Origin of the sequence: Streptomyces tyrfis (assembly GCF_037034285.1) — a bacterium.
Lineage (GTDB): Bacteria > Actinomycetota > Actinomycetes > Streptomycetales > Streptomycetaceae > Streptomyces.
This window is the reverse complement of record NZ_JBAGJZ010000002.1, coordinates 1-55845: the sequence shown is the minus strand read 5'-3', so window position 1 is coordinate 55845 and position 55845 is coordinate 1. Positions and strand designations below refer to the sequence as shown.

Sequence of the window (55845 nt, the reverse complement as noted above, 5' to 3'; positions counted from 1 at the left end):
AACCCGGAGAACAGGGTGGCGTACCACTCGGGGAACGCGGCGAAGGTCGCGCCGCCCGCGGTGAGCAGCCACACCTCGTTGCCGTCCCAGACCGGCCCGATGGTGTTGATCAGGACCCGCCGCTCCTTGCGGTCGCGGGCCAGCAGCTTGGTGAGGACACCGATCCCGAAGTCGAACCCCTCCAGGAAGAAGTAGCCGGTCCAGAGGACGGCGATGAGTACGAACCAGACGTCGTGGAGTTCCATCTCTCAGCTCCTCTGCCCTCAGTAGGAGAAGGCCATCGGCCGGTCGGCGTCGTCGTGCTCGTCGCCGCCGATCTTGGTGGGCGGGTTGAGGTCGGCCTCGGTGAGCTCCGGCGGTCCGGCCTTGATGTACTTCACGAGCAGCTTGACCTCGATCACCGCGAGCGCGGCGTAGAGCAGGGTGAAGCCGATCATCGAGGTGAGCACCTCGGCCTGCGAGACTCCCGGGGAGACCGCGTGCCGGGTCTCCAGCACTCCGTAGACGACCCAGGGCTGGCGGCCCATCTCGGTGAAGATCCAGCCCCACGAGTTGGCGATCAGCGGGAAGGCCAGGGTCCAGAGCGCCAGGATCCAGTAGAACTTGGCGAACTTGGGGCTGAGCGCCTTGTTCTTGAAGAGGACCAGATTCGGGACTTCGTCCTCGCCGGTCCGCAGCGCCGACGGCAGCATGAACTTCCGTCGCGTCAGCCACAGTCCGAGGAGGCCGAGGCCGAAGGACGCCATGCCGAACCCGATCATCCAGCGGAAGCTCCAGAAGGTGACCGGGATGTTGGGCCGGTAGTCGCCGGGGCCGAACTTCTCCTGCTCGGCCTTGTTGACGTCGTTGATGCCGGGGACGTACGAGCTGAAGCTGTTGTCCGCGAGGAAGGACAGCAGCCCGGGGACGGAGATCTCCACGGTGTTGTGGCCCTTGGCCACGTCACCGACCGCGAAGACCGAGAAGGGCGCCCCGTCCTCGCCCTCCCAGAGGGCCTCGGCGGCGGCCATCTTCATCGGCTGCTGCTTGAACATGACCTTGCCGAGCTGGTCGCCGCTGACGGCGGTGAGGAGTCCGGCGATCACGACCGTGACCAGTCCCAGCCGCAGCGAAGTCCGCATCACCGGGATGTGCTTCTTGCGCGCCAGATGGAACGCGGCGATGCCGACCATGAACGCGCCTCCGACCAGGAAGGCGGCGGTGATGGTGTGGAAGAACTGGGCGAGCGCGGTGTTCTGGGTGAGCACGTGCCAGAAGTCGGTCAGCTCGGCGCGGCCGCGTTCCTTGTTGATCCGGTAGCCCACCGGGTGCTGCATCCAGGAGTTGGCCGCCAGGATGAAGTAGGCGGAGAGGATGGTCCCGATGGAGACCATCCAGATGCAGGCGAGGTGGATCTTCTTGGGGAGCTTGTCCCAGCCGAAGATCCACAGCCCGATGAAGGTGGACTCGAAGAAGAACGCGATCAGCGCCTCGAACGCGAGCGGGGCTCCGAAGATGTCACCGACGAACCGCGAGTAGTCGGACCAGTTCATGCCGAACTGGAACTCCTGGACGATGCCGGTGACCACGCCCATGGCGATGTTGATCAGAAAAAGCTTGCCCCAGAACTTCGTCGCCCTGAGGTACTTCTCCTTGTTCGTCCGCACCCAGGCGGTCTGCAGACCCGCGGTGAGCGCCGCGAGAGAGATCGTCATCGGAACGAACAGGAAGTGGTAGACGGTGGTGATCCCGAACTGCCAACGCGCCAGTGTCTCTGGCGCCAGCGCTAGCTCCACGTCGTCTTCTCCTTACATCGCCGCGATCGCACGGGAAGTTTGCCCTGTTAAATCCGATTAATCACGGGAAGAACAACACGCTTGTGAACGCGTTCACATTCACAAGCAATTATGACGCACGGGCTTTCGGGATGTTCGGGCGGGGTACCCCCTCTCGGGATGTTCCGATCAATCCGCCCGAAGGCAGACACATGACGCCGCCAAGGGCGCCGAGGACCTCCGCGCCTGCCTGCCGGGCTCCTGCCGCGCGGAGGACAGGCGGAGGACAGGCGGAGGACAGGCGGAAGACAGGCGGAAGACCGGCAGAAGCACGGCCGGCGGTTTCGACGGCAGCCTCGGACAGGCCCACCCGTGGCGGAAAATCACCATGACCAAAGTCACATGGCGAAACTCGTATCGTGGACACCCACGGCTCGGACCGCGGACACCACGACCGACCACACCACGACCGAGGGCCCCGCACCTCTCACCGATCGAGGTACGGGCCCCTGGGCTCCCGGCGACGCCGCGGCTCCGCGACGCCATGACTCCACGCTGCCGCGACTCCACGGCCCTGCGACCCTACGGCCCTGCGGCTCCGTGACGCCGCGACACCGTGACGCCGCGCATCCGCGGTCCTACATCTCCCTGCGGTACGACTCCGCCACCTTCAGGAACAGGTCGTTCGCCTCGTCCTCGCCGATCGTGACCCGCACGCCCTCACCCACGAACGGCCTGACCACCACGCCGGCCCGCTCGCACGCCGCGGCGAAGTCGGCCGTGCGCTCCCCCAGCCGCAGCCACACGAAGTTCGCCTGGGACTCCGGCACCGTCCAGCCCTGCTCCGTCAGCGTCCGCAGCACCCGGTCGCGCTCGACCACCAGGGAGCCCACGCGCCCCAGGAGTTCGTCCTCCGCGCGCAGCGAGGCGACCGCCGCGTCCTGCGCGAGCTGGCTGACGCCGAAGGGCACCGCCGTCTTGCGCAGCGCGGCCGCCACCGGCTCGTGGGCCACCGCGAAACCGACCCGCAGCCCCGCCAGGCCGTACGCCTTGGAGAAGGTGCGCAGCACCGCCACATTGGGCCGGTCCCGGTAGATCTCGATGCCGTCCGGCACCTCGGGGTCACGGATGAACTCCCGGTACGCCTCGTCGAGCACCACCAGGACGTCGTCCGGCACCCGGTCCAGGAAACGTTCCAGCTCGGCCCGGCGCACCACGGTGCCGGTCGGGTTGTTCGGGTTGCAGACGAAGATCAGCCGGGTGCGGTCGGTGACCGCGTCCGCCATCGCGTCCAGGTCGTGCGCCTCGCCGTCGGTCAGCGGCACCTTCACCGAGGTCGCGCCGCTGACCTGGGTGATGATCGGGTACGCCTCGAAGGAACGCCAGGCGTAGATCACCTCGTCGCCCGGCCCCGAGGTCGCCTGGAGCAGCTGCTGCGCCACCCCCACCGATCCGGTCCCGGTGGCCAGGTGCGAGACGGGCACGGCGAAACGTTCGGCCAGCTCGTTCATCAGGCCGGTGCAGGCCATGTCCGGGTATCGGTTGAAGTTCGCGGCCGCGGCCAGGGCGGTCTCCATCACCCCCGGCAGCGGGGGGTACGGGTTCTCGTTGGAGGACAGCTTGAAGGCGACCGGTCCACCGGCCGCCGCGGGCTTGCCCGGCACATAGGCGGGGACACCGTCCAGCTCGGCGCGCAGCTTGGGGCTCGTCTCGCTCACCGCAGATCCTCCTCGACCGTCTGTACACATCAATACTGCTCACCTTATGAGGATTGGACGCCGCTGCGAATGGCCCGTGACCCCAATCGTCCGGTGCGACCGGGAATGGGGGGAGCGCATTCCGCCTTGACGCGCGCCGGTGGCTCACGCCGTGGCGCGCGTCCCTCGAAGAGGTGAGATGAGGCCTCTTCGAAACATCAGCCATTTAGTAGGCCCATCGGGTCCGGCACCTCACACACCGCGCCTCATCCGGCCAACCACCTGGCCTTATAAGGAATTTAACGTCCTGTGATCATGCAGAAACGTGCCTGTCAACGCGCGAATATGCGGCCGGGCCGACCTCCCGCGCGGCCCCTACTATCGGCACGCCATGACAGCAGCAGGGAAGCACCAGGTGAGCCGGGCGGAGACGCCCCGGCGCGGCGGCCGGCAGGGACGAGCGGGTATCCGGGACGTGGCCGCCGCCGCCGGGGTCTCCATCACGACCGTCTCCGACGCGCTCAACGGCAAGGGCAGGCTCCCGGACGCCACCCGCCGCCATGTCCGCGAGGTCGCAGAGCGCCTGGGCTACCGCCCGTCCGCCGCGGCCCGAACCCTCCGTACCGGCAAGTCCGGCCTCATCGGCCTGACCGTGACGACGTACGGGGACGAGCCCTTCACCTTCACCGAGTTCGCGTACTTCGCCGAGATGGCCAGAGCCGCCACCTCGGCCGCGCTCGCCCGCGGCTACGCCCTGGTCATCCTGCCCGCCACCTCGCGCCACGACGTCTGGTCGAACGTCGCCCTCGACGGCACCGTCGTGATCGACCCCTCCGACCAGGACCCGGTCGTCACGGAGCTGGTACGGCAGGGGCTGCCGGTCGTGTCGGACGGACGGCCGGCCGGGAGCCTGCCGGTCACCGCCTGGGTCGACAACGACCACGGGGCCGCCGTGCTCGACCTCCTCGACCATCTGGCCGCCGCCGGGGCCCGCCGCATCGGCCTGCTCACCGGCACCACGACCGACACGTACACCCGCCTCTCCACCTCCGCGTACCTGCGCTGGTGCGAGCGCGTGGGCCAGGACCCGGTGTACGAGTCCTACCCCGCCCACGACCCGTGCGCGGGCGCGGTCGCCGCGGACCGGCTGCTGGCCCGCCCGGACCGCCCCGACGCCGTCTACGGGCTCTTCGACCCCAACGGCACCGACCTCCTGGCGGCCGCCCGCCGGTACGGGCTGCGCGTCCCGGAGGACCTGCTGCTGGTCTGCTGCAGCGAGTCCACCGTCTACGCGACGACCGAGCCGCCCATCACCACCCTCTCGCTCAAGCCGCGCAGAATCGGCACGGCGGTCGTCCAGCTGCTGATCGACGCGATCGAGGGCGTCGACCACGACGGCCCGGTGGAGCAGGTCATACCGACGGAACTCATCGTCCGGACGTCCTCGCAACGCCGTCCGCCCCGCACCACGGTCAGCGCGCCACGCTCCCCTTCCAGGGATTGAACAGGCAATTTCGGACCAAACGGCCGGTGAACCTGACATGCGCCGGGATTCACCGCCCCTGGTGCGTCACACAGCACGATTCGCATTCCTATGATGGGCGCACGACACCGCGGACCGCCCCGACCAGCAGGCCCGTCAGGTGTACGGCGGCGCGACGGTGGTGGAGGGGTCGATGACACAGGGGGCCGGTCAGGAACCCGTGGTGCGGACTGCGACGTTGCGCGACTTCCGCGTGCCGCCCTATGCGCAGACCCCGGTGCCGCCCGCCTCGCCGCACCCGGGCAACGCCCTGCCCGAGGGCGTGATGCCGGAGGGGTACACCCCCACGGAGCGCGATCTCCCGGTGATCAACCGGGGCGACACCGTCCAGGTCCGGGCCATGCCCGACCCCCGCCCGAACCGGGATCCGGAGCTCGGGCCGCTGTACGTCGTGGGCGACGTCCACGGCTATCTGGACGAGTTGCTGGCCGCCCTCGCCGAGCAGCGCCTCATCGACGCCGACGGCAGGTGGGCCGCGGGCAACACCCGGCTCTGGTTCCTCGGCGACTTCACCGACCGCGGCCCGGACGGCATCGGCGTCATCGACCTGGTGATGCGCCTCTCCGCCGAGGCGGCGGCCGCGGGCGGGTACTGCAAGGCGCTGATGGGCAACCACGAACTGCTGCTCATCGGGGCCAAGCGGTTCGGCGACACCCCGGTCAACTCCGGCGCGGGCACCGCCACCTTCCAGGCCGCCTGGCTGCTCAACGGCGGCCAGAAGAACGACATGGAGCGGCTCCAGGACGTCCACCTCCAGTGGATGTCCCGGCTGGACGCGATCGTCGAGGAGGACGGGCATCTGCTGATGCACTCCGACACGACGGCGTACCTCGAATACGGCGCCACCATCGAGGACGTCAACGACACGGTGCACGCCATTCTCACGCGCAACGACGCCGACGAGTGCTGGGACCTGTTCCGGAAGTTCACCAAGCGGTTCGCCTTCCGCGACGAGGCCGGCCCGCAGGCCGTCCGGGAGCTGATGGCCACCTACGGCGGACAGCGCGTCGTCCATGGTCACAGCCCCATTCCGTACCTCCTCGGAGAGGTCGGCTCGGAGGACGGGGAGGACGGTTCCGGTCCGGTGGTCGAGGGCCCGCACGTCTACGCCGACGGGCTCGCCATCGCCATGGACGGCGGAGTGACCATGGCCGGAAAGCTGCTGGTCGTCCAGCTCCCCCTGCATGACTGACGGTTTTCCGGGAAAACGCATCCACGACCTGACCACGCCGGGCCCCGGGTCTGTTTCCGGAAACACCCTGTCACCCCGCGCGGTGGGCGCTCTACCATCGGCCCGTCCGTAGCAGGCTCTCCTCCGTTTCCGCCCGACTGCCCGGCACGAACGGGCGATCGGGCCCGACGGAGCATCGGGGGATGCACATGAGAAGCGCTCCGCACCTGCTGGCCGAGGACCGCCCGGAGTACGAGCGGATCCTCGACGACGCACTGCGCCACGCCCATCGACGGCCGGATCTGGCCGCGGTCGGGGAACGGCTCAACCCCGTGCAGCTGCGCACCATGGCCCTGAACGCCACGGAGGCGATCACCGCGACCGCCGCCACCGAGTACGACCACTACGTGCGGGCCCGCGAGGAGCTGCGCGGCGCGGCCGACGGGGAGGACCCGGCCCCCGGAGCGGACGCGGACCGTCCGGGCCGGTCGGGCGCCGGCGCGGGAGCGGTCGTCACGGTCCTCGCGCCCGTGCTCGCCGGCACCGCCGCGTTCATATTCCTGCTGGTCGGCTATCTGCTGAAGCTGCTCAGCCCGCCGCCGGCCTTCGCCTCGACCATGGTGACCGCGGGCTGGTTCTTCGCCGTGGTCATGGCCGCGGCGATCCTGGTGGCCGCGGTCGGACTGCTCATCACCGCGCTGCGCAACGGCTCGACGGCGGAGGACGCCGGGCCCGACGAGGCGGAGCTGCCGGAGGAGGTGGCGCGGGCCCGGGAGGCATGGCGGCACGCCCTGCTGGAACGGGGCATCCTGCCGTTCCTGCGCGACGCCCTCGACGACCCCGGGGCCGCGTCCGCCTCGCGCCCCCCGCAGCCCTCGCCGAACCGCATCCCGAGGGTCGGCTACAACCGCCCCGGCTTCTCCGGCCCCGACGACGGCCCGGCGGCGGGCCCCCGTCCGACCTTCACCAGCCCGGACTTCACCAGCCCCGAATTCGGCGGCCCGGAGCACCGGCCGGAATGACCGCGCCGGGACGTCGCCGGGCTCGCAGGGATGCGAGACCCGCGCCGGGCGTCGCCGGGCGCTGCCGGGGCCGTACGGACGCGAAGGGCCCAGCGGGGCGGGACGCGGCGGGGGCTGGGGCGGCCGGGGCCGTGCGGACGCGAAAGGGCCCCCGCCGGATCACAGCCACGGCTCCCTGCCGGGTCACAGCTCCCAGGCCCTGGGCCGCTCCAGCCGCTCCCACTCGGGACGGAGCAACGAGCACACCGCGACGTCCCTCCGCCGCCCCCGGTGCAGGCAAGCCGAGCGACGCACACCTTCCCGTACAAACCCCGACCGGGCGAGCACGGCGAGCGCGGCCGTGTTGTCCGTGTGGGTGAAGGCCTCCAGGCGGTACAGGGGCAGCTCCCCGAACGCCAGGTCCGCCAACGCGTCCAGGACGGCCGTGCCGTATCCGCGCCGGCGATGCCGTGCGGACAGCACCACCTCCGCTTCCGCGGTGCCGTCGGCGAGATCCTGTTCGGTCAGGGCCGCGTGGCCGATGGGAGTGCCGTCCGCGAGCACGACGAGGAAGTCGTCCCGGTCCTGATCCTCGTGCCGGCGCTCGATGCGCTCGCGCAGCGAGGCGAGCGATCGCGGCCAGGCCCCCGTCGCCTCGAAGGCCTCGGGATCGCTCCGCCACTCCTGCCACAGCTCGGCGTCGTCGGTCTCGACGGGGACGAAGCCGACTTCCCGCCCGCGCCAGCACACCTGCCGCCCCGCCCCGGTCATCCATGTCGTCGTGTAGGCCATGCGCGGATGCTACGGAGACACGGTCGTGGTGATCATCCGGTTTTGTCCCCGGCGCCGTCCCGCGCCCGCCCTCGCACCGCCCCCGCGCCCGCATCGCCGGTCCCCCACCGAGCCGGTGCGGGCCGTCAGGGCACGGCGTCCGCCGAGCCGGTGAGGAGGCCGGCCAACCGCTGTGCGGTCTCGGTCGGATGGACGGTGTGGACGAGTTCCGTACGGTGCACCAGGCGCGGTTCCTCCACCGGGACGGCGGCGAGGCCGGGAAGTGTCGCGGCCAGGGGCAGGGGCAGGGCCGTGAGTCCGTGACCGGCGGCGCCGAGCGCGGCGAGCCCGTGCAGGTCGGTCCCCCGGTGACGGATCCGGGACCGGAATCCGTCGGTCCGGCAGACCGCGCGCAGCCGGTCCAGGGGGACGGCGGTGTCGGGGGCGTCGATCCACTGGGCCTGCGTCAGGTCGGTCAGCCGGACCGACCGGCGCCGTGCCAGGGGGTGATCGTCGGGGAAGAGCACGGCCAGGGGGTGCTGGGCCGCCGCGAGGGTGGTCGTCGGGCCCAGGTCCGGGAGCGGAAGCGGGTCGCTGGGCGCGGCGACGCCGTCGACGAGCCCGAGGTCGGCCCGGTCGGTGAGGGTCTCCTCGATCACCGCTGCCCTGCCCATGATCCGCACGTCGAGGTCCAGCAGGCGGACGGCGGCGCGCAGCCGGGCGAGGGCCCGCGCGACGGCCGGGGTGAGGGCGGCGGGCGAACAGGCGAGGGTCAGCCGGGCGGGCCGGGCGTGGTGCAGGCGGGCGACGTCGGCGCGGGCGGCGTCCAGGCGCAGCAGCAGGGCCGGGGCGTGCTCCATGAGCCGGGCCCCGGCCGGCGTAGCGGCGACGGGCCGGCGGTCGACGAGCCGGGAGCCCAGGTCGGCTTCGAGCGCGGCGATGTGCTGGGAGACCGCGGACTGGGTGTAGCCCAGGGCGGCCGCCGCACGGGAGAAGGAGTGGTGTTCGAGAACCGCGACGAAGGTGCGGAGCAGATGCGTGTCCACCCGCGGCAGTATCGCTCATGCATCAGCAGTGCTTATGCCGAGTGCAGGAATCATCGTTGGACGCGATGCGGAGGCCGTCGGCAGGATGACGGCATGAAACCCATGGCGCGCATCGCTCTGGTCGGGGACCGCTCCGACGCCATCCGCTCCCACACCCGTGTCCCCGGCCTGCTGGAGGCCCTGCACGCGCGGGAAGGGCTGGATCTGGACGCGTACTGGGTCTCCACGCAGGACGCCGTCCACGGCCTGGCGGGCTTCGACGCGGTCTGGGTGCTGCCGGGCAGCCCCTACCGCAGCGAGGCCGGCGCCCTGGCCGCGATCCGCTCGGCCCGCGAGAACGGCGTCCCCTTTCTGGGCACCTGCGGCGGCTTCCAGCACGCCCTGCTGGAGTTCGCCCGCCATGTGTGCGGCCTGGACCGCGCCGCCCACGCCGAGAACAGCCCGGAGGCGGCCGCCGAGGACACCGTGATCGTCCCGCTGGCCTGCTCGCTCGTCGGCCACGAGGGCGTCGTCCGGATCACCCCGGGCTCCCGGGCCGCCGCCCTGATCGGGGCCGACCGGACCCGGGCGCGCTACCACTGCGACTACGCCCCCGACCCCGGCCACCTGGACGTCCTGCGCGCGCACGGCCTGGCGTTCACCGGCGCCGACGAGTCCGGGCAGGTGCGGATCGCCGAGCTGCCCGGTCACCCGTATTTCGTGGCCACCCTCTTCCAGCCCGAGCTGGACGGCGACGGCACCCGGGCCCACCCGCTGATCGCCGGCCTGGCCGAGGCCGCCGTCGCCCGCGCCCGGATCCGATGAGCGGGCCCGCCATGCGCTCCTGGCTCCGCCGGCTGTTCCGCTCCTACGTGCGCGTCTGCACCGTGCCCGACGCCCATGCGTCGAGCCCGCTCGCTCCCCTCGCCGACGCCGCGCTCGCCGCCGCACGCGTCGACCGCCGTCCGCGCCCGGGGGACGCCGAGGCGCCCGGCCGCCCGGACGGCGGCCGGGGCCCGTCCCCGCCGGAGGATCAGTCGGCGAGGGGCAGGTAGACGCGGTTGCCGGCCGCCGCGAACTCCCTGGCCTTCTCCGCCATGCCCTCCTCGACCTCCTCCCGCGTGCCGCCGTGCTCGCGCCGGATGTCCTGGGAGATCTTCATCGAACAGAGCATTAGCAGAGTATCCATATGCTCTAGGGTCGTGGACAGACAGCCACATGAGACCCGAGGGGGCCCCGAGGGGGCCGCCCATGGAGAAGCGCGAAGAGCTCGTCAGCAGGTTGCGCGGGGTCCCAGAAGGCACGCCGTCCGTGGACGAAGTTCGAGCGATGCTCGCTGCGGACCCGACGCTCAAATGCGTTGTCTGCTACGCGCGCATCTCGTTCGACGGGCGCGTCAAGGACGCCCACGGCATTGAGGACCAGCACCGCGAGATGGGCGAGCATGCCCGCGCGTTCAAGTGGTTGGTGGTCTACCGGTACACCGACAACGACAAGAGCGCGAGCAAGGAGAGCGTCGTCCGCGACGACTTCGAGCAGCTCATAAGCGATCTGAAGGCCGGCCACACACCCGAGGGCTACCCCATCCATGGCGTGATGGCCGTGAACGATGACCGCCTCTACCGTCGACCGAGCGACTGGGAGCGGTACCTGAAGGCGTTCACGGCACACGAAGGCCGCGTCTACCACGACTCGAACGGCATGCAGGACCTCTACGCCAAGGGGTTCGAGATCAAGGGCCTCGTCGGCGTGGCCATGTCGCTCAGCGAGACGAGGAAGAAGCAGCGCCGCTCACGCAACAGTCACCGCAACCGCGCGATTCGCGGTCTGGCCGTCTCCGCGTGGCGACCGTTCGGCTGGGAGGACGACAAGATCACCCTTCGCCCGCAGGAGGCGGACGCCGTCCGCCAGGCCGTCAAGGACGTGATCGCGGGGGCGTCCATCTCCGAGATCACCCAGCAGTGGAAGGCTGCCGACTTCATCACGAGCCGGGGCAACCCCTTCCAGTACCAGACCGTCAAGCAGGTACTGATGAACCCGCGACTCTGCGGCTAGCGGGAAATCGAGGGTGAGCTTGTCCGCGACGGGGAGGACAAGCCGGTGGTCGGCACGTGGGAGGCGATCGTCACTCCCAAGGACTGGTACGCCGTGACCACGGTCATCCGCGAGCGGGGACGAGGGGCCGGCGTACCGACGGGCGGTCTGGTCCACAAGTACCTGCTGACCGGCATCCTCCGGTGCGGCAACGTGTCGGAGGACGGGACCGTCTGCAACAACAAGATGATCGGCATCAAGGCGAACGACTGGTTGAAGTACAAGCACGCCTACATGTGCAAGAAGACCGTCGACGGAGGCTGCAACAAGACGTACAAGCGAGGCGACGAGACCGACCGTTTCGTGGTGGACGTGGTCATCGCCAAGCTGGAGAAGGACGCGGCCAGCAGGTCACGCGACGTACCCGACTGGGACAAGGCCGAAGCTCTGGAACGTGCCCTGCGCAGCCGCAAGGAGCTGGAGCGGCGGTGGCACGACGACGAGGACACCGACATCGACGACGAGGCGTTCTTCCAGAACCTTCCGGTGATCGAGCGCCGCATCAAGGAGTTGCGGACCGACCAGGCAAAGCACGAGGCGTTGAAGGCGGAGGCCGAGGCGGCAGAGGGCGACATCGCCGCGTCGTTCCAGGGCAAGACGCTGACGCAGAAGCGCAAGGCCATAAAGGATGCGCTCGTAGCCGTTGTGGCCGTCCCCGGCGGCAAGGGGAACAAGGCGTTCGACTACGAGCTGCTCAAGCCTGTGTGGCGTACTTCCGAGTGAGGCGGATGCCCAGCACAGCATTTGAACCGGGCCGTGCTTTGAAGGTGCCCAGGCCGCCGGCGCGGTTCCGTTCCGCGGCCCGGCCCCAGATGCGAGGTGCCTGTGACGCGCGCGTCACCACCACTGGGTGTCATCGCGCCCGGCCGCGGCGTGGGCCAGCGATCCCGGCAGAAAAGCAGTCGTCCTGCACTTGGTCCCTCTGATTACGATCAGGATGTGACCACGTTGTTCCTTACAATCGGCCTGCCCGGGGCCGGTAAGACCACAAGGGCTCGGCAACTCGCCGAGGAGCACAGGGCCCTGCGGCTGACGCCCGATGAGTGGATGATTCCGCTGTTCGGCGAGCCGGAGGCGGATGGGAAGCGCGACGTGCTGGAAGGGCGGCTGCTCTGGCTCGGTCTTGAGGCGCTGAGACTTGGAACCAACGTGGTCCTGGATTTCGGATGCTGGTCCCGTGACGAGAGGTCCGCGATCCGCTGGTTGGTGGAGTCTGTAGGGGCAGTCTGCCAGCTTGTATACGTGCCGGTGGACCATGAGACCCAACGTGCTCGAATCACCCATCGCCAGTCGGCCACCCCGGATCAGACCTTCCCGATGAGCGAAGCGGACCTCGTGCACTGGAGGACGCTCTTCGAGGAGCCCGACGCCGCCGAACTCGGTGGGCACGAGATCGGAGGTCCGCCTCCTGGATGGTCGGGATGGCTGGAGTGGGCTGCCGATCGGTGGCCGTCGCTCGCCTGAACCCAACCTTGGCGCGGCCCAACGCCGGGAGCGCCAGCCTTGGGCGCACTCGGGGATTCGGCCACGAAGTCGTGCCAGGCGTGCCGAGCCGAAGGATCCGCCGGACAGGCCCTAATGAGCTCGTACGCGGTAGGCGCCAACGAAACGGTCTTTAGCCGGTTCCTCACGCCTTCGCGTAAGTCGGATGCCCAGCACCGTGCCGATGCTCTTGAGCTGGGCGTCACTCAGCGGCGGGGCCTCGTCCACGCACTTCCGGATCCAACGTTCCCTGGCCTCGTCCGCCCGGGAACGAACCGGCTTCTCGACGACCGTGATCACTGCCAGGGGTTCCCTTCTGTCTTGAGGCGTTCGGCATGGGCGAGGTCGTGGCGGACCTGGTTGGCGAGGAGTTCCTCGCCTGGGCGGTAGCCGGAGGCGAGGTAGGCCCAGGAGGACTCGGTGACGAGGGTGGTGTTCTCGTCGGGGGCGGGGTGGCTGGCGCGGGAACGGGCCGCATCGGCATGGGCGGTACGCCAGGCGCGGCGTACGTCGCGGAGAGCGCCGAGGGTGGTGGAGTAAGCGCGGGACTTGGTGGAGAAGTGGCCACGGAAGCCGAGCATGTGGGCCCACTTCCAGAGCTTGAGGTCTGCGAATTCCGACAGGTGGCCGAGGGCCCAGGCGGTGCGGATCATCTGCCTGACGTGCTGCTGCACGGGGAGGTCGCGCAGGGGTTCGGCCTGTCCGGTGCCGTCGCAGTCTGCGCACAGGTCGCGGAAGCCGTCCGGTCCGTTGGTGTATCCGCGTCCGGAGCAGGGGCGGCAGACAAGGGTGCGGTCAACCGTGCCGGAGCCCTCGGCGCTCTTGGTGGCGTACTTGGCGACGTAGGCCGCAACCTTCTGGTCAGTGAGCTCGCCGTCTCCCAGGGCTTTGATCTCACGGACGTCGATGCGGTCGCCCCAGGCGATCACCCGTTCTCCCACGGCGTCCGACTCGATGGTGAGCTGAGCGCGTCGGGCAGCGGCGCTTACGGCGTGGTCCAGGGCGTCAAGGGTGGCCCAGGAAGGGGGCGCGGTGGTGTGCCCCTCGGGGCCGTCGAGGCGGATCACAGCGTGGAAGTGAACCAGGCCGCGCTTCTGGTACTCGGCGACCTTGGCGAAGGAAACACGCAGAGCTGCTTTCAACGCCTTCTGTGTGACGCAGAGTTGGGCGGCAAGTTCGCGGCGGAGGTAGATGGTGAAGCGTGCCCAGAGGGCCCCGGCGTGGGCGTTCCAGAGCACGGCGCCGGTGTAGTCGTACGAGGCTGGGGCGAGCGGCGTGCCCAGGGCGGGGTCATCCTCGGCGTGACGTCGGCCGCACCGGCAGTCCACGGGCTTGCCCGCGTTGGTGGTGGGGCGGTTGTGGACCGGGCCGAAGGAGGGAGCGGTGAGCGTGACGAAGACGCGGGGATGGGTGCGGACGTCTTCCGCGACGGTCTTGCCGCCGGAGAGTCCCGCCTTGATCAGGTGGTACGTGTCTGCGGCATAGACGCGGGAGCAGGCCGGGCAGCGGGAGGCACGACGGTTGCCGCAGGTGGTGAGGAGACGTCCGGTGGGTTCGTCGGCGGTGGAGTAGGCACGGACCACGGTGCGGGTGGCGGCGTCAAGGGTGGCGGTGTGGCCGACGAGGTTGACCGGGCGGGTGCAGCTGCGGACGTTGCGGACCTGCTCCGTCACGCGGTCGAAGTCGTCGAGGTGGGCCAGCTCGATCAGGTCCCGCAGGGCGGGGCTGACGACGTGGCGCAGGTCCAGGGGGCGCTTCATGGGGCGGGTTCTCCCTTCGTGCTGGGCTGGGGCCCCGAGCAGGCCGACGGATGCGCGGGCTGCTCGGGGCATGGCGGACCGAGCCCCTTGGGGGCCGGGTGCGGGAGGGGAGCCGGAAGGCCGGCGGGAAGGTCAGGCCGTCAAGGCCGAGTGCAGGGCGGTGGCCATGGGCAGGCCGACGCCGAGCCGCGCCTTGAGCTGAGCGGTGGTGATGGGCTCGCCGTGCTGGACGCGGTGGGCGTCCGCGATCGAGCGCGCTTCGTTCAGCAGCGGCTCGGGCACCTTGACCGCAGGCACCAGGGCCGGGGCGGGCACGGGCGGGGCCGTCACGGGTGCGGGCTCGGGCACGGGGGCCGGATCGGCAGGGGCCGGGATGGCGGCAGGCTCGTCTTCCTCAGCTGGGACGACCGGCGCGGGAACGGGCCGGGGTTCCGGTCTCGGCTCCGTGACGACGGGGACGGGCGCGGGGGTGCCGATGGCGTGGAAGGCCCGAAGGAGCTGGGGGCCGACGGCTCCCCAGCCGAGGAGGAGCAGTGGGGCCACGGCGTCCACGGCAGCGCGGCCGTAGTGGCCGGCGGCCAGGGGCTCGGCAATATTGAGGGCCAGGGTCAGCAGACCGGAGAAGTGCATCAGCCGGGTAGCGGCCTTCATCTGCTCTGGCGGGACACCGCGCAGCGAGAGGTAGCGCAGGGCCACCAGGAGTCCGACCACGGACAGGTCCACCATCGGAGCGATCAGCGGCGCGATGGGCTCCGGGATGCCGAGCCGCAGGGCGAGGGCCCAAACGTTACCGAAGGAGAAGACGCAGGCCAGAACAGCAATTACGCCCATGACCACGGTCACGGTGCGCGGGGTGATCCGGTCCTCAGACATAGGGGGTTCACCTCCCTAACGATGCGTCGTTGGCGAGCGAGCGCGGGGTCAGGCAGCGAGCGGCACGCCGTCGCCGTCGTCCGTGTCGTCGTCCTTGGTCAGGTCGATTCCGGCCAGGAGCTGCGCAGTGAGCAGGTCTGCGGGGTCGGCCGTGAGGTGGGCGGTCTCGGCCGCAATGCGGGACGCGTCCTCCTCGTCGACGTACGGGGTACGCAGGCGGGTGAAGCCCGCCTTGCCAGGGCTGTTCATGACCACGACGCCGACATAGGCGGGGTCCTGCAACGTCGTCGGATTGGCGTCGGGCCAATCGCGGATGTCGTCCCCGAGGGCGACCACAGCCGCGTCAGCGGTCTTCTGCGCGAAGGACATGCCGACCGGGCACACGTCCCGGATGGACGTGGGGATGGCATCGCCCGTGGGCTTCTGCGTGATGAGGATGATAAGGATGCCGACGCTGCACCCCTTCCTGACCAGCTCTTCCACGAGCCGGGTGTTCTCGGCCGCAGGGCAGCGAGGCGCTTGGACTCCTTATCGGATCCCTTGTGGTCGCGGAAGTAGGTGTGCAGGGGCAAAGCCTGCCCGAGTTGCCGGGCCAGCGTACGGCCCCCTGAACATGCCCGACCCCAGACCGGGCAGGCCACCGGCCAAAGCCGCTCCAGCCGGACGCGATGTCACGTGCACCACCCATCACCTCACCAGGACAACCAGGCTGGCCGAACCGCACGGCCCGCATCCCTCTCCAACTCGACAGTTCAAGAGCGGGGGTTGGAATCGGCCCCTCTCAGGGCACGACGACCACCCCGGTACCATCCGCACCGGGGTCCTGATCAGGGATTCCGCGACCGGACCACCCCGGATGCTGTCCAGGCGAGGGGTGGTCCGGTCTTTCGTTGTTGTGCTCTCCCAGCCCCGAGCGGAACGGCCAGCGCAGAGCTCAGGGCAATCAGCTCAGGGCTTTGCCCACCTCGTAGATGGTCGGCCGGTCCTCCGGCGCCGGGCTGAGCATGGCTTCGACCAGGCCGCCGAGCTCGCCGGGTACCCGCGCGGCCTGGCGCTTTCCATCGACGATGGCTTGTCGCTGCACGGGGCGCGGCGCGTCGTCCGGGTATTCGACCACCCGCCAGCCCGTGGCCGAGATCAGCAACGAGGCTCCCAGGGCGTAGATGTCAGCAGGCTGTGTCGCTTCGGCCACGCCGGTGGCGAGGACACTGCGCGCGATCTCCGGCGCCTCGTAGTGGACGAGGCACCCCCGGAACGGGAAGTCATACCCGGCGGGCACGTGGCCACCACGGGCCAAGGCGAGGTCGATGAGGTGCGTCTGCTCTGGCCCTACGATGAAGTGGGCTGGCTGTACGTCTCCGTGCGCCCAGCCCTTGGCGTGCAGCTCCGCCAGGGCTTCCACGCATCCGAGGGCGACGCTCGCGCGTGGTTCGAGCGACGCGCCTTGCTCGCGGCACGGCTCCCACACCCGGTACAGGTCGGCCCCCTCGCGCCACGGCTGGATGTTCCACGTCCCGTGCTCCCACTCGCCGTAGGCGATCTCTGCGGAGCCCAGGCGGTAAAGAACAGCGCCTTCGCGTGCGGGGGCGAGCGCCGTCCAGGGCTGGGCCGGCCATTCGGACGTCGCCTCGATCGGGTACCCGAGTTTCACCGCGTACCGCCCCCGGTGACTCTCCACGTCCCAGACCATCGAGCCGCGACGGTTGAGGACGAGACGCTGAGCGGTGGGCATGAGCGCGTCGAGCACGACGACCGGCAGTTCAGGGGGTGGGCCGGACAAGACTCTCTCCTTCGTTCCAGACGGGTGCGGCCGACCCCGCGCAGAGGCCGGCCGCGTCCTTGACGCCGAGGGCTACGCCTGACCGTAGGGCCGGCCGCAGTCGGAGTCGCACTGCGCCAGGTTCTCCCCGTCCACGGTCCACAGGTCGTCGAAGACCATGAACCCGCTGGCCTTCATGGCCTGGGCCGACGCGGCAACCATCTTCGGGTCACGCGGTCCCCCGCCGGGCCTCGGGTTGTGGTGGAGGAAGCGGCCCGCGTGCTTCTCGCAGAGCTCGGCGTACTCCTTGGTGTGCAGGATCAGAGCGTGCAGGCCAAGGTCCACGTCATCGGACGGGACCATCGGAACGGCCGCCGTCGCCACGGTGACCAGGAAGGCCACGGCCTGGTCGGCGATCCGCTCGGCACGCTCGGGCGTCTGCCCGTTGTGAACGGCCACGAAGTGGGCGAGGCTCTCGAACAGCTCCTCACCGACCACCCCACGGCCGGTCCTCTGGTCATTCACCGTTGCCGTCATGCGTACGTCCTCCTTGGATTGAAGAAGTGCGTGGGCAGTGCCTCCATCCCGGCCGCCGATCTCAGCTCGAAGAACGCCGGGGGAGTTTGGTGGCCCGCCCTGAACGGGGACGAGGGAGCCGCGGATTCGGCCAACCCGCCCAAGACGGACCGGTCTAGGTGCCGGTCCCGATCGCGGCCCCGATCACCAATCCGCACGAAGCGCTGATGCTGATGATGAAGAGGACACCGGCGTACCGGCCGATGACGCGCATCACAGGCCGACCCGGCTGTTGTTGTTCTTCACGGCCAGGCGCGCGCTCAGTTCCTCCCGCGCCTTGGGTGCCACCACGTCACCGGGCATGGCGTCCCACTCGGTGCCACCGCTCACCGGTCGTATCTGAACGCGGCCACCGATCTCGGCCATGACGAGGCCGATGCATCCGGTCTTCTGGTCCTTGGCCAGTTCGCCGATTCCGGGTCTGGTCTGCTGATTGCTCGCCATGGACACGAGCATGCTGCCGTTCATGAGGACGTCGGAACCTCCGCCAAACACCACTTCGGGACGTCCCGCGTCGGGTAAAACGTCCCTAGTGCCGTCCCCGAATGATGGGAGAGATTGGGATGCCGAACGAGAGGCTACGTGCTGCCATGGCGGCCGGCGGCTGGACGTACACCGCCCTCGCGGACAAGGTCGAAGTCGACCCCAAGTCCGTCGAACGATGGGTCAATTTGGGGCGTACGCCGCGCCGTGCTACGGCCATGTTGGTAGCGGAAACGCTAGGAGAAGACGTGCACGCTCTATGGCCAGCGCTCCGGCAGGCACGCCCTGCCCGCGCCGTCAGTCCGGAACTTGTGGCTCTCTACGACCAGCGGGCGGACGTCCCCGTGTCCACCTTCGTCGACATGCTGACGCAGGCCCGCGAGCACATCGACGTGTTGGTGTATGCGGCCGTCTTCCTGCACGAGGCGTACCCGCGGCTCAATGACGTGCTGCGAGAGCGAGCGGCCGAGGGGTGCGCGGTCCGCATCGCGGTCGGCGACCCGGAGAGCACGAATGTCCAAGAGCGCGGCAGGGAAGAGAGGTTCGGCCACGGAATCGAGTCCCGTTGCCGTCTCGCCCTCATGCACTATCGCCCCCTTGCCGGAGTACCCGGCATCGAGGTGCGCACCCATGCCACCACGCTCTACAACTCGATCTATCGTGCGGATGACCAGGCGATGGTCAATGCCCATGTCTGGGGCGTGAACGCCTACGCTGCGCCTGTGTGGCACCTTCGGCGCAGCGGAGAGGGCGGCATGTTCGACACATACGCTGGCAGCTTCGACGCGGTGTGGGAGACCGCGACGCCGGTAAGGGAAGAGTGATCATGGCACGCACCGAGTACTACGACGATCCGGCGGCTCCTGAGCCGAACAGCTTGGTGGTCGCCGCGTCCGCCGTGGTGACCGACGACGAAGGGCGCATGCTCCTTCAGCGCCGACGGGATAACGACCTTTGGGCGCTCCCTGGTGGCGGCATGGAGATGACCGACTCCCTCCCAGGAACGGCCGTCCGGGAGGTGAAGGAGGAAACGGGTCTGGACGTAGAGATCACGGGGCTCGTGGGCATTTACACCGACCCTCGACACATCATCGCTTACTCGGACGGTGAGGTGCGCAGACAGTTCAACGTCTGCTTCACCGCCCGCGTGGTCGGCGGCCGACTCGCGATCTCGGACGAGTCAACGGAACTACGGTTCGTCCAGCCAGAGGAGATTGATCAACTGCCGATGCACCACACGCAGCAGCTCCGGATCCGTCATTACCTGGAACACCGTAAGCGGCCCTATCTCGGCTGATCGCGCCCGTGACACCTGCTTTAAAAGTTCGATGTCAGCCCGCTCCAGCGTCCGCCGCTCGCTGACACGAGAGCCTGAGAGAGGGCGCTGAAATGCGCTTGTCTGACGTCTGCAGCGATGTATCCAGGCTGCTGCACGGCGAGACGATAGTTCAGTGGGTTTACTCCGAAGCTCGTCCATCTTCGGCCAGCTCAGGGTTTCGCTTCTCACGGTAGACAGCGCGACAAGCGAAGCATAGGGCCACATCCTCTAGGCCGAACCCAACTGTAGACACCGGAAATACGAGCGTGCTTTCTGCACCGCAGTGACAGTCATCCACGAACCACTCGGGGCCATCATCCGGGTCCCCGAGCACACCGTATCCCCAGTTGAGAGCGGCGTTTTGCGGATCGTTGAAATCTTGCAGACAGAAGAGGCAGACTGGAACCTGACCGGGAATTAGAGAGAATTGACGACAGTCGGGACACAAAACTGTGTAATCAGAATGTAGCTTGAGTTTGCTTCTTCATGCGTTCGTCAACGACAGCTTGGAGATTGGCAAGCTGCAGCCAGTAACTGTCGACTTTGCCTATCACCCAGGTATCATCCTCATCAAGTTTTGGCACGAGCTGCTCTGTGGCGAAGGGAAGCAGAAATGCCAAAACTTTGGCTGCTTGCGACTCAAGCGCGAATGCCGATGCAGTTAGGCCATAGTGAGTGAATGCATTCCGAGTCTTCGTCAGGCTATTGATCGCATCGCGATCCTTTTTCTCAATCAGAACCTCGGCAACCTTCTCAAGGCGGTCAATTGTCGCTTCAACGGAGCAACTATCGAAGACGCTGGCACGGAATTGACTCAAGGACGCAGCCTTCGGATCCCGGTAAACGAGACTCCAATGCTCGTGAATCAGACGCGCCTTCAAGAGAATTTCTGTAGCAGCTTGCAGATGGAGTACCGCATACTTGAGAGCGCGCGCATCTGGTGGTGACGGCTTGTTCGCCAAGTGCTCGAAGACGCTGTCCAGGTAGTCAAAAGCGTTGCGCAAAGGTGTAAAATCTACGATTTGCCCGCTCGCATCGACGTCTACCGGGTTATTCAAAATTCGCACCTCCATATTTCGATGACGTCAAAGGTTCACCCACTTAATCACTCTCTAAACATCACCCCCATCAGCGCTGCCCTTTTCTTTCAAGTGCTCCTCCACCAATTTGAAGAAATGCCCGAAAGGGACAGCGCGGACTTCCGCCTGCCACCAGGTCATGGGACTAGGGTCGACCCCTCCCGTGGTGCGGAATTTGATTTTGCGCGAGTACAGAATGTAGCCGCTATCTGAACACTCCTTCAAGATGGCGTCCATACGCTTCCTCGCGTTTCGCTGCTCCGCCATAGTTTCAAGAACATCGCCCAACTCCATCCACTCCTTAAGCTCTTCTAGCAACCCAAGGACATTCTCCACTTCTTCGTCTTTTTGATTATTCTCTTCCGAATAGCTAGGAAGCAGGGATCGAGCATCAGAAATTAGATCCCACAACTCTGCCCCCGAGTTGACCATATAGAATTTTTCTTTTTTTGGATCAGGCCCACTCGGATCGATAGTGATACGGAGGGGTTTGTGAGTAAGTGTCTCTAAAACCCACGCTTCGTGGTCTGCCTTGAGTTTCAACATCCTTTCCACGGGCCAGCCATTTTCGTGGTCGTCGACTACCTTGTGATGGTTCCCGCATAGCAGAACAAGATTCGCGTGGTGATCTCTATTTCCGGTGAAAGGTACATTGCCTCTCGGTCCGCCAGGTGACTGCGGGTGGATATGGGCCATTTCTCCAATGACGGAATGGTCATCCGCCTCAACCTCTCGCGAAACCACGAGTGTCGTTCTGCAGATAGCGCAGCAACCGCCACTGCGAGCCCAAAGGATCTTCATAGATTTCTCTGAAATCGCCACAGTCAGATCATATCTGGGACCTGCGTTGTTGGTTGGGCCTTCAGCAGAGTCGCAAGGTCGGCAGAGCAGCTTTGGGCTGGAGCTGCTCTGGGGCGAGTGATCACGGCCCCGTACGCTGATGGCGAGTCAGGCAGTCGGTGGACCTGCCTGTAGAGCACGGCTTTGGGGCCATGACCTTAAAAGCTCGCCCCAAAGTGGCTGCCTAAGCCGTGGAGCCGACCGCCCCAGCCACAGTGGGTTTCCCCACCCTGGTGCTCGCTCCAGCCGCGCGACGTAGCCGGGGAGCGCGCGGTGAGCGGAACGAGCCGCCTTGAACCTGCAGAGAAAGTTGTAACTCTCAGCCAGGCTGGGCCGGAGGTGCTGCGTACGCTGCGAGCCGGTGCCACCCTGTTCAGAGCTGACGGCAACGACGGCACACAGAGGCTGCTGATCACGACCACCAGCGATTAGCCGGGAGTAAGGCGCAGCCCCCGCCCGACGGCCTGCCCGATCCTACGGATCAGAAGGTTGCAGATTCGAATCCTGCCGAGTGCGCACCGATTCTGAGACGGACAGCGTCCCCCGGAAGGTATGCCGGGGGACGCTGAGACGACAGAAGATCAGTCCGCAATCGGCAGATACAGCCGGTTGCCCTGCGCCGCGAACTCGGCGGACTTGGCGAGCATTCCGGCAGCTACCTCATCTTCGCTGGTCACAGCCCCATCAGGGCCGAACTGCTCGGTGATGCTTCTGCTGATCTTCATCGAGCAGAACTTCGGGCCGCACATCGAGCAGAAGTGCGCCGTCTTCGCCGGCTCGGCCGGCAGCGTCTCGTCATGGAACTCCCGCGCCGTGACCGGGTCCAGGGACAGGTTGAACTGGTCCTCCCAGCGGAATTCGAACCGCGCGTCGGACAGCGCGTCGTCCCACTCCTGCGCCCCCGGATGCCCCTTGGCGAGATCCGCGGCATGGGCCGCGATCTTGTACGTGATCACCCCGGTCTTCACATCGTCCCGGTCGGGCAGCCCGAGGTGCTCCTTGGGCGTCACGTAGCAGAGCATCGCCGTGCCCCACCAGGCGATCATCGCCGCGCCGATGCCCGAGGTGATGTGGTCGTACGCCGGCGCGACGTCGGTGGTCAGCGGACCGAGCGTGTAGAAGGGCGCCTCCTCGCAGATCTCCTGCTGGAGGTCGACGTTCTCCTTGATCTTGTGCATCGGGACGTGGCCCGGCCCCTCGATCATGGTCTGCACGCCGTGCCGCTTGGCGATCGTGTTCAGCTCGCCGAGCGTGCGCAGTTCGGCGAACTGCGCCTCGTCGTTGGCGTCCGCGATCGAACCGGGCCGCAGCCCGTCGCCCAGCGAGTACGTCACGTCGTAGGCCGCGAGCAGTTCGCAGAGCTCCTCGAAGTGCTCGTAGAGGAACGACTCCTTGTGGTGCGCGAGGCACCACGCCGCCATGATCGAGCCGCCGCGCGAGACGATGCCGGTCTTGCGGCGCGCGGTCAGCGGAACGTACGCCAGGCGTACGCCGGCATGGACCGTCATGTAGTCGACGCCCTGCTCGGCCTGTTCGACGACGGTGTCCTTGTAGATCTCCCAGGTCAGTTCCTCGGCCCTGCCGTCGACCTTCTCGAGGGCCTGGTAGAGGGGGACGGTGCCGATCGGCACGGGTGAGTTGCGCAGTACCCACTCACGGGTGGTGTGAATGTTGCGGCCGGTGGAAAGGTCCATGACCGTGTCGGCGCCCCAGCGCGTCGCCCACGTCATCTTCTCCACCTCCTCCTCGATGGAGGACGTCACCGCGGAGTTGCCGATGTTGGCATTGACCTTCACCAGGAACCGCTTCCCGATGATCATCGGCTCGGTCTCGGGGTGGTTGATGTTGGCCGGCAGCACGGCGCGGCCCGCCGCGATCTCCTCGCGGACCACCTCCGGCTCGACGTTCTCCCGGATGGCGACGTACTCCATCTCCGGGGTGATCTCGCCCCGCCGGGCGTACGCGAGCTGGGTGACCGCCCGCCCGTCCCGGCCGCGGCGCGGCAGCCGGGGCCGTCCGGGGAAGACCGCGTCGAGGTTGCGCAGTCCGCCTCCGCCGCGCGGCGAGGTGTGCCTGAGCCCGTCGTCCTCGGGGCGGGACGGGCGGCCCGGGTACTCCTCGGTGTCGCCGCGCGCGATGATCCAGTTCTCCCGCAGCGGTGCGAGTCCGCGACGGACGTCGGTCTCCACTGCGGGATCGGTGTACGGCCCGGACGTGTCGTACAGCGACACGTCCTCGCCGTTGGTGAGATGCACCTGACGGACCGGCACCCGGATGTCCGGGCGCGAGCCCTGGACGTATCCCTTGTGCCAGCCGATGGACTTCCCGGCCTCGTCGTTCTGGTTGGAGGCAGGCGTGCGTGCGTCCGATGTGGTCATGAGACCTACTCCCTACGCCGGCATTACCCGGTAACAGGTTCGGCGGTCGGCGCAGCCCTCCCGTACGGACGTACGGATATCAGCGCCCTCTCAGCCCGGTGCTCCGAGCTCCCGCGTGTGCAAAGGCTCCCCCACGCTAACGCCCCGTCCGACGGGATGAACAGAGGGCCCTCGTCTCCTTGCGATGATCGGCCGGTGACGTCCCTCCACAGCGTTCCCGAACAGCAGGGCCATCAGCCGGGCCATCAGCACGGTCATGCGCACAACCATGGACCCGCCGCGCCCGTCTCCCGGCATCTGCGGAAGGTCATCGCCGCCGTGCTGATCCCATTCGCCGCCGCGGTCCTCGTCGGGCTCGTGGCGCTCTGGCCGGGCGGCGCGCCTCCGCACGAGCGGACCGGCGTCGGTTTCGACCAGCAGACCCAGCGGGGCAAGGTGGTGAGAGTCGACAAGGTGAGCTGCGAGGAGGTGAACGCCGGCCGGACACCGGCCGCCGGCGAGACCACCGCGCCGGCGCCCGGCTCCGCGACCTGCGCGAAGGCCACCGTCGAGGTGGCGACCGGTCACGACCGGGGCCGGACCTTCGTGGAGATCGTCCAGCCCGACGCGCCGCGGCAGTTGCGCGAGGGTCAGGGCGTGGTCGTGGCGTACGCCCCGGACGCGCCCCGCGAGCTGCAGTACTCGGTGACCGATGTGGACCGGCGGTTCCCGATGGCGCTGCTGGCCGGGGTCTTCGCGCTGGTGGTGGTCGCGGTGGGCCGGATGCGCGGGGTGATGGCGCTGATCGCGCTCGCCGTGTCGTTCGCCGTGCTGACCCTGTTCATCCTCCCGGCCATACTCCAGGGATCGAATCCGCTGGTCGTCGCGGTGGTCGGGGCCAGTGCGATCATGCTGATCGCCCTCTACGCATGTCATGGACTCACCGCCCGCACCTCGGTCGCGGTGGTCGGCACGCTGGTCTCGCTCCTGCTGACCGGGCTGCTCGGCTCGCTGTTCATCGGCTGGGCGAGCCTGACCGGCAACACCGACGACAGCACCGGCCTCATCCACGGCCTGTATCCGCACATCGACATGAGCGGCCTGCTGCTGGCCGGTGTCATCATCGGATCGCTGGGGGTGCTCGACGACGTGACGGTCACCCAGACGTCGGCCGTCTGGGAACTGCACCAGGCCAATCCGGCGCTGGGCATGCGCGATCTCTACCGGGCGGGCATCAGGATCGGGCGCGACCACATCGCCTCGGTCGTCAACACGCTGGTGCTCGCCTACGCGGGCGCGGCGCTGCCGTTGCTGCTGCTGTTCTCGATCGCCCGGAGCAGCGTGGAGACGGTGGCCGGCAGCGAACTGGTGGCCGAGGAGATCGTGCGCACGCTGGTCGGTTCGATCGGGCTGGTCGCCTCGGTGCCGGTGACGACCGTGCTCGCCGCGCTGGTCGTCTCCGCGGACCGCACAGGGCTCGGCGCGGGAGCCGGAGCTCCAGCACCCGTACGGACCGGGAGGGGCCGCCGCCGCAGGACGAGACCATGAGCGCCGCACGACGGAGCCCGGTCGGCCGACGTCGCGGGGCGACCCCGTGCGGGGAACGGCCCGGAGGGCGGCACCGCGGGCGATGCGGCGAACAATACGGAGAGCGATTCACCCGTTCGGCGGATGTCACGTTCGACCGGCGGGCGGCCGGCCGGAGACGCGATGCCCTTCAGCCGGCGTTCTGCTCCTCGGCGAGGATCCGCCCCAGGGCCTCCTCCAGGTTCCCCTCGAAATCACCCAGTGTGCATTCCTGACCGAGCGGAACGAGCTTGTCCGTCCGGTCGAGGAAGGCGACAAGAGGCGCGGAACCCGCCCTGAAGAGGGCGCGGTCGGCACCCACCTGCAGCCGGATGTGCACATCGGAGAGCCCCTCGGGCTCCGTGGGTCCGATGTGCACGTCCCCGTCACCACTGGGGCTGTTGAGGCCGTCGAGCAGCAGCTCACGGCCGAAGGCCCACGTGACGGGGGCGTCACCGGGCAGATGGAAGGTCATCCGAATCGCATACGGATCACTCACTTCGTACCGGAGCTCCACCGGGATCCGGAAAGAGAGTTCCTCGGAGACGAGGAAGCTCATCATGACCTCAGCTTGAACCGACTCGCGCATCGTCCAACCCCGCAGTAGATGAATCTGGCCAGGAATGATCCCCCGTGGCCCTATTGACGCCATCGTGGTGCACGCGATAGCAGATCACAAGGAGTGATTTTTCAGATACTGATAGAGAACACGAACGAACGCAAGAGGTTGGCAACTTCGCCACGTAGCTGTTCGACTGCGGGGAGCAATCGATGTTCCTGTTCCAGGGGTACCGAAATCGCCATGGCGGCGGTGGTGAAGCCGGCGGTGATCGGGATGGCCGCGCAGACCGTTCCCAGCGCGTACTCCTGTCGTTCGACGACAGGTTCCGTTCGTTCCAGCGACCTCAGCCGCTCCAGGAACGCCGCGCGGTCCTTCACCGAATAGCGGGTCAGCGGCCGAACCGGATAACGGTCCAGATGGTCCTCGCGGGCCTTCTCGTCCAGCCTGCTCAGCAGACACTGGCCGATCGCGTGGGCGTGCCCGGCCTCACGGAAGGAGGACCAGTCCCCCACGGCGGGAGTGGTGGGGTGGTCGGCGACGGCGACGAGTTCGATCTCGCCGTCGCGGTAGACGGCGCAGTACACGGGTGCGCCGATGGTGTCGCGCCAGCGGTTCAGCGACTCCGCCATCCTGCTGCGGCGGTTCTGCGGCGGACCGTCCGAGATCAGGCGACGGGCGGCGCCGCCGAGGCGGAACACCCCGTTCTCGCGGCGCAGATAACCCTCGTGGGTCAGGGTGCGCAGCAGGTGGTAGGCCGTGGGGAGGGGCAGGCCCGCCTCCCTGGCCAGTTGCTTCGCGGGCGCTCCGTCCCGGTGCGCGCCCGCCGCCTCCAGCAGCCTCAGCGCCCGCTGCACCGAACCGATCAACGTCGGGGCTGCGGTGCTCGATACCGTGGTCAACGGTCACCCCCAGGCATGGTGACGGGCGGTCAGCCCGTCTGTGGGGGCCACCCCCACAGACCGCCGCATGACTGGGGTCCGAAGGCCGAACACCGCGCAAACCACTGGTCAAGGTGGTGACGGACAGTTAATTCCCAGGTGACGGCAGCGGAATGCCACCATATCGGCCGCATCCCCGAGGGGCCTGTTTTCATCCCTCGCTTAGCTCACCTGGGCTAATACCCTGGCTGGATTCCGATCGTCCTACCACCCTCCGCCGGAGGAGGACATGAACTTGCGTACGACGAAGATCAGGCCGCCGACCAGGATCACGAAGACCAGGATCTTGAAGAGCAGGCCGATCACGAATCCGAGCACGCTGGCGATCAGCCCGCCGAACACGACGATCGCGATGACCGGAACCGCGATCCACTTCACCCACCAGGGCAACCCAGCGAATATCTCCCGCACGGCCATCGTCCTCGCCTCGCCTCCGTGAGCAGCTGTTCCGACACTTCGATGCTAGAGGGGCGGGGGCGGCGCGACGGGGCTCCGCACCCCTTGCCGTCCCCTGATCGACCCCCTAGGGATCCCTGATACCGGAACCCGTAGTTCCGCGGCGTCCGGCGGTCCGCCCCGGCCCCGCCCACCGGGGGCCGGAGCCCGGCCTTCTCCGGCGGGGACGCTCAGCTCTCCGGCGGGGAGAAGACGACCATGACCCGCAGGTCCTCGGTGATGTGGTGGAACTTGTGGGGCGCCCCGGCGGGCACGTACACCACGCTCCCCCGGCCCACCTGCGTGGTCTCCGTGCCGACCGTGATCGAGGCGCGCCCGCTGACCACGAAGTAGACCTCGTCCTCCCGGTGCGGCTGCTGCGGGTCGAGGTCGCCGGCGTTCAGCGCGTACAGGCCGACGGACATGTTCCGTTCCTTCACGAACTGGAGGTAGGCGCCGTCGTTGGCGGCGCGCTCCGCCTCCAGTTCGTCCAGTCTGAATGCCTTCATCCGGTCCGCCCCTTGTTTTCCGTTCCCGCCGGTGTTCGCCACCGATCGCGTCTGCCACGATCAGACACATGAAGAATTTCGTAGTCAAGACGATCGCCAACGCAGGTGCGCTGGCCGTGGCCATATGGCTGCTCCAGGACATCACGCTGGAAGGCGGCAGCACCGGGCGCAAGGCGCTCACGCTGATCCTGGTCGCCCTGATCTTCGGCGTGGTGAACTTCGTGGTGAAGCCGGTCGTGCAGCTGCTCACCCTGCCGCTCTTCTTCCTCACCCTGGGGCTGATCACCCTGGTGGTCAACGCCGTCATGCTGCTGCTGACCTCCTGGCTGGCCGGTCTGTTCGACCTGAGCTTCCACGTCAGCGGCTTCTGGACCGCCGTGCTCGGCGGCCTGATCGTCTCGATCGTGTCGTGGGCGCTGAACATGGTGCTGCCCGACGAGGACTGACCGGCCCGACGCGCCCGCGGCGACGCCGCGCGACTGGATGCGACGGGCCGCGACACGATGTACTCGGGCGATGCGCCGACGCGGCGAGGCGCCGTGCCGGAGCGCGGGCCGGTAGAGCCATTCCGGCCACGACGCCGGGGCCGGGAGCGACGAGGAGCGGCATGAGCACCATCGGTGACGGAAGCAGAGCGGTACGGGCCGGGCTGCCCGAACCCGTGCAGTTCGAGCCCACCCTGCCCGGGCCGGTCTTCGCCGCGCACTTCCACCTCTCCGGCGAGCCCGTCGGCCCGTACACCTACGGCCGGGACGCCAATCCGACCTGGACCCACCTGGAGCGCGCCATCGGCGAGCTGGAGGCGCCGGGAGAGCCGGTCGAGACCGTCGTCCTCTCCTCCGGCATGGCGGCGATCTCGGCCGTGCTGCTGTCCCGGGCCCGCACCGGCGATGTCGTGGTGCTGCCCGACGACGGGTACCAGGCACTGCCGCTGGTACGGGAGCAGCTGGAGGCGTACGGCGTCGAGGTGCGGACCGCGCCGACCGCCGGCGACGCCCAGCTCCGCGTCCTGGAGGGCGCCTCGCTGCTGTGGATCGAGACCCCGTCCAACCCCGGGCTCGACGTGTGCGACGTGCGGCGGCTCGTCGGCGCCGCGCACGCGGCGGGCGCGCTGGTGGCCGTCGACAACACCCTCGCCACGCCGCTCGGACAGCGTCCGCTGGAACTGGGGGCCGACTTCTCGGTGGCCAGCGACACCAAGGGCATGACCGGTCACGGTGACATCCTGCTCGGCCATGTGACCTGCCGCGACCCCCGGCTGGCCGCGGGGGTGCGGCGCTGGCGCAAGGTCGTCGGCGCGATCCCCGGGCCGATGGAGGCGTGGCTCGCGCACCGCTCCCTCGCCACGCTGGAGCTGCGGATCGACCGGCAGTGCGCCAACGCGCTGGCCCTGGCCGAGGCGTTGGCCGAGCGCCGGGAGGTGACCGGGCTGCGGTATCCGGGGCTGCCGACCGACCCCTCGTATCCGAAGGCCGTGCGGCAGATGCGGCGCTTCGGTTCCGTGGTGTCGTTCGTGCTGCCCGACCGGGGGCGGGCCGAGCGGTTCCTGGCCGGGCTGCGGCTGGTCGACGACGCCACGAGCTTCGGCGGCGTGCGCTCCACCGCCGAGCGGCGGGCACGCTGGGGCGGCGACGCCGTACCGGAAGGCTTCATCCGCCTCTCGGCCGGCGCCGAGAACGCGGCCGATCTGGTGGCCGACGTGGAGCGGGCGCTGGACGAGGCGCTGGGCGCGGACTGACCGGCGCGGAGCCCGGAACGGCGACGATGCCGGCGGCCCGAGCCTCCCCCCTCGTGGCTCGGACCGCCCCGGTTCCCTGAACGAAGAACCTTCCCTCCAAGGCTAGTTGACTGCCCGTCAGTGTCCAATCACCGAAGCGGCGGCGACCTATCGACATATTTATAGTTGTACGGGTCCGAAGTGTCGCGGCGGTGAGGGGGACAGGACATGGACCTGTCCCTGCTGCGCACCTTCGTCACGGTGCACCGGGCCGGTTCCTTCACCCGGGCCGCCGCGCTGCTCGGGCTGTCCCAGCCCGCGGTGACCTCGCAGATCCGCACGCTGGAACGGCAGCTGGGCCGCCCGCTCTTTCTGCGCGGGGCCCGGGGCGTGACGCCGACGACCACGGGCGACGAGCTCGCGCACCGGGCGGCGCCCCACCTGGACGCGCTGGTCGAGATCGCCGAGTCCGAACTCGACGAGGAGTCCGGGGTGCGGACCCTGCATCTGGCCGGGCCGCCCGAGTTCACGTCGATGCGGGCCCTGCCCGCGCTCGCCCCGCTCGTCGCCCGGGGCCTGAGCCTGCGCAGTTCGTTCTTCCCCGGCTCCGAGGAGACTCTGGAGGGGCTCGCCGCCGGGCACCACGATCTGGTCATCGCGACATCCCGCCCGCGGGGCGGGCTGCTCACGGCCACGCCGCTGTGCGACGAGGAACACGTGCTGATCGCCGCGCCGCACTGGGCCGGACGCCCGGGACCGGGCGCTCCGGCGCACGGGAGCCTCTCGATGCTGGAACAGATGCCGGTCGTGGAGGTGCACGAGAGCCTGCCGCTGGTCTCCCGCTACTGGTCCGCGGTGTTCGGGGCCCGGCCCGCCGCGACGGGGACCCTCATCGCCCCGGACCTCCGGGCCGTCCTGGAGTGCGCTGCGGCGGGCGCCGGGCTCGCGGTGCTGCCGCGTTACCTCTGCGAGGGGGCGCTGGAACGGGGTGAGGTCGTCGCGCTCCTCGACCCTCCGGTGCCACCGCTGCGCACCTACTTCCTGGCCGTGCGAACCGGCACGCTGGCACTGCCGCACATCACGCGGGCACACGAGTGGCTGCTGCGCGCCGCCGCCGACTGGTGAGGGCGGACGGGGTTCACGGAAGGCCCGGACGACGGCCGCGCCGGCGCCGTTCGTGCCGGTCGGAGGCCGTCGGGTGCCGCCCAGGTGTTTCAGAACCGGTTTCCTGGGCCACGCTCTTGCCATGACCGAACGTCCTGTGGTCAAGCGCACCGCACGCGCCATCCTGCTCGACGGCGACGACCTCGTCCTCATCAAGCGCACCAAGCCCGGGGTGGATCCGTACTGGCTCACTCCGGGCGGCGGGGTCGAGGCCGAGGACGCCACCGTGGTCGACGCCCTGCACCGCGAGATGGACGAGGAACTGGGCGCCGAGATCACCGATGTGGTCCCCTGCTTCGTCGACACCGTCGAGCACATCGAGGGCGGCGGCGTGAAGGGCGTCAAGGTCCAGCACTTCTTCGTCTGCCGACTGGTGTCGATGGACCTGTCCCGGCGCCACGGTCCCGAGGTCGACGCCCCCACCGGGGAGTACGAGGTCGTCAGGGTGCCGTTCAGCCGGATGGGAATCGCGGCCGTGCATCTCGTGCCGCTGTCGCTGCGCCACTACCTGGACGGCAACATCGAGGGCGTGCGGGCGATGCACGCGCCCGACCTGGGCTGACCCGGGATCGGGAGGCCGGGCGGCCGAATGTCCGGGCCGCGGGGCCCGGAACCGCGGCGGCCGGGGACCGCCGCCGTCAGCCGCCAGCCGCCAGTCGTCAGCCGTCAGCCGTCAGCCGTCAGCCGTCAGCCGTCAGCCGTCAGCCGTCAGCCGTCAGCCGTCAGCCGTCAGCCGTCAGCCGGGAACGATGGCGGCCAGGTCCTCGACGGAGTCGTGCCAGATGCGCTCGGCCGGCATGCCGATGCCTCTGAGCGCGTCCACACTGCTGCGGATCATGCCGGGCGGGCCCGAGAGATAGGCGTCGTACTCGTGCCACGGGCCGCACTCGCGCACGGCCTCCGAGAGCAGCCCCCGCATGCTGCCCTCCCGCTCCGACCGGCCGACGGAGAGCACCGGACGTACCGCGAGCCAGGGAAAGGTCTTCTGGAGGCGCAGCATCGTGTCGATGTCGTACAGGTCCTGATCGCTGCGGGCCCCGTAGAAGACCTCCACCGGGCGTCGGTCGCCGTGCTCTGCGACGTCCTCGACGAGCGCCTTGATCGGCGCTATGCCCGTGCCTCCGCCCAGGCAGAGCAGGCCGTTGTGGGTGGAGTGATCGACCGTCATCGAACCGGTGGGCGGGCCCAGCCGCACGATGTCGCCGGGCCGGGCGCGGTGCACCAGGGCATTGGAGACCCATCCGGCCGGAACCGCCTTGATGTGGAAGATGAGCAGTCCGTCGCGGCGGGGCGCCGACGCGAAGGAGTAGTGCCGCCAGATCCGGGGCCACCAGGGCGTCTCCATCGCCGCGTACTGGCCCGCGACGAAGGGGTAGAGCTGATCGGTGCGGACGGTGATGACGGCTATGTCACGCGTTCTCAGCTCGTGCGAGACGACCTCGGCGTGCCACCAGGGCGGGGACCACTGCTCGGCCTCGGCGGCCGCGTCGATCATGATCTGCGATATCGCGGTGTAGGCCCGCACCCACGCAGCCTCGGCCTCCGCGTCCCAGACACCGGCCGCATAACGGCTCAGCGCGCCGAGCAGCGCCTCGCCCACCGCGGGGTAGTGCGTGGCCAGCGTGCCGTATTTGCGATGGCCCCGGCCCAGTTCGCCGAGAAGCTCGGTCAGCGCGTCGGGATCGTCGATCCGGTCGGCCGCGGCGAGGATTGCGCGAAACAGGCGGTCGCGCTGCATGTCCATCGCGACCGGGAACAGGGAACGCAGGTCGGGACGCCGAGTGAAGAGCAGGGCGTAGAAGTACGAGGTCGCCTGGTCCGCGACGGGCGACACCTCGTTCAGCGTGCGGTGGATCAGAATCGCGTCGGGCGATCTGTCCGTGTCGTCCTCGGTCCACCTGGTGGCCGGAGCATCCATACTGTGCCTCGCCTTGAGCGTCCTCTGTCCGCCTCGAACCCGGACGTTCCGCAGACGACCTGCGGGTCCGACCGGGCCCTGCTTGTGCTCGACGGCCGGTCACCGCCCGCGTTTCCCCGCCGACGTGCCATGCCGTGACCACAGACCGCCATGTACGACGGACCCGACACATGGCGGAGGGTCTTCGAATCCGAATCAGCCGTCCCGTTACGCTCCTTTGCCCCCTGCACGGGCCACGAACCCTTGCACGGGCCGTGACCCTCTCGTGTCCTACGCCGAGGCTAGTACGCGGCTCGCTCCCACCGGGGGACGCCCGGCTGTTCCGTCCTGGGTGCCGTGTTTCACGTGAAACCACTCGGTCGGCCGGATCGCCGCGAACACCTCGTCGCCGGCCCCGGGCATCGGGGCCCCAGAGGTCCGGCGGAACGACCCGGCACGCCTCACCGCTGATCCGTGCGGCCGTCGTGGGTAAAGGAGTGGACGGGACGTCACCCAGTCGGACAGCCTGGCCATCATGCCCACCCCGCCGTCTCGTCCACCCGCCGCCCCGCCCGTCCGGCGGCTCACCCCGGGCGACCTGATCGCCTGCGCCGATCTCTGCGAGGACCGCGGCTGGCCGCGCGACGAGCATCGCTGGGGACTGCTTCTCGCCGCGGGAACCGGATACGGCATCGACGACCCCGACGGCGGAGGTCTGATCGCCACATGCGTGGTGACCTCCTACGGCCCGCGACTGGCCGCCGTCGGGATGCTGCTCGTCGCCGGACGCCATGCGCGGCAGGGGCTGGGCCGGTATCTGATGCGCCAAGTGATCGACGGGCTGGGCCGGACGCCCCTCAGCCTGTACGCGACGCCCGCGGGGCGTCCGCTCTACGAACAGCTCGGCTTCGAGGCCGTGGGTCACACCGAACGGCTCGCCGGCCTCTTCCGACCGACGGGCGACGAAGGGTGCACGGCGGACATCCGCCCGGCCACCGCAGAGGACCTGCGCGCTCTCGTCCGGCTCGACGCGGATGTCTTCGGCTGCGACCGGACACATGTCCTCGCCCGGCTGCCCGCCTACGCCGATCATCTCCGGGTCGCGGAGGCCGACGGCAGGATCGTGGGCTACGCGGCGGCCTGGCCGAGTGACGGCGCCCAGGCGATCGGCCCGCTGATCGCGCCCGACAGCCGTACCGCAGGGGCCCTGGTCGCCTCCCTCGCAAAGGCGACGGAGCTGCCGTTGCGCGCGGACATCGACGCCCGCCACACGGAACTGCTCGCCCGGCTGCGGAAGTGCGGTCTGCGGACCGTCTCCGGGACCACGGTGATGGCGTACGGCGTCTCGGAACTGCCGGGCGACTGGACCCGCCGCTATGCCCCGCTGACCGTGGCGATGGGCTGATTCCCCGCTCTTCCTCCGCATCCGCCCCCGGCCGGCTCAGCGTCGGGCCGTGAGTTCCGTGATGGATTCGGCGCTGTGCCGGGCGACCGGCCGGCCCCGGCCGGCCGTACGGCGTTCCAGGGCACCGGAGTCCACCGCCAGGGCCGACGCGGAGGCGGCCGGCGCGGCACCGGCCCGGTCGGGCGCGGTGCAGCCGATCCCGGCCGCGATGACGAGACCGCCGAGCCCGGCCGGCAGCGCGTCGCCGAGGTTGAAGGCGCCGATGCCGGCGCTGCGCACCACACTCGACGAAGCCGCGAAGAACCCCGAACCGCCCCCGCTCGTCAGGGCCGTCGAGCAGCTGAAGACCCGGCGCCGGCCCTGCGACCGGCGCTCACCGCACGGCCCGGACGAGGCCGCGCGCCGAGCGGATCACCGTGCGCGCGCCGGCGACATACACCTGCGGTTCGGTCCGAATCCCCGCGCCGTTCGGTCGATCTGCGTAGCCTGTCGGCCATGAACACGCTGGACGACCTGGACATACGCCCCGCCGCCCCCGCCGATGTTCCGGCGATCGTGGCCCTGCTCGCCGACGACTCCCTGGGCGCCCGGCGTGAATCGCCGGACGACCTGACCCCCTACCACGCCGCGTTCCTGCGGCTGGCGGACGATCCGAACCAGCACCTGATGGTCGCCGTCCGCGAGAACCGCGTCGTCGGGACCCTGCAACTCACGGTGATCCCGGGGCTCTCCCGACGAGGCGCGACCCGCTCGGTGATCGAGGGCGTCCGCGTCCACGCCGACGAGCGCGGAAGCGGGCTGGGGACCCGGATGATCGAGTGGGCCGTGGAGGAGTCCAGGCGTCAGAGCTGCCGGCTGGTCCAGCTGACGTCCGATGCGTCCCGCACCGACGCCCACCGCTTCTACGAGCGGCTCGGCTTCGCCGCCAGCCACGTGGGCTTCAAACTCGCGCTCTGATCCCGGGCCAGGGTCCGGCCCTAGCCGTTGATCACGGACCAGGGTCCGGCGGGCCCGGGCCCGTTTTCAGGCCCGGGACGCCCCGTTTCACGTGAAACACGGCCCCAGGGGGCACGAAGTGTGGCGGTCAGGCTCCGAGTCCGCGCCAGCCGCCCTCGTCCACACCGCCCGGAACGGCCGCCGCAGGCTCGTACGGCTCCCGCGTGAAGACGAACGAGCCCAGATCGAGGTGGTTCACGCTGCCGTCGTCGTTCCGGACGACCCGCAGGATCTCCCCCGCGTAGTAGCCGTCGTGCCCGATCCACGTACCGTCCGGCCGCGCGCTGAAACGAGCGCCCCGCCCATCGCCTCGCAGCGGCCGGAGGTCGAGTCCGCCATCCGGGGTCAGCCGCAGGGCGTGCGCCCGTACGCCCCAGTACCAGGGGCCGGTCAGCGCGAGAAGCTCGGGATCCACCTCGGGCAGCGGGCGCCAGGGCTCCGGGATACGGGGCTCGGCCTCGGCGACGATCTTGACGAGATCGGCGGCGGTGCCACCGATCAGCGGTCCCGACGTGGTGTTGGTCAGGGCGACGGCGGCCACATCGTCGTCGACGCTGATCCACAGGGCCGCGAGGAAGCCGGGCAGTGAGCCCGTGTGCCCGAAGAGCGTACGGCCGTCCACCCGCTCGATCTGCAGCCCCAGACCGTAGGCGGAGCCCCAGTCGCCGGGCTGGGTCGGCGAGGAGGGAGTGCGCATCTCCTCCACGGAGGCGGCGCACAGCACCCGGTCGTCCCCCTCGGCCAGGAAGGCGGCGAACCGGAGAAGGTCCTCGGTCGTGGACCAGAGCTGGCCGGCCGGGGCCATGAGTCCGAGGTCCTCGGCCGGTTCGGGCAGCATGGCGTCCGCCCAGGGGTGCACGGCCCAGCCGTCCGCGTGCGGCGCCGTGGGCCGAAGTCCCGTACGACGCATGGCCAGCGGCTCCAGGATCTCGCGCCGAAGCGCCTCCCCCCAGCTCACTCCGCGTACCTGCTCCACCAGGGAGCCCAGCAGCGTGTAGCCGGGGTTCGAGTAGTGGTGGCGGTGCCCCGGCGGATGCAGCTCCGTGCGCTCGCCGAGCACGTCGGCCAGTTCGGGACGCACCGTTCCGGGGGTCCGCTCCCACCAGGGCGCGGGCGACTCGGCGCCCAGCCCCGCGCTGTGGCCCAGGAGCTGGTACACGGTCACCGTGCCGACGCCGGTGCCGGGCAGGTGCTTCTCCAGCGGGTCGTCCAGGTCCAGCAGCCCCTCGTCCCGGAGTCGCAGAACCAGCACTGCCGTGAACGTCTTGGTGATCGAGCCGATCCTGAACTGCGTTTCCGCACCGGGCGCGTGACCGTCCAGGCCGCTGCGGGCACCGTTCCAGACGGTTCGCCCCTGCCGCTGGACCGCGGCCACCAGCGAGGGGCTCCGGCCCTCGGACTGCGCGACGGCGATGCGGTGCAGCAGCGCACGCTGCGTACTGGGAAGCAACTGATCGGATGAAGAGGTCATGCTCAACAACTACCCCCGGAGGCGAAAGCCTGGCGAATGCGTTTCAACGACGCGCCCGCCCACCTTCCCACCGGCCCTCTCGTATCGCCGCGCGTCCGGCGGCCGAACGCGGCCGCGAACGGACGCGGGGCAGCCTCGCGGGCCTCGCTTCACCGCGTACTCGCACATCTTGTCCGACTTGCCGCCCTGGTTGTCGGCGACCTTCTTCCCGTCGACGGTGATGACGCAGGCCGCGGGCTGGAGCATGCCGTCGGAGCCGGGCACGGAACCGGGGACGATGGACACCGAAAGGCCCGCCTTCTTCTCCGCGTCGGTCGTCAGGGTGATGGTCGATGTCTTCTTCCAGGGCAGCGTGACGTTCTCCATCTTGTTGGCGTCGAGGTTGTAGTAGACCTGCGAAGTGCTGAGCCGAGCACCTCGAGGGTGACTCGTGGCTGATCTCGCCGCCCCGCTCTCCTGTCGCGGCTCCGCGGCCTTGCTCCCGGACGCGCCTTCGGCCGGCCGCCGTCGTCGGCGCCGCAGCCCGTCAGTACAGCCGCGGACGACGTCGACGAGGTGCCCGTGGCCCCCGCGACGACATCCCCCGGGCCCATCGCGTTCTCGTCCACCGGGAACCGGGACTCCCCCAGGTCAGTTGTCGAACCAGACCACGAGTCGGACGTTGTCGTCTCCGTGTTGTGAGGCGAGCGCCTCCATGACCGTCCAGACCGGCTTCCACTCCCCGTCGTCCTGAACGGCATCGCGGCGGCTGATCCTCTCGGACCGGTAGATGCTGTCGCCGATGCGCCACTCGCCGCCCTCGGGCCACGCCTGCGCCTGACCCGGCACTCGTTCGAGAACGCCGATGGCTTCGGCGAACCGCCGGGACCAGGCGAACTTGCCCACGAACTCGAGCCCGTCGGCCGTCTGCCGGTACTGATGAAGCCGGCTGTCAGCGGCCTCCGCCATCTCGGTCCAGTCCGTCGTCTTCAGCTCAGCCCATGTGATCCATGTGGTGCCGAAGACCTGGTCCGACCGCCGCGCCAGCTCTGTCCGAACAGCGTCCGACGCGTCCGGCGGCAGCCCTCGCTCCTCTGCCAGAGGACGGAAGTTGGCGTAATTGCGGACCCCGAACAGGCAGCCGAACGCGTCGTAGTTCCTGGTGGTGTTGAGAAGGAAGAGATCGATGGCGGCTCGCCAGACCGTGTCTTCGCCACCCTCGTGAAGCCGCCATGCCCGGCACTCGACGAAACCACTGATGTCCGTCCCCATGCCAGAGATTGTCCCTCTGCCGTCAACCGGATTCACAGGACGGCTGCGTCAGCGGCCTCGCCGCTCGTGGCCGGCGCCACCGCGCCATAGGCCGACTACGAGTTCGGCCAGTTCGTCGTCGCCTGCTGCGGCGACGGCAACGTCGTCCATCACCAGGGCAGGCGACGCCGTCTCACGCCGGCGGCCGCGGCCCGTCGGGGCCCCGGCGACCGCTCGCGGACGGGCCGGTGACTTCCCAGGCCGCCTCGATCATCCGGAAGATCTCGTCCACCGCGGCCTGCGGGTCTGCCGCTTCGCGGGCCAGTGAGAAGGCGTCGCTCACGAACCTCGCGATCGTCCGGCACGCCGTCGTGCTCTGTGGCAGGTCAGGGAGGGCGACGAGGGCCGTTGCCAACGACTCCGCGTAGCGCAGCCTCATCGACTCCTCGTACCCCCGCAGGGCCGGCGACTCGTCAATCATGCGCCGGATCGGGGCGACGCCGTCGGCCGCGCAGTGTCGCACCAGGGCGTGGATCTCGCGGCGGAGCGCGGGGATGAGCGGCTCGTTCGGTGCTCGATCGGTGACCGCCTGCGTGAGGCGTCGCTCGAAGTCGTCGTCCCGCTCGAACACCAGGGCCTCTTTCGAGGCGAAGTGGGAGAAGAGCGTGGTGACGGCCACGTCGGCCTCGGCGGCCACGTCACGGATGCCCACCGCGTCGTATCCGCGCTCCAGGAAGAGCCGCAAGGCGGTGTCAGCGATTCTCTGGCGGGTCGCGGCCTTCTTGCGCTCACGGCGTCCGGTCGTCGGCACGGTCATCCCCTCACGCTACCAGATTCAAAATCGTAACTGTTACGAAACACTAACTGTTAGTGCTACGGTCGACCGCATGAAGAAAGTGAGCTTCGCCGAGTTCGGCGGTCCGGACGTTCTGCAACTCATAGACGCCGAGGAGCCCCACGCGGGCCGCGGCCGGATACGCATCACCGTGCGGGCGGCGGGCGTGAACCCCGTCGACTGGAGGATCCGCGAAGGCCAGATTCTCGGGGCCCATCCGACCGAGCTGCCCGCCGGAGTCGGTCTGGACGCCGCCGGGGTGGTGGACGAGGTAGGCGAGGGCGTCGAAGGGGTCGCGGTCGGCGACCACGTCTTCGGCGAAGGGGCGAGCACGTATGCCGAGTTCGCCGTGCTGTCGGCCTGGGCCCACATGCCCGAGGGGCTGACGTTCGAAGAGGCGGCCGGGTACCCGTCCGTGGTGGAGACCGCGCTGCGCGTCATCCGCGAGGTCGGGGTGCGGCCCGGACAGACGCTACTGGTCAGCGGCGCGTCCGGCGGAGTCGGATCAGCGGCGCTGCAGATCGCCCGCCACAACGGCATCGCCGTGATCGGCATCGCCGGGGCGGCGAACCAGGACTACCTGCGCAGCCTGGGCGCCGTTGCCACGACGTACGGCAAGGGCTGGGTCGAGCGGGTGCGGCAGATCGGCCGTGTCGACGCGGCCCTCGACCTGGCCGGCTCGGGCGTGATCCGTGAGCTCGTCGAACTGGCCGGGGACCCGCAGAAGGTGATCTCCATCGCCGATCTCGGTGCGCCGGAGTTCGGCGTCCGGTTCTCCGGCGTGGCCGGGAGCATGCCGGACGCGCTCGCCGTGGCCGCCGACCTCATCTCGCAGGGCGCGCTCCGCATCCCGGTCGAGCAGTCGTACACGCTCGCCGAGGCCGCGGCGGCCCACATCGACAGCCACGCCGGCCACACGCGCGGACGACGAGTCCTGGTCATCTGAGCCGCTTCCGGCGCAGTCACACGGCCCGGCGAGCCGGATTGCTCGCAGCGACTTCGCCCGGCCCACTCGGCAGGTGTGCGACATACAAGGAGCCCCACCGCCGACCTGCGAATCTCCCGGTCGACGTCGGATCCGACATGGATCCGACGTCGACCGTCCGGCATCGACCGGGAGATTCCGACACGAGGATCGAGAACCCGCAGACAGCCGCGTCAGGTCTGCGCCATGTCCACGAACCGTGAGTAGTGCCCCTGGAAGGCCACGGTGATCGTCGCCGTCGGACCGTTACGGTGCTTGGCCACGATCAGGTCGGCCTCGCCCGCGCGGGGGGACTCCTTCTCGTAGGCGTCCTCGCGGTGCAGCAGGATCACCATGTCGGCGTCCTGCTCGATGGATCCGGACTCACGCAGGTCGGACACCATCGGCTTCTTGTCCGTGCGCTGCTCGGGGCCGCGGTTCAGCTGGGAGAGCGCGATGACCGGGAGCTGGAGTTCCTTCGCCAGCAGCTTGAGATTCCGGGACATGTCCGAGACCTCCTGCTGCCGGCTCTCGGCCCGCTTCGAGGCGCCGGACTGCATCAGCTGCAGATAGTCGATGACCACCAGCTTGAGGTCGTTGCGCTGCTTGAGCCGACGGCACTTCGCGCGGATCTCCATCATGGAGAGGTTCGGGGAGTCGTCGATGTAGAGAGGGGCCGCCGAGACGTCCGGCATCCGCCGGGCCAGCCGCGTCCAGTCGTCGTCGGTCATGGTGCCGGAACGCATGTGGTGCAGCGCCACCCGCGCCTCGGCCGAGAGCAGTCGCATGGCGATCTCGTTGCGCCCCATTTCGAGCGAGAAGATCACGCTGGGCATATTGCTTTTGATCGAACATGCTCGTGCGAAGTCCAGCGCCAGAGTCGACTTTCCCATCGCGGGACGGGCCGCGATGACGATCATCTGTCCCGGGTGCAGGCCGTTCGTCAGGGCGTCCAGGTCGGTGAAGCCGGTCGGCACCCCGGTCATCTCGCCGCTGCGCGAACCGATCGCCTCGATCTCGTCGAGCGCGCCCTCCATGATGTCGCCCAGCGGCAGGTAGTCCTCGCTGGTGCGCTGCTCCGTGACGGCGTAGATCTCGGCCTGCGCCGAGTTCACGATGTCGTCGACGTCGCCGTCGGCGGCGTATCCCATCTGCGTGATCTTCGTCCCGGCCTCGACGAGCCGTCGCAGGACGGCCCTCTCATGGACGATCTCCGCGTAGTACGAGGCGTTGGCCGCCGTCGGCACGGACTGGACGAGCGTGTGCAGATACGGGGCCCCGCCGACCTTGGTGATCTCGCCGCGCTTGACCAGCTCTGCGGCCACCGTGATCGGGTCGGCCGGCTCGCCCTTGGCGTAGAGGTCGAGGATCGCCTGATAGACGGTCTCGTGGGCGGGGCGGTAGAAGTCGTGCCCCTTGATGATCTCCACGACGTCCGCGATGGCGTCCTTGGACAGGAGCATGCCGCCCAGCACGGACTGCTCGGCGTCGAGGTCCTGGGGCGGAACCCGCTCGAACCCGGAGGAGCCCCCCTCCCAGCCGTCCCCGCCCATGCCGTCCTCGCGCTGGTCGGCGCGGTCCCGGCCGCCCCCACGACGCTGGCGGGACACGGGCAGACGGTCGCCGGGACCGGTGTCGGCCCAGTCCAAGGGCTCGGGAATGGTCACCGGGCCGCCTCCTCCCGTCCGCTCCGCGGACCTAGCCGTGCCACTCTTTCTTACGGCACGGCACCGACAAACAAGACGCCCGACTCCGGTTCCGGCGCGTCGGGTTCCACGGGGTTCCAAGGCCGTGACAGGGAGCGGGCGCCGGACCACGGTAGGCCGCTCGGCACCGTCAGCCAATCTGGTTATCCACAGGGCATGTGGATGATCGACCGGATGCTGTGGAGAACCCCGCAGAACCTGTGCACGGAACGGGGGACAGCACTGTGGACAAACTCATAGCCGGCCCTCGATCATGGCTCTGACCTGCGAATACTCCGTCCACCGGCTGTGGGAGAGAAAAACTTTCCCGGTCTACACAAGATCACTACGGACCGCACAGAAAAGAACAGGGATTCCTCGCGCATGTAAGGGATCACAGTTCGTTGCATCCCTTACCTGTGGACGACTAGATTGACCGTCATGCCCCAGGCCCCGGCAGCGTCCCCCTCCAGTCGTCGACGACACGACCGCGAGATCATCTCACTCGCCGTACCCGCCTTCGGCGCGCTCGTCGCCGAACCGCTCTTCGTGATGGTCGACAGCGCCATCGTCGGCCATCTCGGAACGGCCCAACTGGCCGGCCTGGCCGTGGCGGCGGCCCTCCTGACCACCGCCGTCAGCATCTTCGTCTTTCTCGCCTACGCCACCACGGCGGCGGTGGCCCGACGCGTCGGAGCCGGCGACCGGGCCTCCGCGATCCGGCAGGGCATGGACGGCATCTGGCTGGGCCTCCTGCTCGGCATATGCGTCATCGCCGTCGTGCTGCCCGCAGCGCCCGTGATCGTGCACGCCCTCGGGGCCTCCGAAACGGCCGCGCCCTACGCCATCACCTATCTCCGGATCTCCAGCATCGGCATCCCGGCGATGCTCGTGGTGATGGCCGCGACCGGTGTTCTGCGCGGGATGCAGGACACCCGGACCCCGCTCCGGGTCGCCCTCGGCGGTTTCACGGCCAACGCGGCCCTCAACGTCGGGCTCGTCTACGGCGCCGGGCTCGGAATCGCCGGATCGGCCTGGGGAACCGTCATCGCACAGGTCTCCATGGCCGCCGCCTATCTGGTCGTCGTGGTACGCGGGGCACGCCGGTACGGGGCCTCGCTCCGCCCCGACGCGGCCGGAATCAGGGCAAGCGCCCAGGCGGGCGTTCCGCTGCTGGTCCGTACGCTGTCACTCCGCGCGGTGCTGATGATCGCCACGGCCGTCGCCGCACGCCTCGGTGACACCGAGATCGCCGCGCACCAAGTCATCCTCTCGCTCTGGAACCTGATGGCGTTCGCGCTCGACGCCATCGCCATCGCGGGACAGGCCATCATCGGCCGCTATCTGGGAGCCGGCGACGCCGAGGGCGCACGTCAGGCGTGCCGCCGGATGGTGCAGTGGGGCATCGTCTCCGGGCTCGTGCTCGGAGCGCTGATCGTGCTCGCGCGGCCGCTGTTCGTGCCGCTGTTCACCGGCGACCAGTCCGTTCAGGACACCCTTTTCCCGGCCCTGCTGGTGGTGGCGCTGTCCCAGCCGATCGCCGGCGTGGTCTTCGTCCTGGACGGCGTGCTGATGGGAGCCGGGGACGGGCGCTATCTTGCCTGCGCCATGATCGTCACGCTGACCGTCTTCGCCCCGGTCGCCCTGCTGGTACCGGCGCTCGATGGCGGTCTGACCGCGTTGTGGTGGGCGATGACGTTGATGATGGCCGTCCGCCTGGTGACGCTCTGGCTCCGCACCCGCTCGGGCAGATGGATCGTCACCGGTGCCACCCGCTGAGCTGTCACCGGCGTCCCGTTTCACGTGAAACACCATGTTTCACGTGAAACGGCGACGGGCGACAAACGGCACTCATCGGCACACGCCTGTCCGGCGCCCCGCGCGAGAACGAGCGAGGGGCCGCACCCACCGGGTGCGGCCCCTCTGTGCTCTGCCGAGCTACGCCCTGGTCAGGCGGCGACAACCTCGATACCGAGCTGCGCGGCGACCTCGGGGTGGAGACGCACGGACACCTGGTGCCCGCCGAGCGTCTTGATCGGCGAACCGAGCTCGACGCGACGCTTGTCGACGTCGGGGCCACCGGCGGCCTTGATCGCCGAGGCGATGTCGGCCGGGGTCACCGAACCGAAGAGACGGCCGGCCTCGCCGGAGCGAACGGCCAGACGGACCTTCACACCCTCGAGCTTGGCCTTGACCTCGTTGGCCTGCTCGATCGTGGCGATCTCGTGGATCTTGCGGGCGCGGCGGATCTGCGCCACGTCCTTCTCGCCACCCTTGGTCCAGCGGATGGCGAAGCCACGCGGAACCAGGTAGTTACGGGCGTACCCGTCCTTGACGTCGACGACGTCGCCCGCAGCACCGAGGCCGGAGACCTCGTGGGTCAGGATGATCTTCATGAATCGGTCACCCTTCCCTTATCGCGCGGTGGACGTGTAGGGCAGCAGCGCCATCTCACGGCTGTTCTTCACGGCCGTGGCGACGTCACGCTGGTGCTGCGTGCAGTTGCCGGTCACGCGGCGGGCGCGAATCTTGCCGCGGTCGGAAATGAACTTCCGCAGCATGTTCGTGTCCTTGTAGTCCACGTACTGGGTCTTGTCCTTGCAGAACGCGCAGACCTTCTTCTTAGGCTTGCGCACAGGCGGCTTCGCCATGGTGTTTCTCCTGTGTGATCAAGAAGTGGGGGTCGGGCTTCCCTAGAAGGGAGGCTCGTCCGAGTAGCCGCCGCCGGAGCCGCCGGAGCTTCCGCCCCAGCCGCCTCCGCCGCCCTGCTGCTGGCCGCCGGACGGCGCGCCCGTGGCCCACGGGTCGTCGGCGGGAGCGCCGCCGCCACCCTGCTGGCCACCGCCGGGACCGCCGCCCCAGCCGCCTCCGCCGCCCTGCTGACCGCCGCCGTATCCACCCTGGCCACCGCGGCCGGTGGTCTTGGTGACCTTGGCCGTGGCGTTCTTGAGGCTGGGGCCGACTTCCTCGACGTCCAGCTCGTAGACCGTGCGCTTGATGCCCTCACGGTCCTCGTACGACCGCTGCTTCAACCGGCCCTGCACGACGACGCGCATGCCTCGCTGGAGCGACTCGGCGACGTTCTCCGCCGCCTGCCGCCAGACCGAGCAGGTGAGGAACAGGCCTTCGCCGTCCTTCCACTCGTTGGTCTGCCGGTCGAAGATGCGGGGAGTGGACGCGACACGGAACTTCGCGACCGCCGCACCGGACGGGGTGAAGCGCAGCTCGGGGTCGTCGACGAGATTGCCGACGACCGTGATGACGGTCTCGCCTGCCATGGGTGAACCTCTCGGCGGGATTGCTTCTGGCTGCTTGCTGCTACTCGGACCCGATGACCGCTGAGCGGAAAGCTCAGTGGATCTCGGGACGGAGGACCTTGGTCCGGAGGACCGACTCGTTCAGGTTCATCTGGCGGTCGAGCTCCTTGACGACCGCAGGCTCGGCCTGCAGGTCGATGACCGAGTAGATGCCCTCGGGCTTCTTCTTGATCTCGTAAGCGAGACGACGACGGCCCCAGGTGTCGACCTTCTCGACCTTTCCGTTGCCCTCGCGGACGACGGAGAGGAAGTTCTCGATCAGCGGGGAGACAGCGCGCTCCTCGAGATCGGGGTCGAGGATGACCATCACCTCGTAGTGACGCATGTGGAACCCACCTCCTTTGGACTCAGCGGCCACGGTCGTTCCGTGGCAGGAGGGTCGTGATGCGTGGCATCGGCGTCTTCGAACAGGACGGCCGCCTCGAAGCCTCCGCCGGGCGGGGGCTTCCGTGCCGACCTGGGCAGACACCGGTGCAGACGGTACAGACTACCCGCACACCGGCTTCCGGTTGAAATCCGTGGCTCAGGAGACGCAATCTGTACACATCGGGTGTGAGCGGTGCCACAAGGCGCCGCCTTTCGGCCAGGAGGTCCTCCATGGCGCAGGCAATACGACCCCGTCCTCCCGTCTCCCTTCTCGCCACCGACGGCAGGCCCCACCCGCTCCAGCAGGTCCTGGTGGGGGCGGCACTGGTCCTGGGGGCGCTCGCCTTCGTGACCGCGATGTTCCACAACCTGCATCTGGTCAGCTCGTGGGCGGGTCTCGTCGGGATCCTCACCGCCGCGTACGGGCTGTACATCTCGGCGACCACCCGCGAGAGGTTCCCGCTGTTCATCGGCCTGGGCGCGTCCGCCATCGGATTCTTCCTGGGCATGGCACACGGCGGCCTCTTCGGCGGCGTGGTGGGCTGAGACGCGGCGAGAAGACACGGCACGGAGGCACGGCGAACGAGTACGGGCCCGGCCGATCCGTACCGGAAACGGGTTCCGTCCGGGCCCGTGGCCGGTACGGACCGTCCGGGCCCGTATGCGGCCAGACGGGGCGCTCCCCGCTCGCAGTAGGCTTTCGGCGCGAGAGCCGGACCCCTGACCGATGGGGACACACCTGCCGAGGAGCGCCCCGCATGAGCCTGACCCTGAGGACCATCAGCCGCGAGCAGCATCTGGCGTACATCCAGAGCCTGCCTGCCGCGAGTCACATGCAGGTCCCGGCATGGGCGGACGTGAAGGCCGAGTGGCGTTCGGAGAGCCTGGGGTGGTTCGACCGCAACGGGGAGCTCGTCGGCGTCGGGCTGGTCCTCTACCGGCAGCTTCCCAAGATCAAGCGCTACCTCGCCTATCTGCCCGAGGGCCCGGTCATCAACTGGTACGCGCCGAATCTGGACGACTGGCTGCGGCCGATGCTGGCGCACCTCAAGCAGCAGGGCGCCTTCTCCGTGAAGATGGGCCCGCCGGTCATCATCCGCCGCTGGGACGCGGGCGCGATCAAGGCGGGCATCCAGGACCCGGACGTGAAGCGGCTGCGCGACATAGAAGCCACGCACATCGAGCCCCGCGCGTTCGAGGTCGCCGACCGGCTGCGGAAGATGGGCTGGCAGCAGGGCGAGGACGGCGGCGCCGGGTTCGGCGACGTCCAGCCCCGCTACGTCTTCCAGGTGCCGCTGGCGAACCGGTCCCTCGAGGACGTTCACAAGGGCTTCAACCAGCTGTGGCGACGCAACATCAAGAAGGCCGAGAAGGCCGGCGTCGAGGTCGTCCAGGGCGGTTACGCGGATCTCGGCGAGTGGCAGCGGCTGTACGAGATCACGGCCGAGCGCGACCGTTTCCGGCCCCGTCCGCTGGGCTACTTCCAGCGCATGTGGACGGCCCTCAACACCGAGGACCCCAACCGGATGCGGCTCTACTTCGCCCGGCACGAGGGCGAGAACGTCGCCGCGGCGACCATGCTGATCGTCGGCGGGCACGTCTGGTACTCGTACGGCGCCTCGGCCAACCACAAGCGCGAGGTCCGGCCCTCGAACGCCATGCAGTGGCGGATGCTGCGCGACGCGTACGCGATGGGGGCCACCGTCTACGACCTGCGCGGCATCTCCGACTCGCTGGACGAGACCGACCACCTCTTCGGCCTGATCCAGTTCAAGGTGGGCACCGGCGGGCAGGCGGCCGAATACCTCGGCGAGTGGGACTTTCCGCTCAACAAGCTGCTCCACAAGGCTCTCGACATCTACATGTCGCGGCGCTGATCCGCGCCGCCCCGCTGACGGAACCGGCTCCATTCGTTTCAATGGGGACGTCGCACCGGCTCGGGCCGCGGCAGCCCCTTTGAGGGGTTGCGCGTCCGGCGCCGCGACGAGTCCCGCAGACCACCTCCCACATCCCGCAGCCACCAGAAAGGTCACGGACCGGCCATGGCGCTCTCCCTGTACGTCGACACCGCGCGCTGGCGGGCGCACCACAAATCCGTCCTCGACCAGTTCCCCGGCGTCATCCCGGTCTGCAAGGGCAACGGCTACGGCTTCGGTCACGAGCGGCTTGCCGAGGAGGCCATCCGTCTCGGCGCCGACATGCTCGCCGTCGGCACCACCTATGAGGCGGCCCGCATCAAGGACTGGTTCAGCGGCGATCTGCTCGTCCTGACCCCGTTCCGCCGGGGCGAGGAGCCGGTTCCGCTGCCCGACCGGGTCGTCCGTTCCGTCTCCTCCGTGGACGGGGTGCACGCCCTGGTGGGCGCGCGGGTGGTCATCGAGTGCATGAGCTCGATGAAGCGCCACGGGGTCAGGGAGGAGGAGCTCGGGCAGCTCCACGCCGCCATCGAGGACGTGCGCCTCGAAGGCTTCGCCCTCCACCTGCCGCTGGACCGCACGGACGGCTCGGACGCGGTCGAGGAGGTCATCGCCTGGATGGACCGGCTGCGCGCGGCCCGGCTGCCGCTGCACACCATGTTCGTCAGCCATCTGCGCGCCGAGGAGCTGGGCCGGCTCCAGCAGCAGTTCCCGCAGACCCGTTTCCGCGCCCGCATCGGCACCCGGCTGTGGCTGGGCGACCACGAGGCGACGCAGTACCGGGGCGCCGTCCTGGACGTCACCCCCGTCGTCAAGGGCGACCGCTTCGGCTACCGCCAGCAGAAGGCCGCGTCGGACGGCTGGCTGGTGGTCGTCGCGGGCGGCACGTCGCACGGCGTGGGCCTGGAGGCGCCGAAGGCCCTGCACGGCGTGATGCCGAGGGCCAAGGGCGTCGCGCGGGCGGGTCTGGCCACGGTCAACCGCAACCTGTCCCCCTTCGTCTGGGCGGGCAAGCAGCGCTGGTTCGCGGAGCCGCCGCACATGCAGGTGTCGATCCTGTTCGTGCCCGCGGACGCGCAGGAGCCGAAGGTCGGCGACGAGCTGGTGGCCCATCTGCGCCACACGACCACGCAGTTCGACCGGCTCGTCGACCAGTAGTCCGAGCCGCCGTTCCCGGCCGGCCGGGAACGGGGCCACAGCAGCGAGGGTCCTTCCGGACATTCCCGGAAGGACCCTCGTTCCGTGTGTCAGCCCGCGGCCCGTTCCAGCGGCGCGTCCCGCTCCGTCCACGGTTCTCCGGCGGCGACGGGGCGGTGCCGCCGGGGACGCGCGGCGGGGCCGCGGACGAACGCGTCCCCGGCGCCGTCGAGCACCCCGCCGGACGGATCGTCCGACCCGTCGTGCCGCACGACGTCCCGTTCCGGCCTGAGGACGTCCCGCACGACGACGGCGCAGAGGTAGAGCGTGCCCAGCAGGTGCAGGGCGATCGCCAGCTGGTAGCCCTCCGTGGGGAGTCCCTGGTGCTTGTCCCCGCTCGTCGTGTACGCGAGGTACATCCAGATGCCCAGGAAGTACAGGACCTCGCACGCCTGCCAGATCAGGAAGTCGCGCCAGCGGGGCCGGGCCAGGGCGGCGAGCGGGATCAGCCACAGCACGTACTGCGGCGAGTACACCTTGTTGACCAGGATGAACACGGCGACGACGAGGAAGGCGAGCTGGGCGAAGCGCGGCCGGCGCGGCGCCGTCAGCGTCAGCACGCCGATCGCCGCGCACAGCGCGATCGTCAGCAGGGTCGAGACGGTGTTGACGGTCGTGACCTCGATCGGCCGGCCGGTGCGCTGGGTGATGATCAGCCAGAAGGAGCCGAAGTCGACGCCCCGTTCCTCACTGAACGCGTAGAACCGCTTCCATCCCTCGGGGGCGAGGATCATCACCGGCAGGTTCACCACCAGCCAGGAGACCGCCGCCCCCAGCGTCGCCGAGACGAACGCGCGCCACTTGCCCGCCCGCCAGCACAGCACGAAGACCGGTCCGAGCAGCAGCACGGGGTAGAGCTTGGCGGCCGTGGCGAGCCCGATGAGGACGCCGAACGCCACCGTCCGCCCCCGGGACCACATGAGCATCGCCGCGGCCGTCAGCGCCACGGCCAGCAGGTCCCAGTTGATCGTCGCGGTGAGCGCGAAGGCCGGGGCCAGGGCGACCAGCAGCCCGTCCCAGGGACGGCGCCGGTGCGTGCGCGCCACGCAGACGGCGATGATCGCGGCGCAGACCATGAGCATGCCCGCGTTGACCATCCAGTACATCTGCTCTCGGTGCTGCAGCGGGCCGCCGGGCGTCAGCCAGGACGCGATCTGCATGAACACCCCCGTCAGCACGGGGTACTCCAGGTACTGCATGTCGCCGGGCAGCCGGTCGAAGTACGGCGCCAGGCCGTCGGAGAAGCCCCGGGCGACGAAGAGGTGCGGGATGTCCGAGTAGCAGGCGTGCGTGTACTGCGATCCGGCGCCTCTGAACCAGGCCCAGTTGTAGCAGGGCAGCTTCTGCACCATGCCCAGCGCGAACATGCCGAGGGCCACCAGCGCCACGGCGCCCACGGGCGTGAGCGCCGTGCCGCCGAGCCGTGACCAGCGCCCCGACGGCCCGCCGAGCAGCTCGCTGCCGACCGCGGCGGTCTCGTCCCGGTGCGTGGGCCGGACGACGGGCCGTTCCTGGTCCACGCTCGTGTCTTCTGCGCTTGGCATGCCGCACATCCTGCCGTACGGGGCCGGGAAAGCGACGAGGGCCGCTCGCGCCGAGGCGGTGCGAGCGGCCCTCATGAGCCGGTCCGGCGGCTCGAACCGGGTCATCCTCCCGGATTGAAGATCCCGCCCGGCCCTCCGTTGCCGTTTCCATTGCCGTTTCCGTTGCCGTCGCCGCCGCCCGGTGGCTGCCCGGGCGACTGGCTGTTGCCGGGACCGCCCGGGTCTCCGCCGGGACCGCCGCCGGGACCGCCGCCCGGCCCGCCGCCGGGACCGCCGCCCGGCCCGCCGTTCTCGTTCTGGCAGTTCCAGTCCCAGGCGCTGCAGGTTTCGGTGGGGTCGGGCCCCGGCGGGGGCGCTTCCGGCGTCTTCGACTGCGACGGCGACTCCTCCGACTTCGTCGGCGTCTCCTCCATGGTCGGCGTCGGCGTCGGGCTGTGCGCGCCGCCGCCGTAGACCTTCTCACCGATCGGACCCGGCTCCGGGAAGGACAGCGCCGGCTGGCCGCGCAGCGCTTCCGCCATGTAGTCGTGCCAGATCTGGGCCGGGAACGAGGCGCCGTGGATGGTCTTCTCACCACCCGTGCCGTACATCTTTTCGAACTTGCGGTCCTTGTTCTTCTCGTCGTCGTCCAGCCGGTACATGCTGATGGCCGTCGACAGCTGCGGGGTGTACCCGACGAACCAGGCCGACTTGTTCTCGTCCGTCGTACCCGTCTTGCCCGCCACATCACGGCCGGGAAGCTGCGCGGGGGTACCGGTCCCCTTCTCGACGACGTTCTTCAGGACGTCGGTGACGTTGTCGGCGATCGCGGCGTCGAAGGCCCTCTTGGTGACGTCCTTGTGCCGGAAGATGGTCTCGCCCCGGTGCTTCACCTCGCTGACCGAGAACGGCTCGCGCTGCTGGCCGCTGGCGGCGAAGGTCGCGTACGCGCCGGCCATGCGGATCGCGCTGGGCGAGGACGTCCCGATGGAGAACGACGGAACGTGCCAATCCGCCATGTTGGTGTCGTCCTTGAGCCCCGCGGCGATGGCGACGTCCTTCACCTTGTCGGTGCCGACGTCCATGCCGAGCTGCACGTACGGGGTGTTGGCGGACCACTGCATCGCCTCGCGCAGGGTGATGTCGCCCTTCGACTCATGGCCGTCGTTGGCCTGCAGCCACTGCTTGCCCTCCTCGTTGGTCCAGATCTCACCGTTGTACTTCTTGACCTTGAGGTTGTCGTCGGCGTTGTAGATGCTCAGCGGGGAGACCTTCTGACGCTGCGAGGCGTCCTGGTCCGGGCCGAGCGAGGGGTCGCGTTTGCCGTACTCCATCGCCGCCGCCAGCACGAACGGCTTGAAGGTCGAACCGACCTGGGCGCCCGTGGGGTCGGCGTTGTTGGTGAAGTGCTTGGTGGCGTCCTCGCCGCCGTAGATGGCCTTGATGGCGCCGGTCTTCGGGTCCACCGAGCCGCCGCCGAACTGAACGTGGGTGTCCGTCTTGGGGCGTTCCTTCGGATCGATCTTGTCGTCGTAGACCTTCTTGACGGCCGCTTCGAGCTGCTCGACCTTCTTCTTGTTGAAGGTCGTGTGGATCTCGTACCCGCCCTGGGCGAGCATGTCGCCCGTGATGCCCTTGTCGTTGTTGTTGAGGAAGTAGTTCTTGGACAGGTCGACCAGGTAACCGACCTGACCGCCCAGCTGGGCGTTCTTCTTCAGCGGCTGGAGATCGGGGAACTTGGTGATCTTGGCGCGCTCCGCCGCCGAGAGACGGCCGTCCTTGACCTCCTCGTCGAGGATCCACTTCCAGCGCTTCACCGCGCGTTCGGTGTTCTGCTCCTTGGTCGCCAGCTTGGGGTCGATCTCGGGGGCGCCCGCGGGGTCGAAGTAGGTCGCGCCCTTGAGCAGCGTGGCGAGGAACGCGCACTCGCTCGTGTCGAGGTCGGTGGCGTCCTTGTCGAAGTACGTTCGGGCCGCCGCCTGGATCCCCGATGCCCCACGCCCGTAGTACGAGACGTTGAGGTAGTCGGTGATGATGTCCCTCTTGTCCATCTGGTTGGTGACCTTGATCGTGATGAAGAGCTCCTCCAGCTTCCGGCTCAAGGTCTGTTCCTGGGACAGGCGGGAGTTCTTCACGTACTGCTGGGTGATGGTCGAACCGCCCTGGACCTCACCGCCGGTGGCCATCTTGAACAGGGCCCGGAACATGCCCTTGGGGTCGATGCCCCAGTCGTCGTCGAAGCTCTTGTTCTCGGCCGAGATGACCGCGTTCCGCATGGCGTCGGGGATCTGCTCGTAGCCGATCTCCTGACGGTTGACCTCGCCGCCGGTGGCGACCATCTGGGTGCCGTCGTCCCAGAAGTAGACGTTGTTCTGCGCCTTCGCCGCGTCCTTCACACTCGGCAGGCCGACCATCGCGTAGGCGAGGCCGGCGCAGCCCATGAGCAGACCCAGGAAGCCGATGCACAGGCCGGACATCAGCTTCCACGAGGGCACCCAGCGGCGCGCCCCCGACTTCCCGGCGCGCGGGTAGTCGATGAACCGCTTCTTCGCCGGGCGCTGAGCGGCCCGGCCGCGGCCCCGCCCCGGACCCTCCTCGTGCCCGTCGGCCGCGCCGCCGCGACGACGGCCTCCTCCCCCGCGGCCCCCGCCGCCTCGTTGCGCGGCTCTCCTGGCCGCGGCGCGGCCGCCGTACGGGCTGTCCCCGCCGTGCGAACCGGAAGGTGAATCGGACGTTACTCCGCGTGACGGGGCGGCTCGGCGTCCGGAGGACTGCTGGGCGGCTCGTCTGGCCGCTGCACGCCCGCCACCCTGCGGTTGCGGCGTTTTGCGACGGTGCTCGCTCATGGAACGACTACTCCTAGGGCAGGCGGGAGCGCCTGGATGCGGCAGTTGAGATCCGGTCCCCCGAATCGCGGAGGGGCCCGGTGCCGGGCCCCTCCGCCATGCGCCCGGCTACGCCATATGGGCTGACGCGCGCGGGCGTCTCACGGTCACCGGTGGTCTGCATGCCGCACAGACTACGCACGGTCAAAACCCTCCTAGGACTGAACTTCACCTCAAACAACGCAAGTCGGTGCCTGCGAATTCATGATGTGACGCCGTTCACGATGGCCGCCCTTGTCGCGACGCGGCGGCCGATCTATCGTCATGATGTATCGATTCGATACATCAGCTTGGTACATCGGCCCGGCAGCTTGGTACATCAGCCCGGCACGGAGCTCCGCGAGAGCATCCGGGAAGACGAAGGCGAAGGAGGAGGCGCAGGTGAGCAGACGCTCCGGCATCCTCGAATTCGCCGTCCTCGGTCTGCTCCGTGAGTCCCCGATGCACGGGTACGAGCTGCGCAAGCGGCTCAACACCTCGCTGGGGATCTTCCGCGCCTTCAGCTACGGGACTCTGTACCCCTGCCTCAAGACGCTGGTCGCCAACGGCTGGCTGGCCGAGGAGCCGGGGGGAGCCCCGGCCGACCTCCCGCCCGCGGTCGGACGTCCGGTCGCCCCCGCCTCGTCACTGGCCGGGCGCCGGGCCAAGATCGTCTACCGCCTCACGGCGGAGGGCAAGGAGCACTTCGAGGAGCTCCTCTCGCACACCGGCCCCGACTCCTGGGAGGACGAGCACTTCGCGGCCCGGTTCGCCTTCTTCGGGCAGACGGAGCGCGAGGTGCGGATGCGGGTGCTGGAAGGCCGGCGCAGCCGGCTGGAGGAGCGCCTGGAGAAGATGCGGGCCTCTCTGGCCCGCACGCGCGAGCGCCTCGACGACTACACACTTGAGCTGCAGCGGCACGGCATGGAGTCCGTGGAGCGCGAAGTGCGCTGGCTGAACGAGCTCATCGAGAGCGAGCGGTCGGGACGGGATCAGCGACGATCCTCGCCCGGGGGCGAAGCTCAGCAGGACACCGCGGGAGAGACGGACGGCCTGCCCCGGCGCCGGGGTGACACCCCGCCGGATCCGTCCGACGACACCTCACAGTGAGGTCTCCGCAGATCTGCGGGGCCTCATCGGGAACATCCATTACACACAGGGAGCAACCGGAATGGGTTCGGTTCGCGTAGCCATCGTCGGCGTGGGCAACTGCGCCGCCTCGCTGGTCCAGGGCGTCGAGTACTACAAGGACGCCGACCCGGCCGGCAAGGTGCCCGGTCTGATGCACGTCCAGTTCGGCGACTACCACGTGCGGGACGTCGAGTTCGTCGCCGCCTTCGACGTCGACGCGAAGAAGGTCGGCCTCGACCTCGCGGACGCCATCGGCGCCAGCGAGAACAACACCATCAAGATCTGCGACGTGCCCAGCACCGGCGTCAGCGTCCAGCGCGGCCACACCCTCGACGGCCTGGGCAAGTACTACCGCCAGACCATCGAGGAGTCGTCCGAGGAGCCGGTCGACGTCGTCCAGATCCTCAAGGACCGCGAGGTCGACGTTCTCGTCTGCTACCTGCCGGTCGGCTCCGAGGACGCCGCGAAGTTCTACGCCCAGTGCGCCATCGACGCCAAGGTCGCGTTCGTCAACGCCCTCCCGGTCTTCATCGCCGGCACCAAGGAGTGGGCGGACAAGTTCACCGAGGCCGGTGTCCCGATCGTCGGCGACGACATCAAGTCCCAGGTCGGCGCCACCATCACGCACCGCGTGATGGCGAAGCTCTTCGAGGACCGGGGCGTCATCCTGGACCGCACGATGCAGCTGAACGTCGGCGGCAACATGGACTTCAAGAACATGCTGGAGCGCGAGCGCCTGGAGTCCAAGAAGATCTCCAAGACGCAGGCCGTCACCTCGCAGATCCGTGACCGCGAGCTGGGCGAGAACAACGTCCACATCGGCCCGTCGGACTACGTGGCCTGGCTGGACGACCGCAAGTGGGCGTACGTGCGCCTCGAGGGCCGCGCCTTCGGCGACGTTCCGCTGAACCTCGAGTACAAGCTCGAGGTCTGGGACTCCCCGAACTCCGCCGGCGTCATCATCGACGCGCTCCGCGCCGCGAAGATCGCCAAGGACCGCGGCATCGGCGGCCCGATCCTCTCGGCGTCCTCCTACTTCATGAAGTCCCCGCCGGTCCAGTACTTCGACGACGAGGCCCGCGAGAACGTCGAGAAGTTCATCCAGGGCGAGGTCGAGCGCTGACGCGACCGCACACGGAGCGTCGACGCGGCCGGTGAGGCACGGCAACGTCCCTCCCGTTCCGCATCGTTGAGGGTCCCCGGGCATTCCGCCCGGGGACCCTCAACGTATGTGACCCTTGATCGCATGCCTGTCGTCGGTGATCTGCGCGTGCTGCTGCGCCTTCGGAACTTCCGTCGTCTGCTCGCCGTCCGGCTCCTCTCCCAGTCGGCCGACGGCGTCTACCAGGTCGCGCTGGCGTCCTATGTCGTCTTCTCCCCGGAGAACCAGGCATCGGCAGCCGCCATCGCCTCGGCCATGGCCGTCCTGTTGCTGCCGTACTCGCTCGTCGGCCCGTTCGCCGGCGTGCTGCTGGACCGCTGGTCGCGCCGCCAGGTCTTTCTGTACGGCAATCTGCTGCGCGCCGCGCTCGCCTGCTGCACCGCCCTGCTGATCCTCGGCTCGGCCCCGGACTGGCTCTTCTACGCCTCCGCGCTGTGCGTCACCGCGGTCAACCGCTTCGTCCTGGCCGGGCTCTCGGCCGCGCTGCCGCGCGTGGTCGACTCCAGGCGGCTGGTACTGGCCAACTCGATCTCCCCGACCGCGGGAACGCTCGCGGCCACCGCCGGCGGCGGCCTCGCCTTCGTCGTGCGGCTGGTGATCTCCGAATCCGACGCGGCGGTGGTGCTGCTGGGCGCCGCGCTCTACCTCGCTTCGGCCCTGGCCTCGCTGACGCTGGCCACTCGCCTCCTCGGGCCGGAGCGGGACGGGCCGCGGGTCCGGCTGGCAGCGGCGCTGACCATCACCGCGCGCGGGCTCGTCGAAGGGCTGCGGCATCTGCGGGAGCGGCGGCACGCCGCCCGGGCGCTGGCAGCCATGACCGTGGTCCGCTTCTGCTACGGCGCGCTGACCGTGATGGTGCTGATGCTGTGCCGCTACGCCTGGTCCGGCAGCGACTCCGAGGGGCTGGCCCTCCTCGGGCTGGCGGTGGGGGTCTCCGGCGCGGGCTTCTTCGCCGCTGCGGTGCTGACGCCCTGGGCGGTGGGGCGGCTCGGCCGGTTCCACTGGATGGCGGTCTGCGCGGCGGCCGCCGCGGTCCTCGAACCCGCCCTGGCGCTGTGGTTCGCGCCCGTCCCGATGCTCGTCGCCGCGTTCGTCCTCGGGCTGGTGACCCAGGGGTCGAAGATCGCCACGGACACGGTGGTGCAGACCTCGGTGGACGACGACTTCCGCGGGCGGGTCTTCTCCCTCTACGACGTCCTGTTCAATGTGGCCTTCGTGGCCGCCGCCGGGGTCTCCGCCCTGCTCCTGCCCGCCGACGGACGGTCGGCCCCCGTGGTGATCGGGGTGGCCGTCCTGTACGGCGTCGTCGCCGCGCTCCTGCTGCGCTGGAACCGCGCCGACGGCGCTCTCCGGTCCGCCTCGTAGCGGCGGGGGCGCCCGGTGGCCGGCTGGGGGCCCAGGAGCAGTCGAGG

Annotated in this window: 57 protein-coding genes (1 of these 57 only partly in view); 26 read left to right on the top strand and 31 right to left on the bottom strand. The window is 69.2% G+C overall.

What is annotated here, in order from left to right; all coding sequences use genetic code 11:
* From cydB to hisC, 3 genes are all read right to left on the bottom strand, one after another.
* A protein-coding gene (gene cydB / locus WA762_RS02260; RefSeq protein ID WP_335932456.1) for a cytochrome d ubiquinol oxidase subunit II crosses the window boundary here: on the bottom strand, positions 1-245 show its 5' end (the start). The gene continues 757 nt to the left of window position 1, outside the view; only the first 245 of its 1002 coding nucleotides appear in the window; the start codon lies at positions 243-245; its stop codon lies off the left edge, out of view.
* 18 nt (positions 246-263) lie between these two features.
* Positions 264-1775: a cytochrome ubiquinol oxidase subunit I gene (locus WA762_RS02255; protein WP_335932454.1), complete on the bottom strand. Its 1512-nt coding sequence runs from the start codon at positions 1773-1775 to the stop codon at positions 264-266.
* Between the two features lie 617 nt (positions 1776-2392).
* Positions 2393-3472: a histidinol-phosphate transaminase gene (hisC, locus tag WA762_RS02250; protein WP_335932452.1), complete on the bottom strand. Its 1080-nt coding sequence runs from the start codon at positions 3470-3472 to the stop codon at positions 2393-2395.
* Between the two features lie 370 nt (positions 3473-3842).
* Here hisC and WA762_RS02245 point away from each other — a divergent pair, with 370 nt between their 5' ends.
* The 3 genes from WA762_RS02245 to WA762_RS02235 all read left to right on the top strand — a co-directional run bounded on the left by WA762_RS02245 (position 3843) and on the right by WA762_RS02235 (position 7187).
* Positions 3843-4955, top strand: coding sequence for a LacI family DNA-binding transcriptional regulator (locus WA762_RS02245; protein ID WP_335932450.1), 1113 nt, complete (start codon positions 3843-3845; stop codon positions 4953-4955).
* A 172-nt stretch (positions 4956-5127) separates the two neighbouring features.
* Positions 5128-6186, top strand: a complete 1059-nt coding sequence (locus WA762_RS02240) for a metallophosphoesterase (RefSeq protein ID WP_335932447.1) — start codon at positions 5128-5130, stop codon at positions 6184-6186.
* A gap of 182 nt (positions 6187-6368) precedes the next feature.
* Positions 6369-7187 (top strand): hypothetical protein, encoded by an 819-nt coding sequence (locus WA762_RS02235; protein WP_335932445.1) that lies wholly within the window; start codon positions 6369-6371, stop codon positions 7185-7187.
* Positions 7188-7370: 183 nt separating this feature from the next.
* Here WA762_RS02235 and WA762_RS02230 read toward each other — a convergent pair whose 3' ends face one another.
* Both WA762_RS02230 and WA762_RS02225 read right to left on the bottom strand, forming a co-directional pair.
* Entirely contained in the window at positions 7371-7958 is a 588-nt protein-coding gene (locus tag WA762_RS02230) for a GNAT family N-acetyltransferase (protein WP_335932443.1), read from the bottom strand.
* A 125-nt stretch (positions 7959-8083) separates the two neighbouring features.
* Entirely contained in the window at positions 8084-8983 is a 900-nt protein-coding gene (locus WA762_RS02225; RefSeq protein WP_335932441.1) for a LysR family transcriptional regulator, read from the bottom strand.
* Between the two features lie 93 nt (positions 8984-9076).
* On the opposite strand from WA762_RS02225, the gene WA762_RS02220 reads away from it, so the two are divergent.
* Positions 9077-9787 (top strand): CTP synthase C-terminal region-related (seleno)protein, encoded by a 711-nt coding sequence (locus tag WA762_RS02220; protein WP_335932438.1) that lies wholly within the window; start codon positions 9077-9079, stop codon positions 9785-9787.
* A gap of 11 nt (positions 9788-9798) precedes the next feature.
* Positions 9799-10017: a hypothetical protein gene (locus tag WA762_RS02215; RefSeq protein WP_335932436.1), complete on the top strand. Its 219-nt coding sequence runs from the start codon at positions 9799-9801 to the stop codon at positions 10015-10017.
* Here WA762_RS02215 and WA762_RS02210 read toward each other — a convergent pair.
* A complete protein-coding gene (locus tag WA762_RS02210; protein WP_335932706.1) occupies positions 9996-10151 on the bottom strand; it encodes a hypothetical protein in 156 nt (51 codons plus the stop codon). The genes WA762_RS02215 and WA762_RS02210 overlap by 22 nt on opposite strands.
* A 122-nt stretch (positions 10152-10273) precedes the next feature.
* Between WA762_RS02210 and WA762_RS02205 the strand changes: the two genes are divergently transcribed.
* The 3 genes from WA762_RS02205 (at position 10274) to WA762_RS02195 (ending at position 12520) form a co-directional block, all read left to right on the top strand.
* Positions 10274-11017, top strand: a complete 744-nt coding sequence (locus WA762_RS02205; protein ID WP_335932434.1) for a recombinase family protein — start codon at positions 10274-10276, stop codon at positions 11015-11017.
* A 45-nt stretch (positions 11018-11062) separates the two neighbouring features.
* A complete protein-coding gene (locus WA762_RS02200) occupies positions 11063-11779 on the top strand; it encodes a recombinase zinc ribbon domain-containing protein (RefSeq protein ID WP_335932432.1) in 717 nt (238 codons plus the stop codon).
* A 216-nt stretch (positions 11780-11995) separates the two neighbouring features.
* Positions 11996-12520, top strand: a complete 525-nt coding sequence (locus WA762_RS02195) for a P-loop nucleotide/nucleoside kinase family protein (RefSeq protein ID WP_335932430.1) — start codon at positions 11996-11998, stop codon at positions 12518-12520.
* Between the two features lie 314 nt (positions 12521-12834).
* Here the strand turns inward: WA762_RS02195 and WA762_RS02190 are convergent, their stop codons facing one another.
* The 6 genes from WA762_RS02190 to WA762_RS02165 all read right to left on the bottom strand — a co-directional run bounded on the left by WA762_RS02190 (position 12835) and on the right by WA762_RS02165 (position 17962).
* Complete coding sequence (locus WA762_RS02190) at positions 12835-14298, bottom strand: replication initiator (RefSeq protein WP_335932428.1); 1464 nt, start codon at positions 14296-14298, stop codon at positions 12835-12837.
* A 132-nt stretch (positions 14299-14430) separates the two neighbouring features.
* Positions 14431-15171 carry a DUF2637 domain-containing protein gene (locus tag WA762_RS02185; protein WP_335932426.1) on the bottom strand — a complete coding sequence of 247 codons (741 nt, stop codon included), beginning with the start codon at positions 15169-15171 and terminating at the stop codon, positions 14431-14433.
* Between the two features lie 48 nt (positions 15172-15219).
* A complete protein-coding gene (locus WA762_RS02180) occupies positions 15220-15654 on the bottom strand; it encodes a hypothetical protein (RefSeq protein ID WP_335932424.1) in 435 nt (144 codons plus the stop codon).
* 460 nt (positions 15655-16114) lie between these two features.
* Positions 16115-16951 (bottom strand): protein kinase family protein, encoded by an 837-nt coding sequence (locus WA762_RS02175; protein ID WP_335932422.1) that lies wholly within the window; start codon positions 16949-16951, stop codon positions 16115-16117.
* Between the two features lie 72 nt (positions 16952-17023).
* Positions 17024-17467: a glycine-rich domain-containing protein gene (locus WA762_RS02170; RefSeq protein ID WP_335932420.1), complete on the bottom strand. Its 444-nt coding sequence runs from the start codon at positions 17465-17467 to the stop codon at positions 17024-17026.
* A 252-nt stretch (positions 17468-17719) separates the two neighbouring features.
* Positions 17720-17962, bottom strand: coding sequence for a hypothetical protein (locus tag WA762_RS02165; RefSeq protein WP_335932681.1), 243 nt, complete (start codon positions 17960-17962; stop codon positions 17720-17722).
* 107 nt (positions 17963-18069) lie between these two features.
* Between WA762_RS02165 and WA762_RS02160 the strand changes: the two genes are divergently transcribed.
* Both WA762_RS02160 and WA762_RS02155 read left to right on the top strand, forming a co-directional pair.
* Entirely contained in the window at positions 18070-18813 is a 744-nt protein-coding gene (locus WA762_RS02160; protein WP_335932418.1) for a helix-turn-helix domain-containing protein, read from the top strand.
* Positions 18814-18815: 2 nt separating this feature from the next.
* Positions 18816-19286, top strand: coding sequence for an NUDIX domain-containing protein (locus WA762_RS02155; protein ID WP_335932416.1), 471 nt, complete (start codon positions 18816-18818; stop codon positions 19284-19286).
* 479 nt (positions 19287-19765) lie between these two features.
* Here the strand turns inward: WA762_RS02155 and WA762_RS02150 are convergent, their stop codons facing one another.
* The 3 genes from WA762_RS02150 to thiC all read right to left on the bottom strand — a co-directional run bounded on the left by WA762_RS02150 (position 19766) and on the right by thiC (position 23604).
* Positions 19766-20380, bottom strand: a complete 615-nt coding sequence (locus tag WA762_RS02150; protein WP_335932414.1) for a hypothetical protein — start codon at positions 20378-20380, stop codon at positions 19766-19768.
* Positions 20381-20419: 39 nt separating this feature from the next.
* On the bottom strand, positions 20420-21208 hold the full coding sequence (locus WA762_RS02145; protein WP_335932412.1) for an HNH endonuclease: 789 nt from the start codon (positions 21206-21208) through the stop codon (positions 20420-20422).
* 599 nt (positions 21209-21807) lie between these two features.
* On the bottom strand, positions 21808-23604 hold the full coding sequence (thiC, locus tag WA762_RS02140) for a phosphomethylpyrimidine synthase ThiC (protein ID WP_335932410.1): 1797 nt from the start codon (positions 23602-23604) through the stop codon (positions 21808-21810).
* Between the two features lie 156 nt (positions 23605-23760).
* Between thiC and WA762_RS02135 the strand changes: the two genes are divergently transcribed.
* On the top strand, positions 23761-25131 hold the full coding sequence (locus WA762_RS02135; RefSeq protein WP_443080494.1) for a YibE/F family protein: 1371 nt from the start codon (positions 23761-23763) through the stop codon (positions 25129-25131).
* Between the two features lie 169 nt (positions 25132-25300).
* On the opposite strand, the gene WA762_RS02130 is transcribed toward WA762_RS02135, so the two are convergent.
* The 4 genes from WA762_RS02130 to WA762_RS02115 form a co-directional block, all read right to left on the bottom strand.
* Entirely contained in the window at positions 25301-25738 is a 438-nt protein-coding gene (locus WA762_RS02130; RefSeq protein ID WP_335932406.1) for an SsgA family sporulation/cell division regulator, read from the bottom strand.
* A 101-nt stretch (positions 25739-25839) separates the two neighbouring features.
* Positions 25840-26610 (bottom strand): IclR family transcriptional regulator, encoded by a 771-nt coding sequence (locus tag WA762_RS02125; RefSeq protein ID WP_335932404.1) that lies wholly within the window; start codon positions 26608-26610, stop codon positions 25840-25842.
* A 243-nt stretch (positions 26611-26853) separates the two neighbouring features.
* Complete coding sequence (locus tag WA762_RS02120; protein ID WP_335932402.1) at positions 26854-27060, bottom strand: DUF5326 family protein; 207 nt, start codon at positions 27058-27060, stop codon at positions 26854-26856.
* A gap of 215 nt (positions 27061-27275) precedes the next feature.
* Positions 27276-27593: a cupin domain-containing protein gene (locus WA762_RS02115; RefSeq protein WP_335932400.1), complete on the bottom strand. Its 318-nt coding sequence runs from the start codon at positions 27591-27593 to the stop codon at positions 27276-27278.
* A 68-nt stretch (positions 27594-27661) separates the two neighbouring features.
* Here WA762_RS02115 and WA762_RS02110 point away from each other — a divergent pair, with 68 nt between their 5' ends.
* The 4 genes from WA762_RS02110 (at position 27662) to WA762_RS02095 (ending at position 31036) form a co-directional block, all read left to right on the top strand.
* Positions 27662-28039 carry a phage holin family protein gene (locus WA762_RS02110; protein ID WP_335932398.1) on the top strand — a complete coding sequence of 126 codons (378 nt, stop codon included), beginning with the start codon at positions 27662-27664 and terminating at the stop codon, positions 28037-28039.
* A gap of 161 nt (positions 28040-28200) precedes the next feature.
* A complete protein-coding gene (locus tag WA762_RS02105) occupies positions 28201-29331 on the top strand; it encodes a cystathionine gamma-lyase (RefSeq protein WP_335932396.1) in 1131 nt (376 codons plus the stop codon).
* A 207-nt stretch (positions 29332-29538) separates the two neighbouring features.
* On the top strand, positions 29539-30435 hold the full coding sequence (locus WA762_RS02100) for a LysR family transcriptional regulator (RefSeq protein ID WP_335932394.1): 897 nt from the start codon (positions 29539-29541) through the stop codon (positions 30433-30435).
* A 121-nt stretch (positions 30436-30556) separates the two neighbouring features.
* Complete coding sequence (locus WA762_RS02095) at positions 30557-31036, top strand: NUDIX hydrolase (RefSeq protein WP_335932392.1); 480 nt, start codon at positions 30557-30559, stop codon at positions 31034-31036.
* 174 nt (positions 31037-31210) lie between these two features.
* Here the strand turns inward: WA762_RS02095 and WA762_RS02090 are convergent, their stop codons facing one another.
* Entirely contained in the window at positions 31211-32446 is a 1236-nt protein-coding gene (locus WA762_RS02090; protein ID WP_443080501.1) for a globin domain-containing protein, read from the bottom strand.
* Positions 32447-32906: 460 nt separating this feature from the next.
* On the opposite strand from WA762_RS02090, the gene WA762_RS02085 reads away from it, so the two are divergent.
* Entirely contained in the window at positions 32907-33776 is an 870-nt protein-coding gene (locus tag WA762_RS02085) for a GNAT family N-acetyltransferase (protein WP_335932388.1), read from the top strand.
* Positions 33777-33812: 36 nt separating this feature from the next.
* On the opposite strand, the gene WA762_RS02080 is transcribed toward WA762_RS02085, so the two are convergent.
* Positions 33813-34058: a hypothetical protein gene (locus tag WA762_RS02080; RefSeq protein WP_443080493.1), complete on the bottom strand. Its 246-nt coding sequence runs from the start codon at positions 34056-34058 to the stop codon at positions 33813-33815.
* A 222-nt stretch (positions 34059-34280) separates the two neighbouring features.
* Between WA762_RS02080 and WA762_RS02075 the strand changes: the two genes are divergently transcribed.
* Entirely contained in the window at positions 34281-34733 is a 453-nt protein-coding gene (locus WA762_RS02075) for a GNAT family N-acetyltransferase (protein WP_335932680.1), read from the top strand.
* 127 nt (positions 34734-34860) lie between these two features.
* Here the strand turns inward: WA762_RS02075 and WA762_RS02070 are convergent, their stop codons facing one another.
* Positions 34861-36243 carry a serine hydrolase domain-containing protein gene (locus tag WA762_RS02070; protein WP_335932386.1) on the bottom strand — a complete coding sequence of 461 codons (1383 nt, stop codon included), beginning with the start codon at positions 36241-36243 and terminating at the stop codon, positions 34861-34863.
* A gap of 169 nt (positions 36244-36412) precedes the next feature.
* Between WA762_RS02070 and WA762_RS02065 the strand changes: the two genes are divergently transcribed.
* Positions 36413-36631 (top strand): hypothetical protein, encoded by a 219-nt coding sequence (locus tag WA762_RS02065; RefSeq protein WP_335932384.1) that lies wholly within the window; start codon positions 36413-36415, stop codon positions 36629-36631.
* Positions 36632-36873: 242 nt separating this feature from the next.
* Here WA762_RS02065 and WA762_RS02060 read toward each other — a convergent pair whose 3' ends face one another.
* Complete coding sequence (locus WA762_RS02060) at positions 36874-37494, bottom strand: hypothetical protein (protein WP_335932382.1); 621 nt, start codon at positions 37492-37494, stop codon at positions 36874-36876.
* A 172-nt stretch (positions 37495-37666) separates the two neighbouring features.
* Complete coding sequence (locus tag WA762_RS02055; protein WP_335932380.1) at positions 37667-38290, bottom strand: TetR/AcrR family transcriptional regulator; 624 nt, start codon at positions 38288-38290, stop codon at positions 37667-37669.
* A 70-nt stretch (positions 38291-38360) separates the two neighbouring features.
* Between WA762_RS02055 and WA762_RS02050 the strand changes: the two genes are divergently transcribed.
* Positions 38361-39254: an NADP-dependent oxidoreductase gene (locus tag WA762_RS02050; protein ID WP_335932378.1), complete on the top strand. Its 894-nt coding sequence runs from the start codon at positions 38361-38363 to the stop codon at positions 39252-39254.
* Between the two features lie 212 nt (positions 39255-39466).
* Here WA762_RS02050 and dnaB read toward each other — a convergent pair whose 3' ends face one another.
* Positions 39467-40939 (bottom strand): replicative DNA helicase, encoded by a 1473-nt coding sequence (gene dnaB, locus WA762_RS02045; RefSeq protein WP_443080492.1) that lies wholly within the window; start codon positions 40937-40939, stop codon positions 39467-39469.
* A gap of 459 nt (positions 40940-41398) precedes the next feature.
* On the opposite strand from dnaB, the gene WA762_RS02040 reads away from it, so the two are divergent.
* Positions 41399-42736, top strand: a complete 1338-nt coding sequence (locus WA762_RS02040; protein ID WP_335932376.1) for an MATE family efflux transporter — start codon at positions 41399-41401, stop codon at positions 42734-42736.
* Positions 42737-42906: 170 nt separating this feature from the next.
* Here WA762_RS02040 and rplI read toward each other — a convergent pair whose 3' ends face one another.
* The 4 genes from rplI to rpsF all read right to left on the bottom strand — a co-directional run bounded on the left by rplI (position 42907) and on the right by rpsF (position 44599).
* Positions 42907-43353, bottom strand: a complete 447-nt coding sequence (gene rplI / locus WA762_RS02035; RefSeq protein WP_335932374.1) for a 50S ribosomal protein L9 — start codon at positions 43351-43353, stop codon at positions 42907-42909.
* A gap of 18 nt (positions 43354-43371) precedes the next feature.
* On the bottom strand, positions 43372-43608 hold the full coding sequence (gene rpsR / locus WA762_RS02030; RefSeq protein ID WP_003967857.1) for a 30S ribosomal protein S18: 237 nt from the start codon (positions 43606-43608) through the stop codon (positions 43372-43374).
* A gap of 42 nt (positions 43609-43650) precedes the next feature.
* The gene (locus tag WA762_RS02025) at positions 43651-44235 is read right to left on the bottom strand and encodes a single-stranded DNA-binding protein (protein WP_335932338.1); all 585 of its coding nucleotides are present in this window, start codon (positions 44233-44235) and stop codon (positions 43651-43653) included.
* 73 nt (positions 44236-44308) lie between these two features.
* Positions 44309-44599, bottom strand: a complete 291-nt coding sequence (gene rpsF / locus WA762_RS02020) for a 30S ribosomal protein S6 (RefSeq protein ID WP_015609864.1) — start codon at positions 44597-44599, stop codon at positions 44309-44311.
* Between the two features lie 272 nt (positions 44600-44871).
* Between rpsF and WA762_RS02015 the strand changes: the two genes are divergently transcribed.
* From WA762_RS02015 to WA762_RS02005, 3 genes are all read left to right on the top strand, one after another.
* Complete coding sequence (locus tag WA762_RS02015) at positions 44872-45186, top strand: hypothetical protein (RefSeq protein ID WP_335932328.1); 315 nt, start codon at positions 44872-44874, stop codon at positions 45184-45186.
* Between the two features lie 212 nt (positions 45187-45398).
* Positions 45399-46517: a lipid II:glycine glycyltransferase FemX gene (locus tag WA762_RS02010; RefSeq protein ID WP_335932326.1), complete on the top strand. Its 1119-nt coding sequence runs from the start codon at positions 45399-45401 to the stop codon at positions 46515-46517.
* 165 nt (positions 46518-46682) lie between these two features.
* Positions 46683-47714 (top strand): alanine racemase, encoded by a 1032-nt coding sequence (locus tag WA762_RS02005; protein ID WP_335932324.1) that lies wholly within the window; start codon positions 46683-46685, stop codon positions 47712-47714.
* Positions 47715-47803: 89 nt separating this feature from the next.
* Here WA762_RS02005 and WA762_RS02000 read toward each other — a convergent pair whose 3' ends face one another.
* Both WA762_RS02000 and WA762_RS01995 read right to left on the bottom strand, forming a co-directional pair.
* Positions 47804-49297, bottom strand: coding sequence for a glycosyltransferase family 87 protein (locus WA762_RS02000; RefSeq protein ID WP_335932322.1), 1494 nt, complete (start codon positions 49295-49297; stop codon positions 47804-47806).
* Positions 49298-49398: 101 nt separating this feature from the next.
* Positions 49399-52122: a transglycosylase domain-containing protein gene (locus WA762_RS01995; RefSeq protein ID WP_335932320.1), complete on the bottom strand. Its 2724-nt coding sequence runs from the start codon at positions 52120-52122 to the stop codon at positions 49399-49401.
* 420 nt (positions 52123-52542) lie between these two features.
* Here WA762_RS01995 and WA762_RS01990 point away from each other — a divergent pair, with 420 nt between their 5' ends.
* The 3 genes from WA762_RS01990 (at position 52543) to WA762_RS01980 (ending at position 55798) form a co-directional block, all read left to right on the top strand.
* Entirely contained in the window at positions 52543-53250 is a 708-nt protein-coding gene (locus tag WA762_RS01990; RefSeq protein ID WP_335932317.1) for a PadR family transcriptional regulator, read from the top strand.
* Positions 53251-53311: 61 nt separating this feature from the next.
* Positions 53312-54394 carry an inositol-3-phosphate synthase gene (locus WA762_RS01985; protein ID WP_335932315.1) on the top strand — a complete coding sequence of 361 codons (1083 nt, stop codon included), beginning with the start codon at positions 53312-53314 and terminating at the stop codon, positions 54392-54394.
* 123 nt (positions 54395-54517) lie between these two features.
* Positions 54518-55798, top strand: coding sequence for an MFS transporter (locus WA762_RS01980; RefSeq protein ID WP_335932313.1), 1281 nt, complete (start codon positions 54518-54520; stop codon positions 55796-55798).
* Positions 55799-55845: the final 47 nt, after the last annotated feature.

Excerpts from the sequence above, each read along its gene's own strand:
- WA762_RS02245 (WP_335932450.1), top strand. The coding sequence starts at position 3,843 with ATGACAGCAGCAGGGAAGCACCAGGTGAGCCGGGCGGAGACGCCCCGG.
- WA762_RS02240 (WP_335932447.1), top strand. The coding sequence starts at position 5,128 with ATGACACAGGGGGCCGGTCAGGAACCCGTGGTGCGGACTGCGACGTTG.
- WA762_RS02235 (WP_335932445.1), top strand. The coding sequence starts at position 6,369 with ATGCACATGAGAAGCGCTCCGCACCTGCTGGCCGAGGACCGCCCGGAG.
- WA762_RS02230 (WP_335932443.1), bottom strand. The coding sequence starts at position 7,958 with ATGGCCTACACGACGACATGGATGACCGGGGCGGGGCGGCAGGTGTGC.
- WA762_RS02220 (WP_335932438.1), top strand. The coding sequence starts at position 9,077 with ATGAAACCCATGGCGCGCATCGCTCTGGTCGGGGACCGCTCCGACGCC.
- WA762_RS02215 (WP_335932436.1), top strand. The coding sequence starts at position 9,799 with ATGCGCTCCTGGCTCCGCCGGCTGTTCCGCTCCTACGTGCGCGTCTGC.
- WA762_RS02210 (WP_335932706.1), bottom strand. The coding sequence starts at position 10,151 with ATGGATACTCTGCTAATGCTCTGTTCGATGAAGATCTCCCAGGACATC.
- WA762_RS02190 (WP_335932428.1), bottom strand. The coding sequence starts at position 14,298 with ATGAAGCGCCCCCTGGACCTGCGCCACGTCGTCAGCCCCGCCCTGCGG.
- WA762_RS02185 (WP_335932426.1), bottom strand. The coding sequence starts at position 15,171 with ATGTCTGAGGACCGGATCACCCCGCGCACCGTGACCGTGGTCATGGGC.
- WA762_RS02170 (WP_335932420.1), bottom strand. The coding sequence starts at position 17,467 with ATGACGGCAACGGTGAATGACCAGAGGACCGGCCGTGGGGTGGTCGGT.
- WA762_RS02165 (WP_335932681.1), bottom strand. The coding sequence starts at position 17,962 with ATGCTCGTGTCCATGGCGAGCAATCAGCAGACCAGACCCGGAATCGGC.
- WA762_RS02160 (WP_335932418.1), top strand. The coding sequence starts at position 18,070 with ATGCCGAACGAGAGGCTACGTGCTGCCATGGCGGCCGGCGGCTGGACG.
- WA762_RS02155 (WP_335932416.1), top strand. The coding sequence starts at position 18,816 with ATGGCACGCACCGAGTACTACGACGATCCGGCGGCTCCTGAGCCGAAC.
- WA762_RS02150 (WP_335932414.1), bottom strand. The coding sequence starts at position 20,380 with ATGGAGGTGCGAATTTTGAATAACCCGGTAGACGTCGATGCGAGCGGG.
- thiC (WP_335932410.1), bottom strand. The coding sequence starts at position 23,604 with ATGACCACATCGGACGCACGCACGCCTGCCTCCAACCAGAACGACGAG.
- WA762_RS02135 (WP_443080494.1), top strand. The coding sequence starts at position 23,761 with ATGAACAGAGGGCCCTCGTCTCCTTGCGATGATCGGCCGGTGACGTCC.
- WA762_RS02130 (WP_335932406.1), bottom strand. The coding sequence starts at position 25,738 with ATGCGCGAGTCGGTTCAAGCTGAGGTCATGATGAGCTTCCTCGTCTCC.
- WA762_RS02115 (WP_335932400.1), bottom strand. The coding sequence starts at position 27,593 with ATGAAGGCATTCAGACTGGACGAACTGGAGGCGGAGCGCGCCGCCAAC.
- WA762_RS02110 (WP_335932398.1), top strand. The coding sequence starts at position 27,662 with ATGAAGAATTTCGTAGTCAAGACGATCGCCAACGCAGGTGCGCTGGCC.
- WA762_RS02105 (WP_335932396.1), top strand. The coding sequence starts at position 28,201 with ATGAGCACCATCGGTGACGGAAGCAGAGCGGTACGGGCCGGGCTGCCC.
- WA762_RS02100 (WP_335932394.1), top strand. The coding sequence starts at position 29,539 with ATGGACCTGTCCCTGCTGCGCACCTTCGTCACGGTGCACCGGGCCGGT.
- WA762_RS02095 (WP_335932392.1), top strand. The coding sequence starts at position 30,557 with ATGACCGAACGTCCTGTGGTCAAGCGCACCGCACGCGCCATCCTGCTC.
- WA762_RS02085 (WP_335932388.1), top strand. The coding sequence starts at position 32,907 with ATGCCCACCCCGCCGTCTCGTCCACCCGCCGCCCCGCCCGTCCGGCGG.
- WA762_RS02070 (WP_335932386.1), bottom strand. The coding sequence starts at position 36,243 with ATGACCTCTTCATCCGATCAGTTGCTTCCCAGTACGCAGCGTGCGCTG.
- WA762_RS02060 (WP_335932382.1), bottom strand. The coding sequence starts at position 37,494 with ATGGGGACGGACATCAGTGGTTTCGTCGAGTGCCGGGCATGGCGGCTT.
- WA762_RS02055 (WP_335932380.1), bottom strand. The coding sequence starts at position 38,290 with ATGACCGTGCCGACGACCGGACGCCGTGAGCGCAAGAAGGCCGCGACC.
- WA762_RS02050 (WP_335932378.1), top strand. The coding sequence starts at position 38,361 with ATGAAGAAAGTGAGCTTCGCCGAGTTCGGCGGTCCGGACGTTCTGCAA.
- WA762_RS02040 (WP_335932376.1), top strand. The coding sequence starts at position 41,399 with ATGCCCCAGGCCCCGGCAGCGTCCCCCTCCAGTCGTCGACGACACGAC.
- rplI (WP_335932374.1), bottom strand. The coding sequence starts at position 43,353 with ATGAAGATCATCCTGACCCACGAGGTCTCCGGCCTCGGTGCTGCGGGC.
- rpsR (WP_003967857.1), bottom strand. The coding sequence starts at position 43,608 with ATGGCGAAGCCGCCTGTGCGCAAGCCTAAGAAGAAGGTCTGCGCGTTC.
- WA762_RS02025 (WP_335932338.1), bottom strand. The coding sequence starts at position 44,235 with ATGGCAGGCGAGACCGTCATCACGGTCGTCGGCAATCTCGTCGACGAC.
- rpsF (WP_015609864.1), bottom strand. The coding sequence starts at position 44,599 with ATGCGTCACTACGAGGTGATGGTCATCCTCGACCCCGATCTCGAGGAG.
- WA762_RS02015 (WP_335932328.1), top strand. The coding sequence starts at position 44,872 with ATGGCGCAGGCAATACGACCCCGTCCTCCCGTCTCCCTTCTCGCCACC.
- WA762_RS02010 (WP_335932326.1), top strand. The coding sequence starts at position 45,399 with ATGAGCCTGACCCTGAGGACCATCAGCCGCGAGCAGCATCTGGCGTAC.
- WA762_RS02005 (WP_335932324.1), top strand. The coding sequence starts at position 46,683 with ATGGCGCTCTCCCTGTACGTCGACACCGCGCGCTGGCGGGCGCACCAC.
- WA762_RS02000 (WP_335932322.1), bottom strand. The coding sequence starts at position 49,297 with ATGCCAAGCGCAGAAGACACGAGCGTGGACCAGGAACGGCCCGTCGTC.
- WA762_RS01995 (WP_335932320.1), bottom strand. The coding sequence starts at position 52,122 with ATGAGCGAGCACCGTCGCAAAACGCCGCAACCGCAGGGTGGCGGGCGT.
- WA762_RS01985 (WP_335932315.1), top strand. The coding sequence starts at position 53,312 with ATGGGTTCGGTTCGCGTAGCCATCGTCGGCGTGGGCAACTGCGCCGCC.
- WA762_RS01980 (WP_335932313.1), top strand. The coding sequence starts at position 54,518 with ATGCCTGTCGTCGGTGATCTGCGCGTGCTGCTGCGCCTTCGGAACTTC.